General features: G+C 29.4%; 51 protein-coding genes, 1 other RNA gene and 1 pseudogene (1 of these 53 running past the window's edge). 32 read left to right on the forward strand and 21 right to left on the reverse strand.

The window, feature by feature from the left end:
* Nucleotides 1-181 precede the first annotated feature (181 nt).
* The 8 genes and pseudogenes from EXC34_RS01250 to trpS all read right to left on the reverse strand — a co-directional run bounded on the left by EXC34_RS01250 (nucleotide 182) and on the right by trpS (nucleotide 12,066).
* Nucleotides 182-2,074, reverse strand: coding sequence for a M13 family metallopeptidase (locus EXC34_RS01250; protein WP_129687583.1), 1,893 nt, complete (start codon nucleotides 2,072-2,074; stop codon nucleotides 182-184).
* A 1-nt stretch (nucleotide 2,075) separates the two neighbouring features.
* Nucleotides 2,076-3,953: pseudogene (lon, locus tag EXC34_RS01255) on the reverse strand (endopeptidase La); the annotation flags it as partial.
* Between the two features lie 1,035 nt (nucleotides 3,954-4,988).
* Nucleotides 4,989-7,331, reverse strand: coding sequence for a class I tRNA ligase family protein (locus EXC34_RS01260; protein ID WP_129687585.1), 2,343 nt, complete (start codon nucleotides 7,329-7,331; stop codon nucleotides 4,989-4,991).
* An 8-nt stretch (nucleotides 7,332-7,339) separates the two neighbouring features.
* Nucleotides 7,340-7,996, reverse strand: coding sequence for an MPN527 family putative ECF transporter permease subunit (locus EXC34_RS01265; RefSeq protein WP_165001209.1), 657 nt, complete (start codon nucleotides 7,994-7,996; stop codon nucleotides 7,340-7,342).
* Complete coding sequence (gene upp / locus EXC34_RS01270; RefSeq protein ID WP_129687587.1) at nucleotides 7,996-8,622, reverse strand: uracil phosphoribosyltransferase; 627 nt, start codon at nucleotides 8,620-8,622, stop codon at nucleotides 7,996-7,998. Before upp ends, EXC34_RS01265 begins: the two co-directional genes overlap by 1 nt.
* A gap of 279 nt (nucleotides 8,623-8,901) precedes the next feature.
* Nucleotides 8,902-9,318, reverse strand: coding sequence for an MAG3450 family membrane protein (locus tag EXC34_RS01275; protein WP_129687588.1), 417 nt, complete (start codon nucleotides 9,316-9,318; stop codon nucleotides 8,902-8,904).
* Entirely contained in the window at nucleotides 9,311-11,059 is a 1,749-nt protein-coding gene (gene thrS / locus EXC34_RS01280; RefSeq protein WP_129687589.1) for a threonine--tRNA ligase, read from the reverse strand. The genes EXC34_RS01275 and thrS overlap by 8 nt, the downstream gene beginning before the upstream one ends.
* 8 nt (nucleotides 11,060-11,067) lie before the next feature.
* Complete coding sequence (trpS, locus tag EXC34_RS01285; protein ID WP_129687590.1) at nucleotides 11,068-12,066, reverse strand: tryptophan--tRNA ligase; 999 nt, start codon at nucleotides 12,064-12,066, stop codon at nucleotides 11,068-11,070.
* Between the two features lie 73 nt (nucleotides 12,067-12,139).
* Between trpS and EXC34_RS01290 the strand changes: the two genes are divergently transcribed.
* A complete protein-coding gene (locus EXC34_RS01290) occupies nucleotides 12,140-12,499 on the forward strand; it encodes a hypothetical protein (RefSeq protein ID WP_129687591.1) in 360 nt (119 codons plus the stop codon).
* A gap of 14 nt (nucleotides 12,500-12,513) precedes the next feature.
* Here EXC34_RS01290 and EXC34_RS01295 read toward each other — a convergent pair whose 3' ends face one another.
* The 6 genes from EXC34_RS01295 to EXC34_RS01320 form a co-directional block, all read right to left on the reverse strand.
* The gene (locus tag EXC34_RS01295) at nucleotides 12,514-13,701 is read right to left on the reverse strand and encodes a phosphoglycerate kinase (protein ID WP_129687592.1); all 1,188 of its coding nucleotides are present in this window, start codon (nucleotides 13,699-13,701) and stop codon (nucleotides 12,514-12,516) included.
* A gap of 98 nt (nucleotides 13,702-13,799) precedes the next feature.
* Nucleotides 13,800-14,549, reverse strand: a complete 750-nt coding sequence (gene tpiA, locus EXC34_RS01300; protein ID WP_129687593.1) for a triose-phosphate isomerase — start codon at nucleotides 14,547-14,549, stop codon at nucleotides 13,800-13,802.
* Between the two features lie 59 nt (nucleotides 14,550-14,608).
* Nucleotides 14,609-16,579 (reverse strand): NAD-dependent DNA ligase LigA, encoded by a 1,971-nt coding sequence (ligA, locus tag EXC34_RS01305; RefSeq protein WP_165001210.1) that lies wholly within the window; start codon nucleotides 16,577-16,579, stop codon nucleotides 14,609-14,611.
* Between the two features lie 89 nt (nucleotides 16,580-16,668).
* Nucleotides 16,669-17,541 (reverse strand): energy-coupling factor transporter transmembrane component T family protein, encoded by an 873-nt coding sequence (locus EXC34_RS01310; protein WP_129687595.1) that lies wholly within the window; start codon nucleotides 17,539-17,541, stop codon nucleotides 16,669-16,671.
* Nucleotides 17,541-18,512: an energy-coupling factor transporter ATPase gene (locus tag EXC34_RS01315; protein WP_129687596.1), complete on the reverse strand. Its 972-nt coding sequence runs from the start codon at nucleotides 18,510-18,512 to the stop codon at nucleotides 17,541-17,543. The genes EXC34_RS01310 and EXC34_RS01315 overlap by 1 nt, the downstream gene beginning before the upstream one ends.
* Nucleotides 18,503-19,300, reverse strand: coding sequence for an energy-coupling factor transporter ATPase (locus EXC34_RS01320; protein ID WP_129687597.1), 798 nt, complete (start codon nucleotides 19,298-19,300; stop codon nucleotides 18,503-18,505). The genes EXC34_RS01315 and EXC34_RS01320 overlap by 10 nt, the downstream gene beginning before the upstream one ends.
* Nucleotides 19,301-19,392: 92 nt before the next feature.
* Between EXC34_RS01320 and EXC34_RS01325 the strand changes: the two genes are divergently transcribed.
* The 24 genes from EXC34_RS01325 to rnpB all read left to right on the forward strand — a co-directional run bounded on the left by EXC34_RS01325 (nucleotide 19,393) and on the right by rnpB (nucleotide 43,065).
* Complete coding sequence (locus tag EXC34_RS01325) at nucleotides 19,393-21,357, forward strand: transketolase-like TK C-terminal-containing protein (protein ID WP_129687598.1); 1,965 nt, start codon at nucleotides 19,393-19,395, stop codon at nucleotides 21,355-21,357.
* A gap of 69 nt (nucleotides 21,358-21,426) precedes the next feature.
* On the forward strand, nucleotides 21,427-22,902 hold the full coding sequence (gene secY / locus EXC34_RS01330) for a preprotein translocase subunit SecY (RefSeq protein WP_129687599.1): 1,476 nt from the start codon (nucleotides 21,427-21,429) through the stop codon (nucleotides 22,900-22,902).
* Nucleotides 22,896-23,552, forward strand: a complete 657-nt coding sequence (locus tag EXC34_RS01335) for an adenylate kinase family protein (RefSeq protein ID WP_129687600.1) — start codon at nucleotides 22,896-22,898, stop codon at nucleotides 23,550-23,552. Before secY ends, EXC34_RS01335 begins: the two co-directional genes overlap by 7 nt.
* A 408-nt stretch (nucleotides 23,553-23,960) precedes the next feature.
* Complete coding sequence (map, locus tag EXC34_RS01340; RefSeq protein ID WP_129687601.1) at nucleotides 23,961-24,710, forward strand: type I methionyl aminopeptidase; 750 nt, start codon at nucleotides 23,961-23,963, stop codon at nucleotides 24,708-24,710.
* A complete protein-coding gene (infA, locus tag EXC34_RS01345) occupies nucleotides 24,711-24,926 on the forward strand; it encodes a translation initiation factor IF-1 (RefSeq protein WP_004419374.1) in 216 nt (71 codons plus the stop codon).
* A gap of 9 nt (nucleotides 24,927-24,935) precedes the next feature.
* Nucleotides 24,936-25,049: a 50S ribosomal protein L36 gene (gene rpmJ, locus EXC34_RS01350; RefSeq protein ID WP_004419372.1), complete on the forward strand. Its 114-nt coding sequence runs from the start codon at nucleotides 24,936-24,938 to the stop codon at nucleotides 25,047-25,049.
* Between the two features lie 8 nt (nucleotides 25,050-25,057).
* Nucleotides 25,058-25,423: a 30S ribosomal protein S13 gene (gene rpsM, locus EXC34_RS01355; protein ID WP_004419371.1), complete on the forward strand. Its 366-nt coding sequence runs from the start codon at nucleotides 25,058-25,060 to the stop codon at nucleotides 25,421-25,423.
* Nucleotides 25,424-25,436: 13 nt separating this feature from the next.
* A complete protein-coding gene (gene rpsK / locus EXC34_RS01360) occupies nucleotides 25,437-25,844 on the forward strand; it encodes a 30S ribosomal protein S11 (protein ID WP_129687602.1) in 408 nt (135 codons plus the stop codon).
* Nucleotides 25,845-25,869: 25 nt separating this feature from the next.
* On the forward strand, nucleotides 25,870-26,889 hold the full coding sequence (locus EXC34_RS01365; RefSeq protein WP_129687603.1) for a DNA-directed RNA polymerase subunit alpha: 1,020 nt from the start codon (nucleotides 25,870-25,872) through the stop codon (nucleotides 26,887-26,889).
* Nucleotides 26,889-27,251 (forward strand): 50S ribosomal protein L17, encoded by a 363-nt coding sequence (rplQ, locus tag EXC34_RS01370; RefSeq protein WP_004419366.1) that lies wholly within the window; start codon nucleotides 26,889-26,891, stop codon nucleotides 27,249-27,251. The genes EXC34_RS01365 and rplQ overlap by 1 nt, the downstream gene beginning before the upstream one ends.
* A gap of 95 nt (nucleotides 27,252-27,346) precedes the next feature.
* Nucleotides 27,347-29,755, forward strand: coding sequence for an MAG1360 family OppF-related protein (locus EXC34_RS01375; protein ID WP_129687604.1), 2,409 nt, complete (start codon nucleotides 27,347-27,349; stop codon nucleotides 29,753-29,755).
* Nucleotides 29,756-29,942: 187 nt separating this feature from the next.
* On the forward strand, nucleotides 29,943-32,444 hold the full coding sequence (locus EXC34_RS01380) for a valine--tRNA ligase (RefSeq protein ID WP_129687605.1): 2,502 nt from the start codon (nucleotides 29,943-29,945) through the stop codon (nucleotides 32,442-32,444).
* On the forward strand, nucleotides 32,432-33,298 hold the full coding sequence (locus EXC34_RS01385) for a bifunctional 5,10-methylenetetrahydrofolate dehydrogenase/5,10-methenyltetrahydrofolate cyclohydrolase (protein ID WP_129687606.1): 867 nt from the start codon (nucleotides 32,432-32,434) through the stop codon (nucleotides 33,296-33,298). The genes EXC34_RS01380 and EXC34_RS01385 overlap by 13 nt, the downstream gene beginning before the upstream one ends.
* 11 nt (nucleotides 33,299-33,309) lie before the next feature.
* On the forward strand, nucleotides 33,310-33,816 hold the full coding sequence (gene tpx, locus EXC34_RS01390) for a thiol peroxidase (protein ID WP_129687607.1): 507 nt from the start codon (nucleotides 33,310-33,312) through the stop codon (nucleotides 33,814-33,816).
* Nucleotides 33,817-33,923: 107 nt separating this feature from the next.
* Nucleotides 33,924-34,910, forward strand: a complete 987-nt coding sequence (locus tag EXC34_RS01395; RefSeq protein ID WP_129687608.1) for a phosphotransacetylase — start codon at nucleotides 33,924-33,926, stop codon at nucleotides 34,908-34,910.
* Nucleotides 34,910-36,097, forward strand: coding sequence for an acetate/propionate family kinase (locus tag EXC34_RS01400; RefSeq protein WP_096385544.1), 1,188 nt, complete (start codon nucleotides 34,910-34,912; stop codon nucleotides 36,095-36,097). The genes EXC34_RS01395 and EXC34_RS01400 overlap by 1 nt, the downstream gene beginning before the upstream one ends.
* Complete coding sequence (coaD, locus tag EXC34_RS01405) at nucleotides 36,097-36,519, forward strand: pantetheine-phosphate adenylyltransferase (RefSeq protein WP_129687609.1); 423 nt, start codon at nucleotides 36,097-36,099, stop codon at nucleotides 36,517-36,519. Before EXC34_RS01400 ends, coaD begins: the two co-directional genes overlap by 1 nt.
* On the forward strand, nucleotides 36,519-37,127 hold the full coding sequence (yihA, locus tag EXC34_RS01410; RefSeq protein WP_129687610.1) for a ribosome biogenesis GTP-binding protein YihA/YsxC: 609 nt from the start codon (nucleotides 36,519-36,521) through the stop codon (nucleotides 37,125-37,127). Before coaD ends, yihA begins: the two co-directional genes overlap by 1 nt.
* The gene (locus EXC34_RS01415; protein ID WP_129687611.1) at nucleotides 37,120-38,610 is read left to right on the forward strand and encodes an MAG1430 family protein; all 1,491 of its coding nucleotides are present in this window, start codon (nucleotides 37,120-37,122) and stop codon (nucleotides 38,608-38,610) included. The genes yihA and EXC34_RS01415 overlap by 8 nt, the downstream gene beginning before the upstream one ends.
* A 116-nt stretch (nucleotides 38,611-38,726) precedes the next feature.
* Entirely contained in the window at nucleotides 38,727-40,163 is a 1,437-nt protein-coding gene (gene pyk, locus EXC34_RS01420; protein ID WP_129687612.1) for a pyruvate kinase, read from the forward strand.
* Between the two features lie 11 nt (nucleotides 40,164-40,174).
* Entirely contained in the window at nucleotides 40,175-40,927 is a 753-nt protein-coding gene (locus EXC34_RS01425; protein WP_129687613.1) for a thermonuclease family protein, read from the forward strand.
* A 1-nt stretch (nucleotide 40,928) separates the two neighbouring features.
* Nucleotides 40,929-41,759: a DNA-binding protein WhiA gene (gene whiA, locus EXC34_RS01430; protein WP_129687614.1), complete on the forward strand. Its 831-nt coding sequence runs from the start codon at nucleotides 40,929-40,931 to the stop codon at nucleotides 41,757-41,759.
* Between the two features lie 40 nt (nucleotides 41,760-41,799).
* Entirely contained in the window at nucleotides 41,800-42,753 is a 954-nt protein-coding gene (gene holA, locus EXC34_RS01435; RefSeq protein ID WP_129687615.1) for a DNA polymerase III subunit delta, read from the forward strand.
* 46 nt (nucleotides 42,754-42,799) lie between these two features.
* Nucleotides 42,800-43,065, forward strand: an RNA gene (gene rnpB / locus EXC34_RS01440) — RNase P RNA component class B.
* Nucleotides 43,066-43,126: 61 nt separating this feature from the next.
* Here the strand turns inward: rnpB and EXC34_RS01445 are convergent.
* From EXC34_RS01445 to EXC34_RS01460, 4 genes are all read right to left on the reverse strand, one after another.
* Nucleotides 43,127-44,740 carry a CTP synthase gene (locus EXC34_RS01445; protein WP_129687616.1) on the reverse strand — a complete coding sequence of 538 codons (1,614 nt, stop codon included), beginning with the start codon at nucleotides 44,738-44,740 and terminating at the stop codon, nucleotides 43,127-43,129.
* A gap of 100 nt (nucleotides 44,741-44,840) precedes the next feature.
* Nucleotides 44,841-45,662 (reverse strand): Cof-type HAD-IIB family hydrolase, encoded by an 822-nt coding sequence (locus EXC34_RS01450; RefSeq protein WP_129687617.1) that lies wholly within the window; start codon nucleotides 45,660-45,662, stop codon nucleotides 44,841-44,843.
* Between the two features lie 96 nt (nucleotides 45,663-45,758).
* Nucleotides 45,759-46,175: a transcription antitermination factor NusB gene (locus EXC34_RS01455; protein WP_129687618.1), complete on the reverse strand. Its 417-nt coding sequence runs from the start codon at nucleotides 46,173-46,175 to the stop codon at nucleotides 45,759-45,761.
* 7 nt (nucleotides 46,176-46,182) lie between these two features.
* On the reverse strand, nucleotides 46,183-47,046 hold the full coding sequence (locus EXC34_RS01460; protein WP_129687619.1) for a hypothetical protein: 864 nt from the start codon (nucleotides 47,044-47,046) through the stop codon (nucleotides 46,183-46,185).
* A gap of 75 nt (nucleotides 47,047-47,121) precedes the next feature.
* Here EXC34_RS01460 and EXC34_RS01465 point away from each other — a divergent pair, with 75 nt between their 5' ends.
* The 3 genes from EXC34_RS01465 to EXC34_RS01475 all read left to right on the forward strand — a co-directional run bounded on the left by EXC34_RS01465 (nucleotide 47,122) and on the right by EXC34_RS01475 (nucleotide 50,508).
* Nucleotides 47,122-48,678, forward strand: a complete 1,557-nt coding sequence (locus tag EXC34_RS01465) for a phospho-sugar mutase (protein ID WP_197722235.1) — start codon at nucleotides 47,122-47,124, stop codon at nucleotides 48,676-48,678.
* 143 nt (nucleotides 48,679-48,821) lie between these two features.
* Entirely contained in the window at nucleotides 48,822-49,016 is a 195-nt protein-coding gene (locus EXC34_RS01470) for a hypothetical protein (RefSeq protein ID WP_129687620.1), read from the forward strand.
* Between the two features lie 97 nt (nucleotides 49,017-49,113).
* Nucleotides 49,114-50,508 carry a hypothetical protein gene (locus EXC34_RS01475; protein WP_129687621.1) on the forward strand — a complete coding sequence of 465 codons (1,395 nt, stop codon included), beginning with the start codon at nucleotides 49,114-49,116 and terminating at the stop codon, nucleotides 50,506-50,508.
* Nucleotides 50,509-50,579: 71 nt separating this feature from the next.
* On the opposite strand, the gene obgE is transcribed toward EXC34_RS01475, so the two are convergent.
* Together obgE and EXC34_RS01485 are read right to left on the reverse strand one after the other, a co-directional pair.
* Entirely contained in the window at nucleotides 50,580-51,845 is a 1,266-nt protein-coding gene (gene obgE, locus EXC34_RS01480) for a GTPase ObgE (protein WP_129687622.1), read from the reverse strand.
* Nucleotides 51,846-51,864: 19 nt separating this feature from the next.
* A complete protein-coding gene (locus EXC34_RS01485; RefSeq protein ID WP_129687623.1) occupies nucleotides 51,865-52,677 on the reverse strand; it encodes a Cof-type HAD-IIB family hydrolase in 813 nt (270 codons plus the stop codon).
* Between the two features lie 97 nt (nucleotides 52,678-52,774).
* Here EXC34_RS01485 and EXC34_RS03775 point away from each other — a divergent pair, with 97 nt between their 5' ends.
* The 4 genes from EXC34_RS03775 to deoC all read left to right on the forward strand — a co-directional run bounded on the left by EXC34_RS03775 (nucleotide 52,775) and on the right by deoC (nucleotide 56,417).
* Nucleotides 52,775-53,476 (forward strand): MAG0920 family protein, encoded by a 702-nt coding sequence (locus tag EXC34_RS03775; protein WP_408634010.1) that lies wholly within the window; start codon nucleotides 52,775-52,777, stop codon nucleotides 53,474-53,476.
* Nucleotides 53,477-53,728: 252 nt separating this feature from the next.
* On the forward strand, nucleotides 53,729-54,436 hold the full coding sequence (deoD, locus tag EXC34_RS01495; RefSeq protein ID WP_004419281.1) for a purine-nucleoside phosphorylase: 708 nt from the start codon (nucleotides 53,729-53,731) through the stop codon (nucleotides 54,434-54,436).
* Nucleotides 54,437-54,440: 4 nt separating this feature from the next.
* Nucleotides 54,441-55,739, forward strand: a complete 1,299-nt coding sequence (locus tag EXC34_RS01500; protein ID WP_129687625.1) for a pyrimidine-nucleoside phosphorylase — start codon at nucleotides 54,441-54,443, stop codon at nucleotides 55,737-55,739.
* Nucleotides 55,740-55,754: 15 nt separating this feature from the next.
* Entirely contained in the window at nucleotides 55,755-56,417 is a 663-nt protein-coding gene (gene deoC / locus EXC34_RS01505; protein ID WP_096385607.1) for a deoxyribose-phosphate aldolase, read from the forward strand.
* A 42-nt stretch (nucleotides 56,418-56,459) separates the two neighbouring features.
* Here the strand turns inward: deoC and EXC34_RS01510 are convergent, their stop codons facing one another.
* On the reverse strand, nucleotides 56,460-57,671 hold the 3' portion of the coding sequence (locus EXC34_RS01510; protein ID WP_129687626.1) for a dihydrolipoyl dehydrogenase. It continues 156 nt past the right edge of the window; only the last 1,212 of its 1,368 coding nucleotides appear in the window; its start codon lies off the right edge, out of view; it ends in the stop codon at nucleotides 56,460-56,462.

Consider the following 57,671-nt stretch of genomic DNA (forward strand, 5'->3'; position numbering starts at 1 on the left):
CCTTTAGTTTGTTGTTCTTCCTAATACTTCTAACACCTAGCACCCTTTTCGCAAGGGCACACCCAAGTGAATCCATAATAGTGTGTTTATTTGATATCAAATTGAATTAAAAATTCTTTTTAATTATAAAGTAAAAGGCAAAAATTCAAAATTAAAAAAACTAGCTTAAAAGCTAGTAAAATTATCAAATCTTTACACGTTTTTCAGCTGGAATAAACATTTTATCGCCATTTTTTATTGAAAATTCTTCAATAAATTCTTCGCGATTTGCTGCTTGTATGTTTGCTCTTAATTCAGCTGGTGCATGCGGATCTTGTTCAAGTAATCTTTGTGCAGTTTCAGGTTTGTATTTCGATTTTCAAACCCTTGCTCAGTTAATAAAGAATTCTCTTGCACTGTAATCGCTTTCCATTTTAGCTGCTTCAAGTGCACAACTCAAGCCCCCAGCATCAGCAATATTTTCGCTAACTGTTAAAGTTCCATTACATTTACCAAAATCTGTTTCGGCACCTTCGAATAATTGAATCATTTGTTTTGTTTTTTCACCAAATTTTTCAAAATCTTCTTGTGTTCATCACATTTTTAGATTTCCGTTTTCGTCAAAGTTGGCACCATTATTATCAAAAGCGTGTGATATTTCGTGTGCTATTACCGCACCAATCCCACCATAATTTTCTGATGATGAGTGTTTGATGTTGTAGAATGCTCCTTGAAGTATACCTGCCGGAAAAACAATGTGATTATACATTGGGTGGTAGTAAGCGTTAACTTGGTTTGGAGTCATTCCTCAGTAATTTTTATTTATTGGCATTTTGTATTGAGAATAATTGTATTTGGTTAAAACTTGGTTAAATTTTAATACTGATTCAATCAGAGATTCTGTTGATTTTAATTCCTTGTAATAAGGTTGAATTTCTGTTGGGTAACCAATGTGCACACCTAGAGTGCTTAATTTTTTTAGTGCTTTTTCAATTGTGTTTTTAGATAATCATGTGTTTGATTGAAGTCTATTTTTGTAAATCTGAATCATGTGTTGAACCATTCGTTCAACGTCTTTTTTAGCTTTGGCTCCAAGTTCTTTTTTGGCGTAATAAACACCAACCGGCATACCAAAGAAGTGTAATGCTAAATTCAGTGCATGTTTGTTTTTGTTTTGGGCTTTAGCTTGGCCAGAAGTAAATAGTTTATATTTTGTTGCCTTAACTCTTGTTTTTTCATCTAAATATGTTGAATATTTAAGTGCAAATTGTAATGCCATTCAATTAATAATTAGTTCAAAATTTCCCTCATTGAATATTTTGTCAATGTTTTGGGCAAAATTATCATCGTAAAAAACAAGCTCGTCAACAGGTTTATCAATTATTTGTTTTATAATAAAATCAAAGTCAAAATTTTTGGTTGATTTAACAATTTTGTCATATTTATATGGTTTGTAAAGTTGTGTGTATTGAACTTTTTGTAGAGAAGTTAAAGAATATTTGGCTACTATTTCATCAAATTTAAGTGCTTTTTTGATTATTTTATTTGCTTGATCTTTGTCCTGTACATATGCTAAGATAATACTTTTTGCCATTGATTTAAAAACTTTTAAAAATTTTGCTTTTTGTTCTTTATTTTCATAGTGACTTTTATCTGGCAAAATATGTCTTGCAATTCCTACATAAAGCGTTTGCAATGTTGAATCAAGAAAATCTGTTTGCACTCCAAAATCAATTGGTAAAGGATAATCTTTGTATAAAAATTCAACATATTTTGATTTTAATTCTGATAAATTTTTGATGTTTAGTATTTCATCAATGTATTTTTGTAATGGTTTTTGGCCAAGTTCATTTCTTTTGTCAATGTCGCTTGTCAATTTATAAAAATCTGCAAAATTCTTTAATTCTGTATCAAGATTATTCTCATTTTCGTTAATTTTTAGAATTTTTTTCGCCAATTTTGCAACTATTTTTTCATTGCGAATGTCCAACTCAGCAAATTCTCCAGTCGAAGATCTATCACTAGGAATTTGTGTTTGTTCTAATCACTCACCATTCACAGATTTGAATAAATTATCTTTAATTTCATATTTCATATTAGCCTCTTTTGAATAGTTTTTCAAATACTTCATCATATGATGATACAGGGATGAATTCAATTTCTTGTTTAACTTCGTCGGGTATGTCGTTTAGATTTTTTTGGTTTTGTTTTGGAATAAATACTGTTTTAACACCTTTTTTAAATGCAGCAAATGATTTTTCTTTTAGTCCGCCAATTGGCAACACGTTGCCACGCAATGTAATTTCACCAGTCATTGCTACTTCGTGAGATACAGGTTTATTTGTTAGTGCTGAAACTAGTGCTGTTGTAAAAGTTATACCCGCACTTGGCCCATCTTTTGGAACAGCTCCTTCGGGAACGTGAATGTGAAGCTCATTATTTTCAAAATCGAATTCAATTCCGAATTTTTTGGCATTTGATCTTACATATGAATAAGCAATAGCTGCTGATTCTTTCATAACATCTTTAAGTGAACCAGTAAGTTTGAATCCACCTTTTTGTGCAGGATATGAACTAACTTCGATTTGCAATGTACTTCCACCAATTGAAGTGTAAGCTAGACCATTAACTACTCCAACTTGAGGTTTTTTATAGTCATCTTCATCACCATATTTAGGTGTGCCAAGTAATTTAATTGCCGTTTCTTTATCAATATTAAATTCTTTAATATCCTCCCCAGCCACTATTTTTGCAACTATCTTACGAGCTATCTTGTCTAATTGACGTTTTAATGAACGCACTCCTGCTTCAGCAGTGTAATTTTTAATAATTACTTCAATAACATCATCTTCAATTTTGAATTGTTCTTTACTTAATCCTGCTTGACGTGCAGCAGTATCAACCAAGTGTTCTTTTGCGATTTTAATTTTTTCATTTGTTGTATATGAATTTAATTCCAATATTTCCACACGATCTAATAAAGGAGCGGGTATATTTTCATAATAGTTTGCAGTTGCAATAAACATAACTTTAGATAGATCGTATTCGTGTTCTAAGTAGTTATCTTGGAATTTTGTGTTTTGTTCTGGGTCAAGAACCTCCAACATCGCTGATGAAGGATCACCTTTATAATCTGAACTCATTTTATCAATTTCATCCAATAAAATCAGTGGGTTTGAAACACCGGTTTTTTGGATTGCTTTAATAATTTTTCCAGGCATTGCACCAACATATGTTCTTCTGTGACCTCTTATTTCACTTTCATCATGAACCCCGCCAAGTGAAATTTTTATATAACTTTTGTTTAATGCTTCAGCAATGGCTCTGGCAAGCGAAGTTTTACCAGTTCCTGGAGGCCCAACAAGTGTTAAGATTGGCACATTATTGAAGTTTTTTTGAACTTTATTTGAATTTTCGCCACTTTCTTTGAATAAATCAAGATCAATTTGCGAATCCTTGTCAAAGTCTAAAAGTGATTTTTCTTTTGATTTAAGAGCACGTGTTTTGTGATTAATTATTAATGATAGATATTCAATAATTCTTTCTTTTACTTCACCAAGTCCATAATGGTTTTTGTCAAGAATTTCTCTAGCTTTTGAAATATCAAGTGATTCTACTTCAATTTTTCTTCAAGGTAAGCTCTTTAAAACGTTGATATATGATGAAGTTATATTGGCATCTGGTGTACCCGACATCATTGATTTCATTTTGTTTGTTTCAGATTTAATTAGTTTTTGTACAGATTCAGGATACATTTTTGACTTGTTTTTGTCTTTAATTATTTTTGTGTATTCTGATTCATCATCAGCATCTTGATCGTTTTCTTGAAGTGACTCTTTTATTGCTCTTAGTTTTTCTTTAAGTAAAAATTCTCTTTGCTGTTTATCAAGATTATCTTTAACTTTTTTATTAATTTCATTTTCAATGATTGCGTCAGAAATAACGTCTGAATTATCTTTTCTGTGTTTTTTGGTTTTGACTTCTTCAATTGCTTCTCCGACGATTCCGTCAAAAATTTCTAAACTCTTAAACACTTGAGTTTGTTTTGGACTTCATTCAGATAAGAAGTAAAACGATCTTATGTGGTCAATAATTAATCTAATTTGTTCAACAATATTTCTGCGTTCAAAAATATCCAATTTAATTCAATTATTTGCATAGGTAAAGTATAGTAACGATGAAATTATGTCAACAACATTTGCTCCATTAGGGTCAATAAAATCATTTTTTGAAGGTAATTTATTATTAACACTGGCATCATAATATGGATTATTAATTAATTGCATTTGAATAGTATCTCAAATTGAAGATTGTGCTAAAACAGTTGCTGCTTCATCAATTTGTGTTAACAAAATTGAAGCGTTTCCTAGGTCCTCAACGCTTGCATCATATGAATATTTATGAGTAATTACACTTTCAATATCGGTAATATTTTTAGCATTTTCACCATTTGCATCAAGAGCTTTTTCAATAAAGTGTCTACCAATCCCAACCAATGTTAATGTATAAATTCCGCCTGATTTTTTAGTTATTTTTTGAATTCTTGCATATGTTGCAATTTTTGAAATTTCTTTAAATTTAACTTGAGAAATTGGTTTTTGAGTATTGTTTTCAACGTCTTCAATAGAAACAAGTTGATAACCAAGCATTACATACTCATAAACATCTTGATTTATTAATTCAAATTCAGATTCAGAATTTTTAATTTCATCAAAATTTGGTTTATTTTTATAACTTTTATTATCTTTATTTTTTGCTAATTTTTCTTGTAGAGTATCCAAATATTCCTTGGTTCAAACATTACCATATGGCATAACATCAATTTGTTTTATTTCATGACCATAAATAACTGCGTTTAACAGCATTTGATCACCAATTCTTGTCACCAATAATTTTTCTTTCATATTACCTCCGGATTTATTTATTAATATATTTTAGCACAATGGCACTTAGTCTGCTAAAAATTATTAATTTTATTAATTTTGCCAAATTTTGATTAAAAAAAAGCCCTATTTTGGCTTAATTACAAAGTTAATTATTTTGCCAGGCACATAAATTTCTTTAATAATTTCATTATTTTCAAGTCAACTAGCAACTAATTTTTTGGCCATTAAAATAATTTCATCTTTATTTGTTTGGTTCATTGGAATTGTAAGCTGTTCGCGTAATTTACCATTTATAGTTATTGCGTATGTAACTTCATTTAATTCAAGCGCTTCTTGGTTGATTGTAAAATCATACAGATTTTTCAATGAAAAAAATCTTTCAGAAAGCTCTCATGATAAGTGAGGAATGAATGGTTCTGAAATATTAAGTATTACATAAAAGAACTCGGTGTTAAGTTTGTCTGAATCAATTTTATCATATGCATTCATTGTTTCCATGCATCAAGCAATTAATGTGTTAAATGAATAATTATTTTTTCTATCGTTGAAAATGTCTTCTTGTTTTTTTAACCCTAAATATAATTTTCTTCTTGCTTGTTTTTCAATTGAATTTAGGCTTGATTGGTCAATATTTCTAAAATCTAGGTCAACTGATAATTTTGAAGCTTTTTCAATAAGTCTTTCAATGAATTTGTAGCTTCCTTCGATTCCAGATGTTGATCATTCTAGTTCTTTTTCAGGAGGAGCTGCAAAAAGAATAAATAATCTTAGTGTATCTGCATTGTATTGAGCAACGGCATCATTTGGAGAAACAGTATTACCTTTTGATTTAGACATTTTTGAGCCATCTTTTAAAACCATACCTTGTGTTAGTAAGTTTGCAAAAGGTTCTCTAAAATCAATATAACCTAGAGTTGCTAATACTTTTGTAAAGTATCTTGCGTAAAGCAAGTGCAATATAGCATGCTCAACTCCACCGATATATTCGTCAACTTGATTTCAGTATTTAACTGAATTTTGATCGATTGCTACCTTGTTGCGCAAAATAGGTGGAACTGTGTATCTTAAAAAGTATCAACTTGATTCAAAAAATGTATCAAAGGTGTCAGTTTCTCTTTTTGCATCAGAATTACATTTATGACATTTTGTATTAACTCATTCTAAGTTTGTAGCTAAAGGATTTCCAAATGAATTAAAATCTACATTCTCGGGTAGTGAAACTGGTAAATTATCAATTGATTCAGCAATAATTCCACATTTTGGACAATGAATAATTGGGATTGGTGCACCTCAATATCTTTGTCTAGATATTCCTCAATCACGAAGATTCATTTGTGAACTTTTTTGTAGGTTATCAACAGCAATTTTTATATTATTTTTACCAAATTCAATATTATTTTTGATTGAAAATTCTTTATGACTTTTAAGTTTTTGAGCATCAACTAAAACAACTCTATCAGTAGCACCAATTGAAGCAAAATCGGTTATTACAATCTTGTATGACTTGCCATATTCAGCGATTGCATCAACATCAAGAATATGTGCAAGTTGATTTGAAAAGTCTTTATTCAATGCCTTATTTTGAATTTCAAGTATTTTTTCTATTTCATAATCTTTTAAAATATTTAGCTCAATTAGTTTTTTTACTATTGGATGTTGAGCACTAATTGCTAAAAAGTCGAATGTTGATAAATCATCAATATTTTTTACAAATACATTGATAAAATCAATTAATTCGCTATTTTTCGAAACTTTAAATTTTAGATTATATCCTTGTTCATAACCAATTCATTTTTTCTGCATCATCAAAACTTTATCAGGTCAATGATTTTTTAAAGTGTCAAGGTCATTTTGCAATTCTTGTGCATAGTCCCTAATTTTTAGGTAGTATTGTTCCATATCGCGTTGTACTACTTTTTCATCACAACGTCAACATAATCCATCAATAACTTGCTCATTAGCCAATACTGTTTGGTCTTTTTCGCATCAATTAAGTGGTGATTTTTTTCTGTATACAAATCCATTTTCCCACATTTTAATGAATAACATCTGTTCTCACTTTGTGTACTCTGGATCACAGGTAATAACTTCGTGCTCTCCTCAGGCAAATGAAATACCTAATCTTTTTAGTTGTGGATTCATTTTCTTGATGTTTTCATATGTTCAAGTTTTTGGGTGAATTCTATTCTTGATTGCAGCGTTTTCTGCGGGTAAACCAAAAGCATCTCAACCAAATGGGTGTAAAACGTTAAAACCTTTTCTACGGTAAAAACGAGAAAGAACATCGCTAATTGAGTAATTTCTAACATGACCCATATGAATGTTTCCAGAAGGATAAGGGAACATACTTAAAATATATTTTTTAGGTAGTGAATAATCATCTTTTGGTAATGAATAATTAGTTTCATCTCAATATTTTTGTCATTTCATTTCAACATCGTGTTGATTGTAATTAAATTTTGACATTCCGCCTCCTAAAAGATATTTTTAGCAATTCTATTTATATTGTAATTAGATATGTATATGACTATTGAATTTATTGAAAGGTTTGCTATGTTAAAAAGAAAATATGTTACAAAGGTTCCTAAATAATAGTTTGGAATAAAGAAGAATAATGCTTTAAATTTTCCGTATTCTTTTGAAAAATGAATAAAATCGTAATGTTTTGAAAGCTTAAATAATTTAAAAAATAGTGGTGTTGCAAAGAAAATATTTATAGCCACCATAATCAATGTTGTTGATAAGATGGCAAAAATAATTTTGAATAAATCGGCAAGATTTTTTGACTTTATTTTTTGATTTTTGTCTCTAAAAAATAATTTGTTTAAAAGAAGATAGCTCATTACAAAAACAAATTGGGTTAAAACCTGCATAAATGTGCCAAATAATCCAGCAATATCATAACCAAGTGAAGAATATGCAGGACTAAACAAAAATAATGTAATTAGGCTAAATACACCCCATTTAAAACCAATGAATTGAAATATTGTTAAAGTAAAAATTAAAGATAAATTAAATTTTAAAAAACCATTAAAGGGCATTAATTGACTTCAAACATCAAAGACTATCATTAGCGCGAGCAATAATCCGGTTAATGATATCTTCAGTGAAATACGCTTGTTTCAATACATTATTTTGTACCAAAAATTCTGTCTCCTGCGTCGCCTAAGCCTGGTTCAATGTATTTTTTATCATTTAAAATTGGATCTAGCGCTGCTAGATAAATTTTGAAATCTTTACCAAATCTTTCGTGAATGTGCTTAACTCCTTCGTTAGTTCCAACTAAACACACAAGCTGAATATTACTAAAACCATCATCCATTAATTTTTGAATAGCATCAGCTGCAGATGCTCCAGTTGCAAGCATTGGATCCACAACAATAACATAACTATTTTTGTCAACACTTGGCATTTTATAGAAATATGTTTCTGGTTTAAAAGTTTCTTCATTGCGATATAAACCAATATGCCCAATTCTAGCTGTTGGAATTAACTCAAGCAATCCTTCAGTCATTCCTAAACCAGCTCTTAACACTGGTACAATGACAATTTCTTTGTCATATGTTTCACCAACAAATTTTTGATTGAGAGGTGTAATAATTTCCTTTGCTTTTGTTTGATATTCACGCATTATTTCATAAACCATTAGAGATGTTATTTCGTTTAAATTTGACCTAAAAACTGAGTGATTAGCATTTTTATCACGCATATTTGTTAATTTTATTGAAATAAGCGGGTGAGTTATAACTTTAAGCATTAATCCTCCAATATTTTTATATGTAAATAATAGCACATTTAATATTTAAATTTAATATTGATATGTTAAATATGGTATTTTATATAAATATATTTAATTAGAATTGTTAATTGATTTTAAAGTAGTGTAGTTATATTATTCATATTCAAAGGCATAGTTCATTTATATTTTGTGTGTTTTAATGTAAAAATATACACAATTTTCCATTGTAATATATATTGATAATTTGCTAATTACTGCATTATATTTCGCTACATATTTTAGAAAAATAAAACACAGTTATTCGATAGCTGTGTTGTTATTTTGCTTTTTTAAATTGTTTAATTTATCCTTGATAATATAAATTATTCAGTTGGTTAATAATGAAAAAATTATTGCTAAAACCAATGTAATAAACATTCTTCAAAAAATACTTAAATTTGTTAGCGAACTAAGTATTATTGTTAAAAAAATGGCTGTTAGTGGGATTAAATATTTAAACGTATCAATCTTTAAAAGATTGAAATAGGTCAAAAGTATTGCTAAAGATATACTAAAAAATCCTATTGCAATTGGTGTAAACAATATTGCATAAAAATTATTGATTTTTTGTCCATTAAAGTCACTTGTAGATGTAAGCCAAACTACAACCATCGGTATCACTAATAAAATTGAACAATAGAGAATTGAAACAATAGGTCAATACTTTTTATTCATAATTAGCTTTTAATTCATTTAACATAAATATGAATTCTTTTAAAGTTGTTGTGTGAGTTGTTTCTTCTCCGTATTTTCTATAAGAAACAAGACCTTTCTCGCTTTCGTTTTTGCCCAAAATTACCTGGAATTTTGATTTAGATATCTGAGCTTCACGAATTTTTTTGTTTAATCTTTCATCACGATCATCAAGTTTCACACGGAAATTATGAGACCATAGTTGATTGGTAATTTCTTTGGCATATTCAATGTTTTCATCTAAATTAACTGGAATTACAGTAATTTGTTTAGGCGCTAATCAAAATGGTAAAACCCCTTTGGTTTGTTCAAGTAAAATTGCAACAAAACGCTCATAGGTTCCAATTAATCCACGGTGAATCATCACTGGAGTTGCATCATCACCATTTTTATCAGTGTATTTTAAATTGAATTTCATTGGTTGTAAGAAATCTAATTGAATTGTTGCAACTGTGACTTCATGCCCTAATGCTGTATGAATTTGAATATCCATTTTTGGACCATAAAATGCTGCTTCGCCCTGAATTGCTTCATATTGAACATTCATTGAGTCGAGAGCGTTTTTTAACATTGTTTCACTTTTGACTCACATTTGTTCATCATCAAAGTATTTTTCTTTATTTTGTGGGTCTCTTAATGATAATGATATGTAACTAATTTGAATATTAAAGATTTTAAGTGTTTCACTGATTTGTTTGTACATATGAATGATTTCGTCAAAAATTTGATCTTCTCTTACATACAAGTGTCCCTCGGTTAAAAGCATTCCTCTAACGCGTTCTAAACCAGTTAATGCACCAGATTTTTCATAACGGTACAATTGTGATTGTTCTGAATATCTTATTGGTAGGTCTCTATAAGATCTTTTTTCTAAACCATAACAAATATTGTGGTGTGGACAGGTCATTGGGCGCGGAATTAGTCTTTCTTTTTCCACAATTATTGGCGCAAACATGTCATCTTTGTAATGCTCCAAGTGCCCTGATGTTTTATACAACTCTTCATTTCCAAAATGTGGCGTTAAAACTTCTGTAAAACCATATTTGCGATCCATTTTTAGCACTAAGTTGCGAATTTCGTTGTGAATATACATACCATCTTCAAGTCAAATTGGTAATCCTTGACCGGTTAATTGATGCATTGCGAATATTTTTAGATCTTTACCGATTTTTCTGTGATCTCTCTCTTTTCTATCTTTTAGTAGTTCAAGATAGCTTTCTAGTTTTTCACTTGTTTCTCAAGCTGTTCCATATATTCTTGTTAGTTGAATATTATCAGAGTTGCCTCTTCAGTAAGCTCCTGCCAACGATAGAAGTTTGAAATGTTTAAGATTTTTAGTTGAATGAATGTGTCCGCCCGCACATAAATCTTTAAAAATTATTTCTTTATTCAATGGGTCTTGTAAAGCATAAAATGTTACTACTTGACCCTGCGCTTTTAGTTCATCATATAATTCTTTTTTGTAAGGTTTATTATTGAAATCATATTGATTTTCGTCAATTTGTATTGTTTCAAGATTTCTTGAAGCAAGTTTTTTCATTAATTTTTCAATTTTATTTAAATCTTGATCACTTAATGGGTTTTCAAATTCAAAATCATAATAAAAACCCTCATCAGTTGCAGGTCCAAATCCTAATTTAACATTAGGATATAATCTTTCAATAGCTGCTGCAAGCAAATGTGAACATGTATGATTAAGTAATTTATCAGCTTGTATTTTCATATTGTCTCCTAATTAAAACCCATTTTAGTTGCTAAATCTTTAACTATTGGTTGGCAAATACTCTTTGCTTTTAACGCGCCTTTTTCAATAATTTTTTCAATGTTTGACTTTGCATTTTGGTAATTATTTTGTATTTTAGTCAACTCATTTTTTACAACTTCGGCGACTACTTGCTTAAATTCAGAATAGTTAGAATCTTTGAATTTTGCTTCTGCTTGTTCTAAACTCATATCAGTTAAAGATGCATAAATGTTCAATAAATTAACAATTCCTTGTTTATGTTCAGCAATATATACTTTATTTTCAGAGTCGGTAACTGATTTTAATATTTTCTTGTAAGCAACTTCAGGATCATCGTGTAAGTAAATTGTTCCTTTTGACGATTTGTCTGATTTTGACATTTTAATTTCAGGGTTGCTTAATGATTTGATTCTTGCGCCAACTGGCGGAATAATGCCCTTAGGCAATACAAATTTTGTTTTATATCTTTTATTTAAGCGCTCGGCGATTGTTCTAGTCAACTCAAGATGTTGTGTTTGGTCCGCCCCAACTGGAACAACATCTGCATTGTAAATTAGTATGTCAGCAGCCATCAAAATTGGATACATCAATAAACCCACAGGAATTTTTTCAGTGCCATTATCTTGTTTTTCAAGTTTTTGAGCTTTGTCTTTATATTGAGTCATTCTATAAAGTTCTCCAAGAGAAACTTCTGAAGTCATTAATCATTGAGCAAAGGCATGTTCATAGACATCTGATTGAAAAAATATTGTACTTTTCTCAGGGTCAAGTCCGCAGGCAATATACATTGCCACTATTTCTTCTCTTGCTTGTTTATTAACTTTGGGGTCAACACTTCCCATTGTTAATCCATGTAAATCAGCAACAAAATAATATGCATCATAATCATTTTGCAATTTAACAAAATTTTTAAGTGCGCCAATATAGTTACCTAGTGTTAAGTCCCCTGTGGGCTTGATTCCGCTTATAAGTCGTAATTTACCCATATCTCTCCTTATGGAATTTAATATAAATATTAAAAATTATAATACTTAATATTAAAATTTGTATAATAAAAGCATGACTAAAAAAGACAAGTTTAAAATAGTAATTTTGACAATTTTTACACTAGGTTTTTGTTGATTACATTGATACAGAATTAATAAAAAACACCAAAATCTTGTTCAAGGTAAAATAGATGCTGATATTAACCAAAGAGAAATTGACGAATTAATTCGTTTTATAGGTGGTTTGGATAATATTGCTGATGTTAGTTCATCTGGTTCTAAATTGAAAATTTTCTTTAAAAATTCGCAATTAATTGATTCAAAATCAATAATTGATAATAAGTTAGCTACTGGTGTTTTTGTTTCTTCTGATTCAATAACCTTGATCGTTGGCGTTAAATCTTCAGCATATGTGAATGCATTAAAAAAATAGCGCGCGCTATTTTTTTATAACTTGTCTTGAATTGCGTTTATTGCGGGTAGTTCTTGATCTAGAAGGTATTGTTGAGAAGCGCCGCCCCCAGTTGATACGTGAGTTATTTTATCTTTGAATCCAAATTTTTCTGATGCAGAAATTGTGTCACCACCACCAATAATTGAGTAAGCACCTGAACTAACTATTGCATTACCAATTGCTCGAGTTCCTTCTTCACCAAATTCTTTTTCAAATACCCCTAAAGGCCCATTTCAATAAATTAATTTGGCATTTGCGATGTGTTTTTTGTATAAATCAATTGTTTTTGGTCCAATATCAATACCCATTTTACCTTTTTCAACATTTTCGTCTTTAGAAATGCTTGCCATATTATCTTCAAAACTATTTACCATTGCATTATCTACAGGAATAATGAATTTTGCTTTTGATTCAGCCATTAGTTTGGTTGCGAATTCAATTTGGTCATTTTCAACTAATGAATTGGCAATTTCAAATCCTTTTGCTTTTAAAAATGTATATGCCATTGCACCACCAATTAAAATTTCGTCGGCTTTCTGACTTAGTTTTGTTAGATAGGAAATTTTGTCTTTAACTTTTGCACCACCCACAATAGCTATAAATGGTTTTGTTTCTTTCGAAAATGCTGTATCAAATGCATTTAATTCTTTTTCAACAAGCATACCAACACCAGATTCTTTAACTCTTAAAGAAATTCCGATATTTGAAGCATGTGATCTGTGTGCAGTTGCAAAAGCATCATTAATGAATACATCAGCTAATGAAGCTCATTTTTCACCCAATTCTGGTGCATTTTTGCTCTCAGATTTTTCGTTTAAGTCTTCAAAACGTGTGTTTTCTACCAAAAGAACTTGGCCATAATCCATTTCACTTACTGCTTGTTCAAGTAATGGTCCACTTGAAACCGGTGAAAACAATACTGATTTGTTCAATAATCTACTTAATTCATTTGCAATTGGTAAAAGTGATTTTGAAATTTTATCTTCTTCAGTTTTGACTCTTCCTAGATGAGAAAGCAAAATAACTTTTGCATTTTGGTCAATAGCATATTTTATTGTGTCAAGAGCAGCAACTATTCTTTCGTTAGATTGAATTATCCCATTTTTGATTGGGGTGTTAAAGTCGACTCTAATTATTACTCTTTTGTTTGTTAATTGAATATCTTTGATTGTCTTTTTCATGATATCTCCTAGTTAATTTATTTAAGTATAAATTTTTATTATTTAAATTTGTATTTAAATTGAATATATAGGTAAATTTTATGTTAATAATGCCACAATTATTCAACCGCTATTACTTCTAAAAATGTATCAAGGTCTAAGGTTGCATTTCCAATTAAAAAACCATTAATATCAGGAATTTTTGCTAGGTCTTTGATATTTTTAGCATTAACAGACCCACCGTAAATTATTTTCGTATTTGGGCTTGTTATTGAACGAATGTATTCAGCCATATCTTTTAAAAATGTTGGTGATGCACTTTGGCCAGTTCCCATAGCTCAAATAGGTTCATAAGATATGATTACTTTACTAAAATCTATATCTTTTGATGATTCAAGGATTTTCCGTTTAACCACTTCTTTTGATTTTCCTTGTTGATATTCGGTTAAACTCTCTCCGAAACAAATTAGAGGGGTTATATTATATTCAAGGGCTGCCTTTGCTTTTAAGTTAACATCACATGAGGTTTCGTAGTGATATTTTCTTCTTTCAGAGTGGCCAACAATAACGTATTTTATTCCAAATTCATTCAACATTTCGGCAGAAATATCGCCAGTGTAGGGACCAGCTGGGAATTGAGAAACATCTTGTCCAACTAACATTAATTTGTCAATTTTGTTGAATGCTACATGGGCTGCAAGATTTATTGGCGGCATTGCAATACCAAATTCATTGGCATAAACTGCATCTTTATATGTTTTATCTTTTCTAATTTTTTCCTTGAACTTTTTATTGAATTTTTCCAATCATTCTGCACTTTCACCAAATGTTTTATTCATTTTTCAATTGGCTATAATAATTTTGTTCATAACAAGCCTCCTTATAATATAAATATTGTAATACAATTACTATTTCATTAGTAGTTTTCCTAATTTATTAATTTCATAAATTCTTCTTCATTAATAATTTTTGTACCTAATTCAATTGCTTTGTTTTTCTTACTTCCAGCATCATCTCCGCACAATAGATAATTGGTTTTTTTAGAAACACTACTTGCAACAATACCGCCATTATTTTCAATTATTTGTGTGTAATAATCTCTTGAATTGGTTAATTTGCCTGTTATAACAAATGTAATATTATTTAATTGAGAATTTGACGTATTCTTTTGTTTTTTGTATTCAAAAATTTCATCTAAAAATAATAAAAGTTTTCTATTTTCGCTATCTTTCATAAACTCCATTAATGAAATTGTTATTTTAGGACCAATATTTTCAATATTTTGAATGCTCTCTAGATTTTCACATTCTAATAATTCTTTAAAATTATTAAATTGTTTTGAAATTAATTTAGCCGCTCTTTGTCCAAGATGTTGAATACCTAGCGCGAATAGTACTTTATCAAAGCTGTTTTGTTTTGATTTTTCAACATTTTTCATTAAATTGTTAAATTTGAGTTCGCCAAAACGCTCAATTTTCAATACGAGACTTTTGTGTTCTTCAAGTGAGTAAATATCTTCAATTTTCTTAAGAATACCAGCTTTGAACAAATCCTTTACAGTTGACAAGCCAAGGCCAACAATATTCATTCCTTTTCTTGAAGCAAAATGATAAATTTTGTTTATATTTTTTTCATCACAATTAGAATTTAAACAAAACTGATCAACTAGACCTTCGTTTTCTACTAGGATTGAATTACAACTTGGACAGTTTAATAATTTATTGAATTTTGAATATGTGTTTTTTACTGCTAAATTAATAACTTTTGGAATTATTTCACCAGCTTTAATTATCGAAACTTCATCACCAATGTTAATATTCATTTTACTGATAAAATCGTAGTTATGAAGAGTTGCATATTGAACTATTGTTTGGTTTAATTCAACTGGTTCAATGTTTGCTATGTATGTAATTTTTCCAGTTCTGCCAACTGAACTCAAAATGTTAGTAATTTTACTATTAACTGATTCGACTTCATATTTGAAGGCAATTGAGTGTTTTGGAAATTTTGATGTATTGCCCATTGCTTTTCAATAATTTAAGTCATTTAACTTGATTACTAGACCGTCAGCATCATACTCGAGTGTATTTTTAACTTCTGCAAAGTTCTCAATTTCTTCTGATAAGTCTTCAATTTCAACTAATTTATGTAAAGGATTTGTTGGGATATTTAATTTTGCTAAAAATTTTAATGAGTCATTTTGTGTGTAAATATCATGATTTTGAGGATCTACTAATTCATAAAGATATGCTTCTAGACCGCGTTTAGCAACTATTTCTTCATTTAATTGACGCAATGTTCCAGACGCAGCGTTACGCGGGTTTGCAAATTTTTTTAATCCCAATTCATTCATTTCTCTATTCAATTGGTAAAATTTTGCTTTTGGTAAAAACACTTCTCCACGGACTTCTAAATTGTTTTTATAATCGATAATTTTGGGTATAGATTCAATTTGCATAATATTGCTTGTGACAATTTCACCCTCAATACCATCTCCTCTAGTTATTGCTTTAGTTAAATAACCATTTTCATAATGAATCGCAATCGATAAACCATCGATTTTAGGCTCAATACTGAAGTTAATTTTATCTTCAGGAACAACTTTTTTAATGGTATCCAAAAATTTTTCAATGTCATCATATGAGTATGCTTTTGCTAATGATAACATAGGTTGATTATGAGTAAATTTTGCAAATTTTGTGCTGAAAATGTTGTCTGCGCCAACTTTTTTTGTAGGTGAATTAGGGTGAATTAATTCTGGATATTGCTGTTCTAATTCTTCAAGTTGTTTTAATTTTTTGTCATATTCTAGGTCAGAAACGCTAGGGTTATTTTCAATGAAATACTCGTAATTTCATTTGTTAATTAGGTTTGTAAGTTGCTCGATTTTTTCTTTCATTATGCTCCTTGAAAAAAACTTTATTTTATTATACATTTTAATATTTTAATTTAGGAAACTTAAAATTAAAAAGCCAGTTTACTGGCTAATTAATAAGCTTTAAATGAAGTAATTTCGTATCAAAATGGCAATGTAATAACTTGGTATTTTATTAATATCATTAAAACAACAAGGCCAGTCATTAATAAAAATATAAATGCATCTTTTCATTGAGGAACTAGAATACGATATCTTGTTCTTTTGCCATATGGGTCGTAACCTCTTGTTTCCATTGCGTTTGATAAGTCTTCAGCTTTTGCAAATGATGAAGAGAACAATGGGATTATCAATGTTGTAAATGCTTTTGCTTTGTCTTTTAGTTTGCCATGTTTAAAGTCTACACCCCTACTTGCTTGTGCTTTAATAATTCTTTTGGCTTCAATTAACAAGGTTGGAATAAAACGCAGTGCAACTGATATTACCATTGCAATTATATGTGTCGGAATGAATAGTAATTTCAATGGAATAAGTAAATCTTCAATCGATTTAGTTAGTAAAATTGGTTTAGTTGTGGCAACAAATAATGTAGTGGCCATAATCATTATGTAAATTCTAATTATCAGTGATAAAGTTCTAGCAATAACTGCGTAACTTAGCGCATATGTTCGATTATTGTCAATATAGAAAAAGACTTTATAAGTTTCTCTAATTTGCTCGTTTGTAATTTTCATTGTATAAATATTTAGGAAAAATACAATAAAACCAACAAGCAATGGTATTTTTAACAAGCTAAATATATTTTTGATACTTCTTGTGCCAATGATATAAGCAATTGTTAATGGAACCAATAAAATAAATAAACTAATGAAATGAAAAGCAACAAATGTCATTGAAATATAGGCAATATTGATTATTAATTTTATTCGAGGGTCTAGTTTATGAATGAATGTGTTATCGTAAATATATGTACCAATTCCGTTCATTATTTATCTCCTTGAATTTTTTGTGAAATAAATGTGGCTAGTTCATCAATTGATTTAATTTTAGGTAATTTTCAACCTTTTTTCTCCAATTTTGTCATAAATGACATTAGTTTTGGAGATTGCAACCCATTATTATCAAGAAATTCTGTGTCTTTTAAAACATCATATGTAGGCCCATCTTTAACGATTCGACCATGTTTCATAATAACTACACGATCAGTCACTTCTAAAATATTATCAAGATCGTGGGTAACAATAATTATAGTTTTACCCATTTTGTGTAATTTTTTAAAGATACTTAAAATTTCTCTTACGCCAGCAGGGTCTAATCCCGCCGTTGGTTCATCTGCAACAATAATATCAGGTTCAATTGCTAAAATACCCGCTAATGCAACCCTTCTTTTTTGACCCCCTGATAAACCAAAAGGTGATTTATTTAAATATGTGTCATCAAGGCCGCATAAATTAAGATATTGTTTTGCTCTCATTGCTGCTTCTTGTTTAGGAACACCAAAAGACATTGGCCCAAACATGATGTCTTTTTCAATAGTTTCTTCAAAAAGTTGATATTCAGCAAATTGAAAAGCTATTGCTACTCTTTTTCTTATTTCTTTAGGATTTGAAACTTTTTTAACTTTTCTTGTTTTGTATTTATAGTCTATAAATCCGTTTTTATGTACATTTTTTTCTACTCATGAAGCAACTACATCTATTGATTCATGAATTTGGTCGTATTTATTCGTTTTTTTATTGAATACGTCTTTTTTGAATGACCAATTTATTTGGCCCAATGTAGGAAGAGACAAAGCATTTAAATGTTCAATAAACGTTGACTTGCCTGAGCCAGTATGACCAATAATGCCAATAAATTCACCTTGTTTGATATCAATGTTTAAGTTTTTAATCGCAGTAAATTCCATTCTTGAGCCGCGATTATATGTGTGAGATAAATCACGAATTTTTATTTGCATATTGCCTCCAATAATTCTGATTCATCAAATGTTGGATTTAGTCCTTGAATTTTTTCACTTAATTTATAAATAAATGGTGATTCAATTTTTGCTTGATGTAAAACTTCTTTATTTTTTAATATTTCTTTTGGTGAACCTTGAGCAATTATTTTTCCTTTAGCAAACACAATACAATAATCTGCCAAAATAGCTTCATCCATATCGTGAGTAATTGAAATTAATGTTTTTTTTCTAGTTTGTTGAATATCTCTAATTAATTTTAAAACTTGTTTCTTTCCTAATGGGTCTAACATTGATGTTACTTCGTCAAAAATTATAACTTTTGGATCTAGAGCCAAAACAGAGGCAATTGCTACTCTTTGTTTTTGACCTCCGGAAAGTAAATGTGGCTCGCGAGTTATATGCTCAGCCATACCAACTTTTTTTGAAAGCTCTTCAATAATTGGTTTCATTTCTTCACGTTTGATACCTTTATTTTCAAGTCCAAACGCAATATCATCTTCAATTGTTGCGCCAACAAATTGGTTATCTGGGTTTTGAAAAATAATTCCAACTTGCTGTCTTATTTTTCGTAAATTTTTTGAATTTATTTCAGTCCCGTCAATAGAGATAGAACCTGATTTTGGTTTATAAAGTGCAACTAACAATTTTGAAAGAGTTGATTTTCCTGAACCATTGTGGCCTAAAATTGCAATATATTTTCCTTGTTCAATTTCAAAACTCACGTCATCAATTGCGTTATTTTCATTTCCTGGGTATTTAAAAATTAAATTTTTAACAGATATCATAATGTGATAATTATACAATGCAATAACAATATAAAATGCAAATTTTAGATTAATATATAATTAGAAAAAAGTGTTAATAAGAGGTTAAAAAAGTGAATAAACAAGATAAATTAATTGCTAGTATTAGAGGACTTGTATTAGACTCGCAAAATGCGACCGGTAATGGCCACAGTGGGATGGCACTAGGTTCAAGCGGAGTTTTTGCAACATTGTTTACTAAATATTTAAAAATTTGAAGAGATAATCCAAAATGAATTAACAGAGATAAATTTGTTTTATCAGCAGGACACGCCTGTTTAGGATTTTACGCAATTACTCATTTTATCGGCTTATTAGCAAAAAATGAGATGAAAAATTATCGTAAATTAAATTCAAAAACTCCAGGTCACCCTGAATTAGAATGATTCGATTTTGTTGATGCCAATACTGGGCCGCTTGGTCAAGGAATTGCTATGGCGCTTGGAATGGCGATAGCAAGAGATTATTTAGCACAGAAATTTAATGTAAATGGTTTAAAAATAATTGATAATTATGTTTATGCTTTGCATGGAGATGGTTGCATTCAAGAAGGTGTTGCACAAGAGGCAATTCAACTTGCAGGTACACTTAAAATTAATAAATTAATTCTTATTCATGACTTTAATAATGTTCAGATAGATACAAATTCCAATAAGGTTAATAACATCAATTTAATTAAGTGATTTAAAGCCCAAAATTGAAAAACTATTGAATCTAATGATAAACCCAAATCAATTGAAAAAGCATTGAAAAAAGCAAAAAAATTACAAGGACCTGTTTATATCCAAGTGAAAACTTCAATTGGTAAAAACACTAATCTTGAAAACAGTTTAAAAGCACATGCGGGTTCATATTCTCTTAGCCAAATTCAACAATTTAAGCGTAAAATGAACTTGGAAAATCTTGTTCCTTTTGAATATGATGATGAGGTTTATAAGTATGCTCAAAGTTTTTGGAAACAAAAACAAAAAGAATATGATTCTTGAACTAAAGATGTTGAAAAACTTGCTGATCTTAACATAGAAAAATATAATGAATTATCAAAACTAATAAATAATAACTATAAGTATGATTTTTCAGAATTTCAATTCGAAAAAAATGATTTATCAATTCGAGAATATTTTGGCCAAATTACTCGTTTTATAGAGAAAAAAGATAATTTAATAATTGGTGGTTCTGCTGATTTAAAAGGTTCAACATTAATCGGTTTTAATAAAGAATTTAATAATGGTGGCTCAAATATTAGTTATGGTGTTCGCGAACATTTGATGTTAGCGTTGAATAATGGTATAAATTTAGCTTCAAATTTAAGAACTCTTGCAGCCACATTTCTATCGTTTGCTGATTATGCAAAAGGCGCAATTCGTCTGGCATCATTAATGAAATTACCTGTAATTAATATTTTTACTCATGATTCATATGGCGTTGGAGAAGATGGGCCAACACATCAACCTGTTGAGCAATTAGCAATGTTGCGGTCGACACCAAACACACTTGTTATAAGGCCAAGTAATGAATTTGAGAGCAAGTTAGCTTATGAATATGCACTGAATAAATCAAAAGTACAAACTTGTTTAATTGCATCTAGACAAGCAATAAAATCATATAAACATGCTTTTGACATAAATGAGTTAAAATCAATTCATTTGGTAAAAAAATTTACCAAAACTTCTAATAGAAAAACAATAAATATTTTAGCGAGTGGGTCAGAAGTTGAACTAGCTTATGAAGCTGCAAATAAATTGCATATTATGCACAAAATCAATGTTAATGTTTATTCAGTTCCTGTCTTACAGTGATTTGTTAAAGAATTAGAACAAAACAAACACAAAAGTTTAATAAAATTTCCTACTTTGGCAATAGAAGCATCAAGCGACCATATGTGATATTTGATTGCTAAATATACAATTTTTGATGCAATATTAGCCAGTGAATTTGGCCTTTCTGCGCCTGCTGATAAAGTATTTGAAAAGTTTGGTTTTAATGTAGAAAATGTAATAAGCAAAGCAATACAATTACTAAATATCAAAAGCAAATAATTTTATTAATTCTCTTAATATTTTGTATAATAAAAAAACTTTTATATAAAAATATTTGCAAAGGAATATATGAAAAAATTTTTTAGGAACTTTACTTATAAATTTTCTCAATTTTTCCTTAAAATCTCAAGATGATGGACGTCATATTGAGAAAATAAGGATTTGACCAAAAAAATATTGTTTACGTTTGGTTTTCTTGCGATTTATGTAATTATGACAACAATTGGTACACCGTTCATAAAAATTAAATCATTAGAAACTCTAACTGATGACACTTTTTTAAACACTTTAAACCTTGTTGGTGGGGGCGGGCTTAGAAACTTTTCAATTGTTGCACTAGGAATTAGCCCATTTATTAATGCCTCATTAATCATGTCAATTTTGCAAACTAGAGTTTTCCCACCTATCCATAAATTAAGTCAAAGTGGACCATTAGGTAGAAAAAAACTTAATGTTATAACTCGTATATTAACGCTTTTAATTGCTTTTCCACAAGCTATTATGCTTTCAAAATCGCTAGCTTCAGGTGAAAACCCATTTATTGAAATTATTCCAATGTATGGTCCTAAAACCCTTGAAGTTACAACATACTTAGTTGTTCCTATGATTTTGATTGGGGGGTCACTATTTTCCCTATTCATTGCTGAGCAAATTACTGACAAAGGTATTGGTAATGGTACATCACTATTAATTTTCATTGGAATGGCTTTTTCATTGCCTAACCAATTCAAACAAGCTATTAGTTACTTTATTGGTTCAGATTCTGCTTCAACATTATTTATCGGTTCTTTAAATTTCATAACTTATATATTTATTTTTGCATTAACAATTTTCGTTGTAGCCCTTATTTACAATTCAGAACGTCATATTCCTATTCAACAAATTGGAGCCGGCCGTTCAAAAAACCTTAAAGATATGGGGAAACTGCCAATTAAGTTGAACCCTGGCGGTGTTATGCCAATTATTTTCTCAACAATGGTTGTTTCATTCCCAATAATGATTGCCAGATTATTGCCAAGTGGTAATGCTGCAAAAGCTTGAATTGAACAATATTTACAATTTACTTCTCCTCTTGGATTGTCATTGTTAGTTGTGATTACATTCTTCTTTAGCTATCTAATGGGTATTCAGCAATCAAGAATTGACAAAATAAGTGAAGATTTTGCAAAAAACTCAACATATATTCCCGGAATTCAACCTGGCGAACAAACTGAGGATTATTTGTTCGCCATTGTATTGAGATTATGTACCTTTAGCGCATTTTATTTAGTTATACTTGCATCATTTCAATATTTACAAATCATTTTGATACATTGACCACCAGTAATTTCATTTGGTGGGACAAGCATAATGATTTTAGTATCGGTTGCTATTGAAACTATTGATCAATTTAAAGCTAGATTAAAATCATCTAATTTATCAAAACAAAAACAATTATCTCGTCAAATTAGCGACCAAATCGCATATGAAAAAACATATGAAGAACACGGTCCAGAGAAAAAAGAAACTATTAAAAAACCAAACAGGGATGGATTATTATGATAACAACAAAAAACAGCAAACCGAATATGGTTTTTATGGGCCCTCCTGGTGTTGGAAAAGGCACAGTGGCTGCAATAATTGCAAACAACCACAATTATATTCACCTTTCAACAGGAAGTATTTTTCGTGAAGAAATTGCTAAAAAAAGCGATTTAGGATTAAAAGTTAGTGAAATAGTTAAATCGGGGCAATATGTTCCAGATGATGTTACTAATGAAATAGTAAAAAATAAATTAATAGAATTAATGAGCGAAAATAAAGTTGTAATTTTAGATGGTTATCCAAGAACAATTAATCAAGCTCAATTTCTTGATTCAATAACTGGTTTTAACTATAAAGTTATTTCTTTATTTGCGAATGAAGATCTTGTTTTAAAAAGACTTTCAGGTCGAAGATTTTGCCCAAAATGCAATGCAGGTTACCATATAGAATACATGCCTTCTAAACTAATTGATAAGTGTGAAAAAGACAACTTTGATCTAATTACAAGAAGAGATGATACTATTGAATCTATCAAGGTAAGACAAAATATATACCATGAATCAACTCAACCATTATTAGATTTTTATGCAAGTCAAAACAGAATAATTTCTATTGATGCAAATGGCAACGCTAGTGATATAGCTGTTGATGTGATCAACAAAGTTAAGTAATTTAAAGCCGCTTATTCGGCTTTTTATTATCATTTTTTTGACGCAAGTGATCAGTTAAAGAGTAATAATAAATTGCATTTTTTGCTTAAAAATAACCCAAATTTAACTATAAAATACTAAAATTAAAGAATAAATAACTAATAAATTTGAATAATTTTTACAATAAAAATTTCAAGAATGCTAATATTTAGGAAAAACTTATTTTGTTAATTTTTAATTAAAATTTTGCAAATTAATAAATAAATTTATTAAAAAAAATACTCAAAAATACTCAAAAAAAATTATTCAAATGAACCCATTAAAAATTGATGATTTACAATAAATAAAATAAATATTAAATTTATTATCAAAAATTAAAATATTTGGTAATATATGTATGTTATATTTATATAACATTAGGGAAACAAGATGATATATTACAAAAATCCAATTGAAATAGAAAATATAACTAAATCTTGTCAAATCCTGGCAGAAGTTAAACAAATTGTTTACGATAACATAAGACCCGGAATTTCATTAAAAGAACTGGATTCAATCGCTTTTAATGAAATAGTAAAAAGAGGTGCAAAACCAGCATTTTTAGGTTTATACGGTTTTCCCGCCACAATGTGCATCTCAGTAAATGAAGAATTGATCCATGGCATACCTAGTGATTATGTACTAAAAGATGGGGATATTGTTTCCTGTGACTTAGGTTGTACATATAAAGGTATGAATAGTGACAGCGCCTTTACAAAAGGTGTTGGAACTATTTCACCAATTAATAAAAAATTAATTAATGTGGCAAAACAAGCTTTTGAAGCTGGATTAGCTGCTATTAAACCTGGGGCAAGAGTAGGCGATATAAGCTATGCGATTGGTCAGGTAATTAAAAAAAACAATTTTTATACACCATCGGAATATTGCGGTCATGGCATTGGTTACAATGTTCATGAAGATCCAGATGTTTATAATGATGGCTACAGAGGCAGCGGACCACTTCTAAGAGATGGAATGGTCATTTGCATTGAACCAATGGTTATGCAAAAAAACGCTAGAATAAAAATGAAAAGCGATGGTTGAACTATTGTTAGCGCTAGTGGTTTAACAAATTCGCATTATGAACACACTGTACTCATTAAAAACGGAAAGGGCGTTGTATTAACGAAAGGAATATAAATGGCAAAAGATGCTATTAAATTTAAAGCCGTTGTTAAACAAGCTTTTTCAACTGATGAATATGAAGTTGAATTAGAAAACGGCATGGTAATTAAAGCTCACATATCAGGAAAAATGCGTGTAAACCACATAAGAATTTTGCCTGGTGATTCAGTAGATGTAGAAATTAGTCCATACAACTTACAACTTGGACGTATTATCTATCGTCATAAATAAGGAGAAAACATGAAAGTTAGAGCTAGTGTAAAAAGAATGTGCAAAGATTGTCGTGTTATCAAACGTAGAGGAATTATTAGAATCATCTGCGCTCAACCAAAACACAAACAAAGACAAGGATAGGAATATAAATGGCTAGAATTTTAAATATTGAGATACCTAATAACAAACGTGTAGTTGTTTCATTAACTTACATTTTTGGAATTGGGCCAACAAGAGCAAAAGAAATACTTGCTAAAGCTAAAATCGACGAAAACATTAGAGTAAAAGACTTAACAGAAGAACAACTTTCAGCAATTCGTGAAGCTGCTAGAGAATACCAAACTGAAGGTGATTTACACCGTGAAGTATCACTAAACATCAAACGTTTAATGGAAATTAAATGCTACCGTGGCATGAGACACCGTAAAGGTCTACCAGTAAGAGGTCAATCAACAAAAAGTAACGCTCGTACACGTAAAGGACCAAGAAAAACCGTTGCAGGTAAGAAAAAATAATTAGGAGTTAATTATGGCTACAACTAAAAATACTAAAGTAAAAAAATCTAAAAAAAGACCTGTTGTTAGTGGTGTTGCACACATCCACTCAACAAACCAAAACACAATTGTTACTTTTGCTGACGAACAAGGAAACGTTGTTGCTTGATCATCATCAGGAGCTATTGGTTACAAAGGTTCTAAGAAAAAAACCCCTTATGCTGCAGGTTTAGCTGCTCAAGCTGCTACAGAATTAGCTAAAGAACATGGTATGAAAACTGTTAGAGTCGAATTAAAAGGTTTAGGTGCTGGTAAAGATGCTGCTCGTAAACAAATTGAAGTTTCTGGAATTACAGTTACTGAAATTAAGGATGTTACACCTGTACCTCACAATGGTACAAGACCTCCAAAACGTATTCTAAAACGCGAAAAAATGAGATAGAGATAAATAACCTAAGGAGGAAAATATGGAAAAAATGGCAAAACTTGAATATACACAAGTTGACACTATTAACTCAAATACAAAAGATGTTAATACAACTACTTTTGCTGTCCAACCTCTAGAAAGAGGATTTGGGCAAACAGTTGCTGTTGCATTGAGAAGAGTGCTTCTTTCAAACATTACTTCATTAGCAATGTGCGGAGTTAAAATTGAGGGTGTTGAGCATGAATTCCAAGTTATAAATGGTGTTGTAGAAGATGTTACAGCATTAATTATGAACTTGCGTAAAGTTAAATTTCAATACAAACCTGAATTGGTTAATGATGATGAAATAATTAAGGTTGTTCTTTATGCAGATCAACCAGGTGAAGTAACATCAAGAAGTCTTCAAGTTATTAATTCAAATGTTGAAATAACAAGTAAATCTGTTCACTTAGCAACAGTTAGTGCTAAAGGTTCATTACACTTAGAAATGTATCTAAGAGCAGGCCGTGGCTATGTTCCAAGTGAAAAAAACAAAAAACTTATTGCTTCAGTAAACTTCTTAAATCAAATTCAATCAGGAATCAAAAAAGGTATTTTAATTGCGACCGATTCAAACTTTAGTCCAATTGAAAACGTAAATTATTCAGTTAGCGAATTAAACTCTGCTTCAACTGATATTGAAGAAAAACTAGAGTTTAACATTACCACCGATGGAACTGTTGCTGCAAAAGACGCTCTAAAACAAGCTTGTGAAATTTTAGCTGCTCACTTTACTGTTATTGGTAAAGTTGAAGATATGGTTGTTGAATCAATTTTCAAACAAGATGAAATTGTTGGTGACGAAGAAAAAGAAGAAAATGATTATGATATTTCTCAATTAAATCTTTCTGTTCGTTCATTGAATGCTTTAAGAAAAATTGGTCGTTCAACACTATCTCAAATTGCTGCTATGACATATGAAGAATTAGAAAATACTAAAAACTTAGGTAGAAAATCTCTTGATGAAATTGTTGCAAAATTAAGAGAATTCGGTTTCGAATTAACTAAAGGAGAAGAATAATGGCTAATCCAAAACAAATTTACAGTCGTGATACTAAATGAAGAACTGGTGTTATTCGTACATTAGTTAGTGAATTATTCAAAAATGGCCGTATCACAACAACTTTAACTCGTGCAAAAGAATTACGTCGTCACGCAGAAAAACTAATTACAAAAGCAAAAAACCCAACTCTAGCAAATCGTCGTGCAGTAGCTTCAGTATTACGTCCAACTCTTGTGAATGAAAAAGATACAGTTCTAAAACATTTATTTGACACAATTGCGCCTAAATACGCCCAAAGAAACGGTGGATACACACGTATTTACAAAATTGTTTCTCGTCAAGGTGACTCTGCACCTATGGCTATTATTGAATTAGTTTAACTAATTGTTTTCACTTTAATTACCAATCTTAAATCAGCTTGCGAGCTGATTTTTTCTTTACAATATAATCATAATTTAATATATACTATTAAAATATGGCTAAAAACAAAAATATATTTTCATTAGAACAATATTTCAAAAATAATAACACTTCTTACTCTGAAATATCGAATCTTACTTTGCATAGAAATTCAGCTAATGCATTTTTAGTTTTAGATGAAGAAAGCGAATTTGCAAATGGAGAAATAAAAAAAATTATCAAGTCAAATTACGCGATAAAAACATTGAATTATTTCAATGAAAATAGCGAATTAATACAAAGTGTTAACCACAAAGAAATACTTGATTTAATATCATTTTTCAATCTAAATAGTGTCAACTTAAAATTTGACACAATTCCTCTTGCTAGCGAGTATAACCGGATTGTTGACAATTATTTTGCTTCTAAAAAGAAGATTGATTTTTTGACAAGCCTTTTTGAAGAAAATCAATACAAAATTCAAAGCTTATTACTAAAATTACTTAAAGAAAATACAAACGAAATATATGGCGAATTAGTTGACTATAAACGCGAACACAAACAATTTCAAAATAAACTACTTAAATTAATCAACCAAGACTCATTTGATGAATTAGAATCCCTTGTTAACAAACACGTTGATTATTTTGAATGATTTTTTGAAAATTTAGTTTCCAAATTTGTTTCTATTATCAATAAAATAAATACATTGGTAAAAAAACTATCGCATAACTACTTTAACAGTGATGAATTAAAAGCTAAAATTAAACTTAAAACCAACTATTCTAGACTAAAAATGCTTAAACAAATGTCTAAAACTTCTAAGGAATCGTTAAAGCGTAAATGTTTCATTCGCGATATGAATAAAGACATTGAATTTCTTGAAAAATACCGCTCAAACAGCGAAAAAACCACTAAAAAACACATACGCAATTTAATTTTCAAATATACAAAATCAAGCAAATTAGATAAGCAAAAACTAAACATTTTTTCAACAACCTCTTATCAATATTGACAAATATATAAATCAATTTCAGTGTTAAAAGCTGTTAAAAAAGAAATGAAATATAGTGAACCAAAATTAAGACATTTATCATTGGAAAATATTGCTGATTTAAACACTTATATAAACTCAAAAATATCATTATTTATTTACAATAACCTTGCCGATTCAAGCTTACGAGATAAAAAAATTAAAAAAATGGCTATTGATTCAATCATAAACAAAGAATTTTATTTAGATTTAAGTCAATATATTGAATTGAGTAGGTCAAACGAGGAAATAATATGTGATGAAATTCGAAAGTTAAAAAATAAAGTTAAAAAAGAAAAATCTAAATCTCTAAATGTTTTTGGTATTGAATCTTATGATGCGGAAATTAATAAGTTGCAAAACCAAACTGAATTAGAATCTGCAAGAATTGATTGAAACTTAATGTTGCAAAGTCAGGAACTTAAAAATAAAATTTTGCAATCACAAATAATAAACACTAATGCCAAAAATATTCAAAATGTCAACTTATCTTTAACCAATATAACTAAAAATATAAGCAAAAAAATTAAGAGCATTATTGACCAAAACCAATCAAAAAACACAAAACCACTTGGCAATATTTTAGAACCAATTAGAAATATATATTGAGTATATAAATCAATTTCATTTGTTTTCGAATATATTGGTTTTATAAGGGAATTGGTATTTAATAAGTATGATTTTAAAAACAAAAAAATCACTTACATTGATGTGTTTTTAAGGCTTTCTGAAATTATTGAGACAATGTCGTTCAGTAGTAAAGCATTGATTAAACCATTAAATAATATTTCGAATATTTCAAAATATAAAATGGGGCTTTTATCACGCTTATTTAATGACTCAAAAATATTGTTTATTAACGACGATAAACAAATTATTGATCACAAATTAAAAAATGAATTTTTAAGAATCACTGGCGACTTGTGTAAACAAAATAAAATTACTTATTGCTTTATCACCTCAAATCTTGAGTTAATAAAGCAAAATAATTTTGATAGTATTTTTGTTTTTTTTAATAATAAACTTATTGAATTTGGTCGAATTAAAAAAGTTCTATCAAATCCACTTCATCCTATTTTTAAATCCTATATGAGTGCTCAAAATATTGATAAATTTAAGCAAGATAACATAAAAGAGTATGAATTTCCTGAAATATACGAGATGTCTCCGGGACAATCAATTATAGCTAGTTATAACATGTTTAAAAAACTTAGCTCTGAGGGAACAGATGGTAATGGATTGAATGAAACAATTGAAAAAACAACAATAATTGACTTGGAATCAAGCTTTAACTATAAAGACACATTAATTGTTGATCTTGACCAGTATAACACTTATTCAGCGAACTTGGAAAACACCCAAAATATAACTCGCGAATTCATTTTGTACAATGAAAATAATGAAAAAAATCAATCAGATACTGTTTTTATTGACAATGTTGACGCATTCTAGCAAGCATGACTTGCTTTTTTTACTAATTTATTCAAAATACATTGATATGCGTAAAAATTTATATCAATTTTAATTGGCACAAAAGTCCCAATTTTATAGAACAAGACTACAAACAATGAGAATTAAAAATTATATAATTTGGTATAATGTATAAATAAATATTAATAATGGTCTTGGAGTAGTTAAAATGTCAATAAATAATGCATATGAACCAAAAAAATTTGAGTTTAAAATAGCAAAAAAATGAAAATCAAAAAAATTTTTTAGTAGCCATGACGTTACTAAAAAACCTTTTACTATTATTTTACCTCCGCCCAATGTTACTGGTAAATTACACATTGGCCATGCTTTAAATGTTTCAATCCAGGACGCGATAATTAGATATAAAAAACTAAAGGGATTTGATGTTTTTTATGTTGCTGGTATGGACCATGCCGGGATCGCTACTCAAAGCAAGGTTGAGAGCAACATATACAAAAGCAGTGGAAAAACAAGACACGATTTTGGCAGAGATGAATTTTTAAAAATAATTTGAGATTGAAAACGCGAATATTCAAAAACAATAAGAACTCAATGAGAAGCAATGGGATTAGGCTTAGATTATCAACGCGAACGTTTTACACTAGACAAAAAATCAAATAAAGCTGTTAATAATGCATTTATCAAGTTTCATAATGAGGGCTTAATTTATCGAGATATTAAGGCAGTAAGTTGAGATCCAAAATTAAAAACGGCTCTTTCTAATATTGAAGTTATTCCGCGCCCTACTGAGCAAAATCTTTTGTACATTAAATATTTTATTGAAAATGAGCAAAATTATCTTACTGTTGCGACAGTGCGACCTGAAACAATGCTTTCAGACGTCGCAGTTATTTTTAACCCCAAAGACAAAAGATATATACATCTAGAAGGCAAAAATGTTATTCACCCACTAACTGGCAAAAAAATACCAGTAATTGCTGACCCACATGCTGAGATCGAATTTGGAACCGGTCTTATGAAACTATCAGCACATGCAGAGGTTGATATTGACTTAATTAAAAAACATAATTTACAGGTCATTGAAACGATTGATAAAAATGGTTATATTAATTGCCCTAATTCACAATTTGATAAATTAGAAAGGTTTTTGGCTCGAAAAAAAATCCAAGAATATTTATCGGATAATGGTTTTATTGAAAAAATTGAAAAAACTACATCAAATGTTGGTTATTCAGAACGAAGCGGCGAACCAATCGAAATATTAGTCATGCCTCAATGATTCGTTAAAATGGAAAAATTTAACAATATGATTCTTGAACATCTAAAATCAAAAGATTCGGTCAAATTTTTCCCTAAAAGATTTAAGTCTACTTTAAGAACTTGAATGCAAAATGCATACGATTGAACAATATCGCGTCAATTATGATGAGGTCACAGAATACCAGCATGGTATAAAGATGATCAAATTAAAGTTCAAATTAAATCACCTGGAGAAGGCTGACAACAAGATAATGATGTATTAGACACTTGATTTTCATCTGGTTTAGCTCCTTTTTCATTTTTAGGTTGACCAAATAAAGACCCCGAAAAACTTCTGGATAGATATTTCCCAACTTCATTACTAGTTACTGGTTATGATATTATCTTTTTTTGGGTTGCTAGAATGTACTTTTTATCACTTGAATTACAAAATAAAAAACCTTTTGAACAATTATTATTAACCGGACTTGTTCGTGATGAACAAGGCCGTAAAATGTCAAAATCTCTTGGCAATGGTATTGACCCAATGCAAGTTATTGATGAATATGGAACTGACGCACTAAGATGATTTTTAACAACAAATACAACTCCTGGTTTTGACTTGCGATATTCAACAGAAAAAGTAAAATCAGCTTGAAGTTTGTGTAATAAACTTTGAAATATTGCTAAATATATTCAAAATTTACCCGAATCCAACCAAAAATTATCTGCTGCCGATAAATGAATGAACAATCGCTTAGTTCAATTAAACAAATCTGTTGATAAAGCATTTAAAAATTATGAACTTACAATTGTTGGTTATGAACTAAACAAATTCATTTACAATGATTTTTCATCTTGATACGTTGAATTGTTAAAAATTCAGCCTAACAAAAAAGCTGCGTTAGCAAACTTTAAAAAATTACTGATTATTTTACACCCTTTATTGCCATTTATTACAGACCATCTGTATAAATTATTGTTTAATGAAGAAATTTTAGAATCAAAACCACTTATGTTAAAAACTATTAACGATTCAAAAATCATTGATACTGAAAACATTATTAAAGCCGTAAAAATTTTACGTAAATATAGAGAAGATAAACAAATTAGTAAAAAAGAAGTTCTGAAATATTGTTTAAATATCCAAGCAAATGAATTTGTTTTGGATTCGATAACCAAATTAGCCAATGCTCAATATTTCGAAAACAAAGATTCAATGTTTGTTGATGGTGATTTGACTATTTATATCAATGAAAGCGAAGAATTTAAACAACAATATGCACAAGAACTTAAAAAGAAAATTATATTTCTTGAAAGTGAAATTGCTCGCGCTCAATCTATGTTGAATAATCCAAACTTTATTAATAAAGCACCAATTGAAAAAATTCAATTAGAAAAGCAAAAACTAGAAAAATTCAACTCTGAATTAGAACAATATAAAAAGGAGCTAGAATGAAAATATTAAGAGGTGATGTTGTAGCTCAAAAATTAACTCAAGAGCTTAAAATTCAGTTTGCTAAAGCAACTGAACAGTTAGGACGCAAACCAATATTAGCTATTGTTCGCGTTGGTGATAACGAGGCATCAACAAAATACATTGAAAGAAAAATTGAAAAAGCAAATGAACTAGGTGTCATTGCAAAAGTTTATCACTATCCAAGCAAAATAAGTTATAAAGCCTTGCTAAAAAGATTAGATGATATCAATGTTGAAGCAGATGGAATAATAGTTCAACTTCCACTACCAGAATCAATCAGTGTTTATACGCAACCAATTCTAGATGCAGTGCGTTGGGAAAAAGATGTTGATGGATTAAGTACAAGAAATGCATTTAATTTTTACAATAAAACAAACGAATTTAACTTTACTCCAGCCACAGCACAAGCAATTATGAACTTAGTTGACTATTACAATATTGAAGTCGAAAATAAAAAAGTTGCTGTTATTGGCAGAAGCACACTAGTTGGCAAGCCAACTGCTACATTATTTAAGTCACGTAAAGCAATTGTTTCAACACACAACCGTGAGTCTGGCATAAAAGGCGTTGAAAACGCAGATATTTTAGTTGTTGCAACCGGTGTTGCTAATTTAATTAAAAAAGAAAATATTAAAGAAGGTGCAATTGTTTTTGATGTTGGAACAACTTGAATTAAAAAAGACAATAAAAAAGTCTTGGTTGGTGATGTTGATATGACTGATTTGGAAAATCATATTGAAGCAATCGCGCCAACACCTGGCGGGGTTGGCCCACTAACAGTTGTTTGCTTATTTAAAAATTTACTTGAAGCAGTCAAATATAACAATGATTTATGACTTTAAAAAGGAGAAAAATGAATAAAAGACAAGAAACTACATTTGTATCAAACCCAGTTACATTATTGGGAAATAAACTTTCAGTGGGCGATAAAGCACCAGATTTCACATGTTTAAATGGTGAGTTACAACCTGTATCTCTTTCAGATTTTAAAGGCAAAAACAAAATCATTTCAGTTGTGCCATCAATTGATACTGGAGTTTGTGAACTACAAACAATTAGATTCAATAAAGAGGCTTCTTCATTGGAAAATTCAGTGGTTTTGACAATAAGTTGTGATTTACCTTTTGCACAAAATAGATTTTGTGCAGCAAAAGAAATTAAAGATTTACAAGTTCTATCAGACCACAAAGATTTATCATTTGGTTATGCTTACGGCTTTACAATCGAAGAATTAAGATTGCTAAATAGAGGAATTGTTGTAATTGATAAAGAAAACAAGATTGCACACATTGAGTATGTAAAAGAAAATAAAAATCATCCAGACTATGATAAAGCTATTTCTGTGGCAAAATCTTTATAATTTTTCAATACATTAAGCGCGTTTGCGCTTTTTTAAATTTAATTTTAATATTAATATCTAAATCTACATTTATTGGTAAAATAAATATTATAAATCAAGGAGTTGAGATGAAATTTACGGATTTAATTCAAAAAAATATTCAACAAATCAAAGACAAAAAACGGATTGTTATTGTTGATGGCGACGATAAAAGAGCGCACGAAGCAGCTCAAATATTATCAAGTTATCAAAATTTAGAGGTTATTCTGCTTACTGAAAAACCTCTTGAACAAAAAGTTAACGCAACAGTTGTTAACATGAATGAAGATGCAAACAAAATCAATGATTTTGCAAACAAATTATTCATTGAAAGAGAAAATGCTGCTAAAGCAAAAGGAAAAGAAAATAAAGATACACTTGAAGTTTGTTTAAAACAAATGCAACAAAGACCTTTTTATGCAATGATGATGCTAAAAACTGGTGAAGTAGATGGTGTAGTTGGTGGTTTAATTTATTCAACAGCGGACATGCTGCGAGCTGCTTTTAAAGTTATTGGTTCTGCTAAAGGAATTAAAACAATTAGCTCAGTTATGATTATGCACAAGGAAAATGAAACATTATTTTTCAGTGATATTTCAGTAAATCCAAAACCAGACCAATCAGCACTTACTGATATTGGAATTAATGCAGCTAATTTTACAAAAAGTTTTGGCATTGACCCAAAAGTTGCTTTTTTAAGTTTTTCAACCAATTTTAGTGCAAAAACACCTGAAACTGAAATGGTTCACAATGCAACAATCGATTTTAATCAAAAATATGAAGGTACAAAAGCTATTGGCGAAATTCAATTGGATGCAGCACTTGATTTAGAAGTTAGAAAAGCTAAATATCCAATTGAATCATTTAATGAACCTGCAAACACTTTAATTTTCCCAAACTTAGAGGCAGGTAATATTGGTTATAAATTAGCGCAAAGATTAGCGGGTTATGGGGCTATTGGTCCAATTATTGTTGGTACACAAAAACCTGTTAATGACTTATCAAGAGGCGCAAAAGTTAATGACGTTGTCAACACAGTTTTAATCACAATGATACAAAGTGAAGGAGCTAAATAATGAATAAAGTATTAGTTATCAATGCAGGTTCAAGTTCAATAAAATTACAACTTTTAACAAAAGACAATTTTGAGGTTGTAGCATCAGGTATTGCTGAAAGAATTACACTTGCTGAAGGTTCAATAACAATCAAAGCAAATGGTCAAAAAACAGTTAAAGAAGTTTCAATGCCAAATCACACAGTTGCAGCTGAAAATATTCTTTCATTAATGTCAGAATTAAAAATCATTCAAGACTTAAAAGAAATTGAAATTATTGGTTTTAGAGTTGTTCACGGTGGAACTTTCTTTACAAAAACCACTGAAATTAATGATGAAGCAATTGCAATAATTGAAAAATGTAGTGACTATGCGCCTTTACACAACCCGGGTGCATTGCAGGCTATAAATGCATTCAAATCAGTGCTTCCACACGCAAAACTAGCTGCTGAATTTGATACATCATTCCACACAACCATTCCAGACATTAATGCTATATACCCAATCCCAGCTGAATGAAGTGAAAAATACGGAATTCGTCGTTTTGGTTTTCATGGAATTTCACACCAATACATTACACAAACTATGCAACAAATACTTGGCAAAAAACAAGTAAATATAGTTAACGCACATATTGGTAACGGAGCAAGTATTTGTGCTATAAAAAATTCTCAATCACTAGACACAACTATGGGCTTTACTCCACTTGCTGGAATTATGATGGGAACTAGATCTGGTGATATTGACCCTGCTATAATTGAATTTGTTTCTTCACACTCGGGAATGAGTGCAGCAGAAGTAACATCAGCACTTAATAAAAAATCTGGTTTACTAGGAGTTTCAGGTATTTCATCTGACATGAGAGATATTGAAACTGCTATTGAAAAAGGTGAAATCAAAGCTATTTTCGCTTGAAACTTATTTGTTCAAAGAATTGTGGACTTTATTGCTTCTTATGCAAATAAAGTTGGTGAACTAGATGCTTTAGTTTTCACAGCAGGAATTGGCGAAAACTCACCAGAACTTCGTCAAGATGTTTGTGACAGAATTAGTTTTGCAAATATTGAAATTGACGCTAAAATCAATACTTCTAAAATTGATGACTATGCTTTAATTTCGACACCAAATAGCAAACTTAAAGTTTATGTTGTTCGAACAAACGAAGAATTATTAATTGCTCAAAATGCAGTTAAATTATTTTCAAAATAATGCGTAAAGCTATATATGCAGGTTCATTTGACCCACTTCACAACGGTCATAAAAATGTTATTCAAAAAGCATTAAAAATTGTTGATGAATTAATAATTGTTGTTTCGCAGAACCCAGATAAAAATAATTTAAAAAACATTGAAGAACGCTTTGAACATGTTAAAAAAATTTACCAAAACAATTCAAAAATAACTGTAATATGTAACAAAGATGATTTGATTGGTAATATTGCTAAAAAAATGAATGTAAAGTTATTAATTCGCTCGGCAAGAAATGATTTAGACTATAAAGTTGAATTAGATATTGCTGCTGGAAATAATCAAGTTTACCCTGGACTTGAAACTATTTTAATTATTCCTGATTATGAAATGATAGGAATAAGTTCAACTCTAATTAGACACAAAAAGGCTTTAGAAAAATAATGTGAAAATTCGTAACTAGCTCACTTTCCGAAAAAACATGACACGATACAAAAGGCTCAATTCAACTTGTTTTTTGGGGGCTCTCTAATGTCGGTAAATCATCGCTTCTTAACTCATTAACAAACCAAAAAATAGCTTTTGTCTCTAAAACTCCTGGCCGAACACAACTTATTAATTTTTTTAAAGATAATAATGATAAATACATTGTTGATTTACCTGGTTATGGTTATGCAAAAATGCCTAAAAATCAGCAAGAAAATATGCTTAAATCAATTAAAAAATTTTTAGAGTTCAACATCAATCCCAAACATTTGTTTTTATTGATTGATTCTAGGACTTCATTTACTAAAATTGATTTAGAAGTACTTGCATACATTAAATACATAAACATTCATTTTTTAATTGTATACACCAAAATTGATAAGTTAAATCAAAAAGAAAAATCGCAATTAATTAAAAAACATAATCAATTATTAAATGATGGTTTAATTGACGAGGATACTGAAACCTTTATAGTTTCATCTGAAAAAAATATCAATATTGATGAATTAGCTACATATATGCAAGCAATCTTATATCCAGATCAAATGGAGGTTATAAATGAATAAGAAAATATTGTTGGGATGCATTGGTTCATTGACAATTGCAACTGGTTTTGTTGTTGGAGTAACCTTAATTTCACGCAGCACTAAAAAACAAGTTCATGTAAATGACCAAATAGCAACATATGAATTTAAGGCTGGTGAAGGTTTGAATCCTTCAGAACACTTTGCTTCTGAATTTTCATTTGCTTCTTATTATGATAGTAGACCAACATATTCATCGAATTTAAGATTCCAACCTGATTTAAGAAATTCATCATCTCGTGATAATCAATTTTGAGCATACCAACTTGAAATATCTTACAATAATGAAAAAAGCGATGTTGAAGAATACAAACAACGTCAAGAAAAGCCCAAATTCATTTTAAGAGACAAATTTACAAAAGCACCAATTGACCTACTAAAAAAAGATGCTAATATTTACTATCATTCTTACGCAAATGATCTAACTGGTGAATTGATTCTTAATGTGTTAATCGAAGACAAAAAAGGTGATAAAAAAATCTTGGAAAAATCAACTTCTGATGCAAAAAGAATTGATAGTTGAGCATCCAAAAAATTTATAATCTCTGGTTTTAAAAAAACTAACGTACAATCTAATTCTGACTTAACTAAGTCATTCATAGACCCAAATCAATCGTTATTGTCAACTTTTTATGTTTCAGAAAGCAATTCATTAAGAAAAATTTTTCAAGAGCAAAAAGCTAAAGTTAATGATAAAGAAGTGCGTATTAACAATGCAAATGATTTATTAACAAACAACATCTTACCTTCACAAGAAGCAAAAAATGAAGAAATTGATAAACAAAATCAACAATTAAAAAACTATTTGATAGTTTCAACTAACAATCAATCAAATAAATATTTTGAAATTGATTGAACAAGACCTGTATGATTGAGTAAAACCGACAATGAAAATAAATTACAATTGAATTACTATCTTAAAAGGTTTGTTTCTGCGGGCAACTTGAAAGTTCCTTGAAAATACGAAAAAATTGATGTTGCTCAACCACAAAGTCAATATGTTTATTTTAACTACTTTAATTTAAAACAAGTTGCTGAAAAAATGGTGCAGATTATTGGCAAACCAAACATTGACTTAAAACAATATTCACAATCAGGGGAAAATTCATTAACATTTACAAAAAATTCAAGCTATAATATTCCAAATTCATCAAATGGATATTTTGACCAAATTGAATTAAAAATGAATGAATCGGTAAAATTATCATCAATTGATAATGCTAAAAAATTTACTCACCACGAGTTAAATATTAACAACTATAAATTGGCTTTTGTAACTGATAAAACATATAAGCCAAATAATGAATTTAATACTTCTAATGACCCATACGTAGGAAAACAAAATGGGGATAAAATAACGTTTGCTTATAGCTTAAAATTAGACCCTAGTTCTAGCGAATTAGGAATAAGTACTTATTATGGAACATTGACATTAGAAGGTTTTAAAACAAATACTGAACAATAATGCTTGAAAGGCATTATTTTTAGTATTAATTATGAATTTTCAAAAAAAAATATACTATTTTATATGTATAAATAATATTTAATAATTTAATTTAAATATCTGGAGGATTTTACAATATGAAGTTAGATAATCATAAACAAAAATTAACAATAACATCAGGTCCCGCGAGCTGTGATTTAGAAACAATGAAACAAATTATTGCTGCTGGCGCAACAGTTATAAGAGCTAATTTTAGTCATGGTTCAATTGAGGAACAAAAACTTAAATTCGATACTGCAAAACAAGCTGCTAAAGAATTAGGTGTGAATATTTCTCTAATGTTAGACACAAAAGGACCAGAAATTAGAGTTGGTAAAATGCGTGATGGTGCAGTTGCACTAAAATCAGGCCAAGAATTAAAAATTTTAACAACAACCGATGAATATTTAAATGTTATTGGCGACGAAGAACGTGTTACTGTTGGTTATGACATGAGTCAAGACTTAAAAGTTGGAGATACAGTACTTTTTGACGATGGTAAATTAACATCAAAAGTAATATCAGTTAAACCTGGTATAGTAACAGTTGAATTAATCAATTCACACACATTAAAAACAAACAAGAGAATCAATCTTCCAAATGTAGACTTTTCATTACCATTTTTAAGCGAAAAAGACATTAATGATGTAATTTTTGGTGCTGAATATGGTGTTGATTATGTTGCGGCTTCTTTCGTAAATAATGCTAAAAACGTCAAAGATTTAAGAGAATTACTAAACAAACACGGCGGTCATGAAATTCAAATTATTTCAAAAATCGAGAGCCAAATTGGTATTAACAACATCGATGAAATCATTGAAGCTGGTGAAGGTATTATGGTTGCTAGGGGTGATTTAGGTTTAGAAATTCCTTATTATGAAGTACCATATTGACAAACTCAAATCATTGATAAATGTCGTGCAGCAAACAAAGTTTGTGTTGTTGCGACCCAAATGCTTGATTCACTAGAAAATAACCCGCAACCAACTAGAGCTGAGGTAAGCGATGTTTATTGAGCAACTAATTATGGTGCTGATTCAACCATGCTTTCAAATGAAACTGCAGCTGGTAAATATCCAGTAAGAGCCGTTGAAGTAATGAAAACTATTAATAAAAAAGCTGAAAACGATTTTTACAATAGTTGCAAATACACAAAATATGTTGAAAAATTACTTGCAAAACTAGACCTTGACAATGAACTAGATATTAGAGTGTCAAAAATAGTTAAATCAGCAATGAGCGGCGAATACAAATACACAATTATTGTTTCAAAAGATGAGTCAATTTTACGTAAATTGTCTAATTTTAGATTGAATACAACTTTTATTGGTGTTATCTCTAATGATAGAGCAGCAACAACTTTTGGTTTAAACTCGGGCGTTAAAATCATTAGTGACACTGCAAAAATTTATCAAAATATAATTCACGATAACAATAAAGTTTTAGATATTGAACCAATGCTTGAACACGATGTAGATGATTCATACTTATTAGTTGTAGAAGACAAAATAACATTTAAAAAATTCACTAAATAGGCCAAAATAAAATGAAAAAAACAAAAAAATTAATTCTATTTAGTCTGACTATTGGTTCTTCGTTATTAGCTCAATCTTGTATACAAAGTAAATCAACTGAAAAACAAAAACAAAATGATGAAAAAAAATTAATCCCGCCAACAAATTCCGCGGATTTAGATAAAAAACTTGCTGAATTAAAAATTAAATATGAAAATAATTTACCTTACGAAATATCTCAAAAATTTGAACACAATAAAGCTATTGAAGTTAAAATAATTAACGTAAGAGATGGAGATACATTTGATTTTGTTCTAGAAAATTTCGGTGGTTCACACGCATTAAGATTTGCTGGTGTAGATACTCCTGAAAAACGAACAAAGGATGGTAGAGGAAACTGGGTTGAAACCACTGGGCAACAATACGAATATGCTAAAAGAGCCTCAAGATTTACTGATTTTTTGTCAAATATTCCGCAATTTAAGTATTTTGTAATTCCACAAAGAACAAAGGGCGGTCAAAATCACATTACTGACCATTATGGACGTATTGTTGGAATTTGCTACATTAAGTACAATGATAAATACATTAATTTAAATAGCGAACTAGTGAGACTTGGCTATGCTCGTAAAGGATACATATCTCTATCAAGTGGTAGCAGATATTACACAAGCAATGATACATATTACTACCAACTTACAAGTTCAGAGGAATATGCAAAAAGCAACAAGTTAGGAATATGATCAGAAGACGCAAACTTTAGCGAAATTTACCCACGTAATTAACATGAATAAAGATAATTTTACTCAGATAATTAAACAAGAACTATTTAATAAGAAGAAAAATAAAAGCGAAATCATGGAGTTTATTCGTGGTTTTGTTTTTGCTAATTACATTGAAAATGAATTCATTACGTTAAATATAACGTCAAAAGATACATTGAGCAAACTACTAGATATGTTTAGTGCATTGAGTATCCCAGTCAAATGTAATAAAACACAAATATTTATTGAAAAAGACAAAATTAATTTATCAAACGAAATTAAAATTCCTACAATGTTTTATGCGGGTGTGTTTTGTGCTTCAGGCTCTATTTCAGACTTAAATCATTCTTCATACCACTTGCAAATTAGTGCTAATTATGAAAGATGTGTTGATATTTTTATTAATAAATTAAATATTTATGAATTTGGATTTAGAAAAATACAACACAATAAAAAGTTTGTAATTTATATTAAAAAACACGAAAAGATATCTGATTTTTTAAAGGCAATTTGTGCTTTTGAATCAATGTTTAAATTCGAGGACGCGAGAATTCAACGGGACTTTGATAATTCAATTAATAGAATTAATAATGTTGATGTCGCAAACATTAAAAAAATAGTTTCAAGTAATCAAAAGCATATTAAAAATTACGAATATATTATTGAAAAAGGACTAACAAATCAATTCAAAGATGAACAATTAAAATTATTTGATTTATTGAGCAAAAATCCAGAAGAAAGTATGATGTGACTTGCTTCTAATTTACAGGAAAAATACGGCATTAAAATATCTAAAAGTGGTGTTTATCTTTGACTGCAAATGCTTGATAAATTAGTTTCTAAACACAAATAATTTTATTTCAACAAACTTATATTGATTATAATATTTAAATATGTACTTAATTTATGGCCAAGAAAACTATTTAATCAACAAAAAAATTAATCAATTAATTGAAGAAAACAAAGATGCTCAAGTAATAAACTTTTACTTCAATGATACCAAAGCTAATGAATTAATAAATCTAGTTTCAAGTTCAACTCTTTTTGATGACAAAAGACTAATTTTTATTTATGATTGCAATTATTTTTGGTCTAAACTAAATAAAAATGATACCGCAATTTCTTTATCGTTAATTGACGCAATCAATTCAAATACGAATGATTTGGTAATTTTTATTAATCATAATATTGATAAAAAAGACTCATTTTACAATAATAAATTTGTTGAATTTTTTCAATTACACAACGGCAACACTTATTTTGCACAAGCGGTGCAAAATAATGAGTTATTCAAACACATTAAAAATATTTGTGACGAAATTGGAGTTACTATTGACACACTTGCAATAAATTTATTAACCCAAAAATTACCAAATAATTTGTCAATTATTCATCACGAAATTAAAAAACTATCTATGCAAGCAAAAAACATCACTTCCGATGTTGTAAACGAAAATATTAGCACTATATATGTAGAGGATACATTTGGTTTTTCAAATAGTATTGAAACAAACAATTTTTCGTCAATTTGACGAAAATATAAAGAAAAAATAAATGAAGCAACTGATGTGACATATTTAATTTCGCAACTAAGTCAATTATTGGTCTTAGCTGACCAAATTTACTTATTTTTAAAATGTAACAAAACACTTACAAATTTGGCGAACGAGTTAAAAATCAATCAATATCGTGTTAAAAAAGTTTATAGTTTGTTGAATATATTAGGTATTAAAAAAATCCATTCAATGATTATTGATTTAAATATTCTAGATTACGAAATTAAACATGCAAAAATCAATGCTGAATATGGTTTTGAACAATTTCTTATAAATCATTTTAAAGATTAGAATTATTGAAAATTTCAAAAAAAATAAATATGTAATATAATGAAAAAGCATTGGCCAACAGCTGCTGCAAAGTAGAGGAAAGTCCACGCTAACACTTTCTGCGATGAAAGTAGTGTTCATGCTAAGCCCAATAAGCTTAGGCCTAGACGACTAGTGCCACAGAGACGAGAAATGTGAAACGCGGTAAACTCCATGAGTTAGAAACCCAAATTTTGGTAGGGGAACATCTTAAAGAGAATTGAATCCGAAAGATGAGTCATTGACTAGATAAATTGTTGGCGCCCGCAAGGGTACAGAACGTGGCTTATAGATGCATATACAGCTTGTCTGTATATTTTTTTATTCAAAAAACGGCTTTTTAGGCCGTTTTTCGCTATTTTTTGTTTTCGTACACCGCTTTTAAGAATTCATCAAATAAAGGATTTGATTTAATTACTCTAGTGGTAAATTCAGGGTGATATTGCACACCTAAGTAAAATGGATGGTTTTTAATTTCACAAATTTCTGCTACTTTTAACTCTGGGTGAATTCCTGAAAAGATGAATTCATCATCTTCAAGGCTGTTACGGTATTTATCAGCAATTTCATAACGGTGACGATGTCTTTCATAAAAGACATCTTTACCATAAATTTTTTGAGCAAGAGTGTTGTTTAGTGCCACAATTTTATCTTCGCCAAGTCTAAGTGTTCCACCTAAATTCATAGTATCGCCATTTTCATAAAATGGAGTTAGGATAAATTCTTGTTCTTGACCATTGGTTGCGAATTCTTTACTTGTTGCATTAGCTATTCCTTGTTTTCTAGCTTGTGCAATTGCCATTGCTTGGAATCCTAAACAAATTCCAAGAGTTGGTATTTTATTATCTCTTGTGTATTCAGCAACTAAAACTTTTGAATAAAAACCTCTAACACCAAAACCGGGTAAAATCATAACACCATCAAAATTGGCTAATTTTGACTCAATATTTTCATTATTTATTTCGCTTGAATCAATTATTGTGTAATTTAAATCAATATTTTGGTGTGCTGCCGCTATTTTAAGAGAAGAAATTATTGATAAATAAGCGTCTTCAAGTCCTGTGTATTTTGCAACAAGCAGTAAATTGACTTTTTTAGTTCTTTTAGCTAAATATTTATTTGTAAATTCATTTCACAAAATATTAGCGTTTTCAATTATTGGTTTATCAATTTTAAAGTGTTCATAAATTATTTTTACAATTCCGCTTTTTTCTAAAAATAGCGGAATTTCGTATATGTTTGCTTTATCGGGAATATTTATAACATTTGATGGTTTTAAAAATGCATTTTCGCTTACTTTTCGAATTATTGATTCATCAATACCCTCTTGCGAACGTAAAAGAAGTAAATTTGGATTAATACCAAATGAACGCAATGAAGCAATTGAAACTTGGCTAGGTTTTGACTTATATTCCTTAGAAGCACTCAAATAAGGAACGAATGCTAGGTGAGAAAACATTACATTTTCGGGGTATAAAGATGCAAATTTACTAATTGCATAAATATATGGGCTTGATTCAAGGTCACCAACTGTTCCACCTATTTCAATAAGCATAAAATCTGGGTCTTTTTCTTTTGCTAAGTCTAAAATAATATTATTAATTTCATCAACAACGTGTGGGACTATTTGTACAGTTTTTCCATTGTAAAGTCCTTGTCTTTCTTTTTGAAAAATTCTTGTAAATATTCTACCTGTTGTAAAATTTGAATCTTTTGCCAACTTAACGTCAATAAAACGTTCATAGTGACCTAAATCTAAGTCTGTTTCACCACCATCACTTGTTACATAAACTTCCCCATGTTCAATTGGATTCATAACACCTGGGTCAATATTTAAATATGGATCAAGTTTTAATACAAAGATGCTAAAACCCTGTGCTTTTAGTAAATTACCAACACTAGCAGCAGTAACACCCTTGCCTAAACCACTTAAAACACCACCAGTAGTAAAAATAAATTTTGTTTTCATAATAACCCCTTATAATCAATAATTCAAATTTTACATTCTTTATATAAATTTAATAAAAAATAAACAAGCAACGTGTGTTTGCAAGTTTAAATTTGTAAAATTATTTAATATTTTCAAGTAAAAATTCACTAATTGAGTTTTCTTGATTGCTTTTAATTATTATATCAGCAGCATTTTTTGCTTCTTGTGTTGCATTTCCCATTGCAACACCAACTCCTGTACCAATTAACATGTCAATATCATTGCCAGAATCACCAAAAGAATAAACATTTGCACTTTGAATCCCTAATTCATTTGCTACATAACTTAAACCAGTAAATTTATTGATATTTAATGCGTTTATATCTAGGTATACTTCATTTGTGTATTTAACACAATAATTTTCACCAATTTCAGTATTAACTCTATTGAATGCGTCAAAAATTTCTTCTTTAAAACCTCTTAAGGCGATTTGTACTATATTGTCTTTATTAGTTTTAACAAATTTCTTTAATTCATTCTCTGATACAATATTTCAACTAGTTATATCCATAACATTTTGAACTTCTAGTCATTTTGGTTTTTGCGCGCTATTTAAATATGTTTTACTTTCAAAAATTGTGTCAATTCGTATACTAAAATCATGTTTTTTAGCAATTGTAAATAAATATTCAAATACTTTGGGGTCTACTTTGCCTAAAAGTGTTACATTTTTGTTTGATACATTGTATATTACTGTGCCATTTGAACCAATTATGTGGCTAAATGCATTTATTTTTTCGCCAAGAGCATTAATTATGTTGTTTAATGCTCTTCCAGTGCAAACTGCATTATAGTGCCCGTTTTTTTGAACTTCCAATAAAGCAGGATAAGTTGATTCATGCATGTTGTTTGCGTGTGTAAAAAGTGTGCCATCTAAGTCATATGCAAATAGTTTTTTCATATAAATATTTTACATTAATTATGCTAAATTAATAGAGTGTATTTTTCCTTTTCAATTGAATTTACTATTGATTTGCAATAAAAAAGCCGTCTAGGCTTATTTTATGTATCTTCTTATTATTGCTTCGTTGATAACAAAAAATTTATATACATTGTCAATAACCTTATTGACATGCTTGTGTAAATTGTTTTCTTCACCAAAGAAATCTTTTGTGACTTCAATTGCCTCATTAATTGCGATTTTAGGGTCAATCATTAGTAATTCAAATGTTGCATTCAATAAAATTGCTCTGATTAATGGGCTTTCTTGCTCTCAAGTTTTCTTGTCTAAAAATCTAGAAATTATTCGTATTAAATATTCTTTATTTAGGGCAATTTTTTCGATTTGTAAAAATTGCTCGCTAGTTAGTTCATCATTTAATTCAAATATACTTTTTAGATTATACTGATTCAATAATTCACATGAATATAAAACGTTAACTATTTCGATTCTATTTTTTCTTCGAGATTTCATAATAATATTATAGAGAAAATCTTACTTTTTGCTGGTCGATAAGGTATTTTTGTTTAAGTATAGCAATAGCTGAGTAAATTGGTGCAAGAATTACAATGTAAATTGGCAATATAAATATATCTTTAACAACTATTCGTAAGAATGTGATAATGAAGTCAACTCCATAACTTTTAAATTTGCCATTTTGAGCTTTGTTTATATAGTTATAGTATTCAATTCATGAAATTGTTCCTAAAATTCATCTAAACAATACAGCAACAACAATGATTATTGAAGTTACCATCAGGTAATTGTTTCATTTTTCATTTTTTGTTTTAGCATACAAAATTGTAAAAGCGAACGTAAAACCAAGAGTAAGCAATCCAAAAGCAGTTAATGTTGTTAATACAACTAGTTTTGACGCTTTTATTGTTTTATTAATAGCGAGTGCACCGTTTTCATCACTTCGCACAATGTAAACTCATAAACATAATGCAAAAGCCGCAATTATTGATACATATGAAATGATAAAACGAGTATATTTTGAGTACTTAAACATTAAATAATACAATCATGAAGTTAAAGCAATAAGCGGTGGCGTAATTGCATAAAGTCAATATCAACTACCAATACTTCCAGTCATTAACATTACAAAAGTATCAGCAATAACTGCTAAAACCGCTCCTTTAAAACCTCCTAAAATAAGTCCATAAAAAATATACAAAATATATTCCAATGGCACAGGAATGGCTCTTAGTATAGTGAATTTTGCAATTATCATAATTACAAGATGCATTGCCAGCAATGCAGAAGCCAAAACTAACTCAAAAGGAGTTAATTTAAATATTTTTTTAAAATCATTTTTCTTTGTATTTATAGAAGTATTATTCATATAACCTCCTTGATTTTATACATTGTAATTGTAATACCAAATCAATTTTTTAAGCTTTTAATTTATAATTAATTTATGAAAAATACAAATAATTTAAAAGCAATTGATTTTGGTACTGCTGGTATTCGCGGAATAGTGGGTAAAGGCATTGATCATCTATCTGCCGCACACGTTCAACGAGTTGCTCATGGGTTTGTTAATTACTTATTAAAAAAATATGAAAAACTTGACAAAATTACAATTGTTATTGGTAGAGACAATAGAAGATTTTCAAATAAATATGCCAAATTAATTGCTAAAATAGCTGCAAGTTACAATAAAATTCAAGTGATTTTATCGCGTAAAATCACCCCAACACCATTTGTATCATATTTAATTATTTCAAATAAAGCTCAAGGTGGATTCAATATTACTGCTAGCCACAATCCTAAAGAGTACAATGGAATTAAACTTTATAATGAACATGGTTCGCAATGTTTGCCTGACGAGATTGAATTAATTAAAAAAGAATTTAAAGATTATTATACATACTCTGATGAATATCGCTGTGATGGTGTTTGACCTGTTGCTAATAATATTCGTAACACAACAAAAAAAGAGTGAGACAGTTATATAAATAAAGTATTAAATATTGTTCCAAACACTGAATTTTCGAAAGAAATGGAAAAAATTAAGCTTGTATACTCTCCATTGCATGGAACTGGTTCAACAGTGGCAAATGAAATATTTAAAGGCTTGAATTTAGAGTTTGACAAAGATGTTTTTTATGTTAAAGAACAATTTATACAAGACCACAATTTTAAAACTTGTTCTTACCCAAATCCTGAAAGAGACGATGTTTATGAATTAGGTGAAAAATTAGCAATCAAAAATAATTGTGATATTGTGTTGGTTACTGACCCTGATGCCGATAGAGTTGGTGTTAAAGTTAGAGAAAATAATAAATTTACATTGCTAACTGGCAATGAAACAGCAACTTTACTAATGAAATATTTACTTGAAGTTAACAAAGAAAATACCAATAACAAATATATGGTTTATTCTTATGTTTCATCTAATTTACCTGAGTTAATTGCAAAGAAAAGCGGTTTAAAAACTTTTATTGTTCCAACCGGTTTTAAATGAATTGGCAAAACAATTGTTGAACAGCAACAAGAAATGTTTTTTGCCTTTGAAGAGAGTTATGGTTCATTAATTGATTCTTCAATTGCTCGTGATAAAGATGCTATTCAATCAATTGTTGCCATTGTAAAAATGACTCAATATTACAAAAACCAAGGCAAAACTCTTATTGATGCTCTTGATGAAATATATCGTGAATATGGCTATATAGCAAGTAAGAGTATTAATATCGATATTGACCAAAATACTGATTTAACATTGATTCAGGAAAAATTTAAAGAATTGGATTTTAAAAATAAAATTGTCCACGACTATAATTTAGAAACTGATTTTATGAAATCAAACATGATTAAAATTTCATTTGAAAATAAAGCAGATTGAATTGCTTTGCGCCCGTCTGGTACTGAACCAAAAATTAAATTTTATATTTTTGCATATGGTAACAACAAAGATGCGGCACAAAAAACGCTTGACGAATATATCTCAAAAATCGAAACAATTATAAATTAATAATTAGCTTTAGCAACCAAGACGTACAGGCTTGGTTTATTTATGAAGCATAAAAATAAAAAGTAGTATAATTTTAAAAAAAGTTTTTAATCAAAATATGTAATTAAATAAATAAAATTAAAAGAAGGAACAAAATATATTATATGAAATTAACAAAATTATTATTAACGTCTACAACAACTATTCTTCCAGCTTTAACATTAGTATCTGCTAAAGCTTCAAATGTTAAAAAGGAAGTAAATAACAATTCATTTGGAGGTTTACCAAATGCAATTAGAAACGCTCAAGGAAGAAGCGCCAACATAATGGTAACCCCCCCATTTTATTTCTACAGATAATTCAGATGAAGATGGATTAAAAACAGAACTAGATAGATGATTATTATTGGAAATCATTTACCAATTTAGCAATGGTATTCATTCTCGTTCTATTACTATGGAATTAGAAGAAAAGTACAGTGAATCTTCTAGAAATATAAAAAAGGCAATAGAATTATCTGAAAATTACATTGCGGATACAGCCCAAAATATTCGTAATAATGCTGTTTCATGAACCGAAATTGAGATGTTTATAAAAAATTATCATCATTATTTATTTTTTTTAGAACAACTTAAAGAAATTATCAGTATTAATAACAACGAAATTGTATCAAAAGTAGATACTTATTTTGCAGAAAAAGATCTTGCTAATAGGGATAATGTAAATGGTGATTATTTAGATGTTTTAATGTGAGATGGTTGAAACTCTTTATTCTCTAAATCAATTAAACCACTATTAGATGTTAAAGCAACACACAACCAAGTTGTTGCACAAAATACTGCTTTAAAAGACGAAAATCAAAATCTTAAAGCTGAAGCTTCAAAACTAAAAGCGGAAAATACTGCTCTAAATGCTGAAAATCAAAACCTTAATGGTGAAGCTGCAAAACTAAAAGCGGAAAACGATACCTTAAAAACCGAAAATCAAAATCTTAAAGATGAAGCCGGAAATTCTACAGATAATTGAAATGATGAAGTATTTTCAGGACTAAATAGATGAATTCTAACTAATGCATATTATATTAATCATCAAGTCAAATCTAGTGGAATTATTAATAAATTAAAAGATGAAAAATATGAAAAATCTTCTAAAAATATAATAAAAACAATAAAATTGCTTGAAAGCTATATCGTAGCTAAAATGACTATTGCAAGGGATAAAGAAAATGTTTCATGAGGAGCTATTAATTATTTAATAAGCAGCTATTATCGTTATGAGATTTTTTTAGATCAACTTAATGAAATTATTAATATTGATAACAACGAACTTGTATCAAAAGTAAATGCTTTTTTTGAAGAAAAAAGTATTGATACTAAGGATAATTTAGATGATTCGGATTTAAGTTATATTTGATATGAGTGACACTCTTTATTCACTAAATCAATTAAACCACTATTAGATGTTAAAGCAACACACAACCAAGTTGTTGCACAAAATACTGCTTTAAAAGACGAAAATCAAAATCTTAAAGCTGAAGCTTCAAAACTAAAAGCGGAAAATACTGCATTAAAAGCTCAAAACCAAAATCTTAAAGATGCGGCTGCAAAATTAAAAGCAGAAAATGATGCTTTAAAAACTGAAAATAATCAATCAAAAAATGATAAAGAAAATCTTCAAAATCAATTTGGTGAATTAACGAAAAAACACAATAAACTATTAGCTAATAATAAAAAAGACAAGAATAAAATATTTATTTTTATAGTTCTTTTATTATCAATTAACATCATACTATGAGCAATAATCGCTTTAATAATTTTTAAAAAATCTTATAAAAGCAAATCAAGCATTTAATTAGATAGTTAAATTAAAAAAGTTAACACAGAAATAGGTGTTAACTTTTTGTTTTTAGTTATAAGAACTTATTAATATTCGCCATCCCATTCGAATTCATATTCAAAAATCCGTACTGTATCACCTGGTTGGATGCCTTTTTTAATTAAATCATCTCATACACCAAGATTTTTTAGTTTGTTATTGAATCTTAGCAAGTTGTCATAGCTAACTAATGGGATTTTATCATAAAGTTGTTGAACTTTTGGGCCACTAATTTCAAAATAGCCTAAGTATGGCGAAACTATTTTATAGTCTTGCTCAAGTTTTATTTCAACAACTGTATCCTCTTCAATTTCCTCAACAGGCTTTAATTTATTTGCTTTAATTAACTCGATAAGTTCTTTTTTGACTTCATCTAAGTTTTGTGCCGATATTGCCGATATTTCAACAACTTTAACTTGTGGATATTTTTGCTTGAATTTTGCTAAATTTTCTTGAAAATCAGGCAAATCTGATTTATTTGCAATAACCAATTGGTCCTTATTTTCTAAATTCAAACTATAACTTTTAAGCTCATTGTTAATAATTTCATAGTCTTGTAATGGGTCTTTGAATTCAGAACCAAAATCAATAATGTGAGCAATTACACGACATCTTTCAATGTGTTTTAGGAATTGAATACCTAAACCACGACCTTGGTGTGCGCCCTCAATTAATCCAGGAAGATCAGCAATTACAAATGATTCATCATAATACTTAACCATTCCTAATTGAGGAACTAATGTTGTAAATTCATATTCAGCAATCTTTGCTTTTGCATTGGAAATTGCACTCAAAAGTGTACTTTTTCCAGCGGATGGCTTACCAACAACCCCAACATCAGACATAATTTTTAGCACGATATGTGCGTCGAATTTTTCACCTTTTGAGCCATTTTCGCTGATTCTTGGGGCAGTATTGCGCGGTGATTTGAATTTCATATTACCGCGCCCTCCTTGGCCGCCTTTTGCAACTAAGTATTCTTTAGGCTCAATAATGTCAGCTACAACTTTGCCATTGTTATAAACAATTGTGCCAATCGGCACTGGAACATATTTATCTTTACCGGCGGCCCCATAAAGGTTTTTAGGCCCGCCATTTACGCCATCATCGGCAGTAATTTTTTTGTTACCGTAAAGAGATAAAAGAGTATTTTTGCCAAGATCGCCAACAAAATAAATATTGCCGCCACGGCCACCATCGCCGCCATCTGGCCCACCTTTATCAACATGCGCTTCTCTGCGAAATGAAATCATGCCATCACCGCCTTTTCCGGCCACAAGCTGAATTTTAATTTCATCAATAAATCTTGCCATTTTACCCTCCTTACTCTATTTAATTATTTTCTTGTTCATTGAACTTGGTTATGTAATCTTTGATTGCGATCCCTAAGCCGTGTTCTTGAACAGAACGTGTTACGTATTTTGCTTTTTCCTTGACAAAATCCTTTGAATTATCCATTGCATATGAATAATTAAATCTCTTGAACATTGAAAAATCATTTTCACTATCACCAATAACCATTATGTCATTTGCGGTGTAGTTTTTAAAGATATTTTGTAGCATTCACATGATTGCTTTACCCTTTGAAGCTCCTTTTGGTAGGATTTCTAGATTCATGTGTGTTTTAATCATTTTTACATTAATGTTGCTTAATTCTTCAATTAATTCATCAATGTTTTCTGTCATTTCAAAGTAAACTTCAATTTTTGAAACGTTTTTGATTTCTTGACCCTCATATAATTCAAATTGGTCAAATGTTTCGTATTTAAAGTAAATTCTATTCAAGAATTCTTTATCATCTTCATTAAAAATATAAAACGCATCTGAGCTTCAAGCAGCTGCAGAAACTTTACGACTTCTGAATAATTCAAATATTTTTTTTGTTTCTTGGTGTGGAATAAATTCTTCACGAACAAATTTATAATGTTTAAAATCATAAATTTGTACACCACTTGATCCAATAATGTAATCAGCATTAACAAGTTTTGCTAATTTAAACATTTTAGGACAAATAGGATTACCAGTGGCAATATTGAAGCTTAATTCATTTTGTTTAATAATATTTAGATTGTAGTTTGAAACATATCCGTTGCTGGTGTAGATTGTGCCATCAACGTCACTAAAAACTATTGGTTTTTTCTTCATATTTCTCCTTTTAATTTTATGAATGATTCTAAATCTAATAAATAATACATTATTTTAAAAATTAGTTAAAATTAATTAGCATGATTAGGAGCGTTATATGCTTATATTTTCAATTATATTATTGTCTGTGATAATATGCTGTTTTCTTGTTAGTTTTATTTCATGATGCACCCCAAATGTCCGTTGTTATATTTACTCAACTAAATTTTCTGTTAATTACCTGACTAAAAAAGAATTAAAATGTCAATATTATGTCGCTGCTGAATTATTTAAATTTACAAAAATTTATCTTTATTCGCATTTAAGTGCAATGATACTTTCATTGATTGGGCTTGCTATTTCTATTGTAAATATAATAATATATAGCAATTTTGAAAACTCTGATGGAACCACTTTTGTATTTTCAATGCATATGCTTCTCTTTTTGTCTTTAATTAGTGTTTATTTTATTATTTGTCTATTTGCCGGCATTAAAAGATATATTAGAATGAAAAAATGATTAATCTTTAATTACAAATTACCTGATGAATCTCTAATTGAAAGAAAAATTAATGTCAATACAAAAGAAAGACAAATATATCCAACTAAACATAGATACCCATATTTTACCTTGCCTGCACGTGAAAGATTTTGAACCTTCTATAAAAATGATTTTGAAAATCTTTATTCAAATAAGCAAAAATTATTAGTTTATTTATCATTAATAATAGATTTTGATAATGTTGTTGTTGGAATAGCATCAGAAAAATTAAACATTGACATGCTAAGAGATGAAGCTAAAAAAGTAAATATTATTTAGAGAACATAGTTTAATTTTTACCAATTTCAATATTTTTATAATAAAATTGGTAAAAAAATAAAACATGGCCAAGTCGCATTGTTTTATTTTTTTGTACGTTTTATACACTTATAAATTTGCGTAATTGTGCTAAAATATGTTCATAAGTTTAACTTATATTTATATTAAATATTATTTGATTATAAGTATATATAAATCTCACTTGATCAGATTTCACTCAAATATCAAATATTCACTAAAAAAGGAGAGATTATGACACCACACATTCACGCCAAACAAGGCGAAATTGCGAAAACAGTTCTAATGCCCGGAGACCCTTTAAGAGCTAAATTTATAGCTGAAACATTCTTAGATCCAGGTTACAAATTAGTAAACACAGTTAGAAACATGTTTATTTACACAGGTACATACAAAGGTAAAGAAGTTTCAATTGCTGGTTCAGGTATGGGATGTCCTTCAATTGGAATTTACAGTTACGAATTATTTGCTTTTTACAATGTAGAAAACATCATTAGAATTGGTTCAACAGGGGCTTATGTTAAAGAATTAGCTCTATATGACACAGTTTTAGCTACTGAAGCTTATGCTGATAGCGACCACTTTAGAAGAATGGTTTTAGGTAAAGAATTCGCATCAAATATTGCACTACCTTCAGCAAAACTAAACCAAAAACTAAAAGATTCAGCTAAAGAACTTGGCATTGAACTTAAAGAAGGAAGAGTTCACTCATCAGATGTATTTTATTCAGTTCTTTCACTTGAAGAAAGAGTTCAAGAAACACAATCAACTTGCGTTGAAATGGAATCATTGGCGCTATTTACAAATGCTGAAAAATTAGGTAAAAATGCTTCATGCTTGCTAACAGTTTCAGATAACTTAGCAACACACGAAGAAACTACTCCAGAAGAAAGACAAACAGCATTTACAAACATGATGAAAGTTGCTTTAGGAATTTTATAATATTATGCGTGTAGTAGATTTAATTGAGAAAAAACGGCTAAATAAAGAGCTAACCAATGAAGAAATTAAGTTTTTAATAAACACATATGTTAGTGGTGAAACACCCGATTACCAAATGGCCGCATTTATAATGGCAGTTATGTTTAACGGGATGACTAAACAAGAAATTGCACAATTCACAAAAACAATGATGCATTCAGGTGATGTTATTGATTTAAGTTCAATTCCGGGTATAAAAGTTGACAAACACTCAACAGGTGGTGTTGGCGACAAAACAACATTAGCAGTTGCACCAATTGTTGCAGCTTGCGGAGCACCTGTTGCTAAAATGTCGGGTAGAGGATTAGGCCACACTGGTGGAACTTTAGACAAACTTGAATCAATTCCTGGATTCAGAATTGCATTAAGTGAAGAAGAATTCATTAAACAAGTTAGTGAACACAAAATTGCTGTTATTGGTCAAACTGGTAAATTAGTTCCAGCTGACAAAAAACTTTATGCACTAAGAGATGTTGTAAACTGTGTTCAATCAATTCCTCTTATTGCCTCTTCAATAATGTCTAAAAAACTTGCAACTGGTTCTGATGCAATTCTTTTAGATGTTAAATGTGGCAATGGCGCATTTATGAAAAATGAAAAAGACGCCATTGAGCTTGCAAAAACAATGATTGAAATCGGTAAATCGTTAAATGTTGATGTTAGAGCAGAAATAACAAACATGAATCGCCCAATCGGTCGTGAAATTGGTAATAAAAACGAAGTATTAGAAGCAATTTGAACACTTCAAGGTAATGGACCTGCTGATTTTAATGAACTTGTTAAGTCATCTTGTTCAACAATTCTTTTACAATCAAAAATTTGTTCAGACTACAACGAAGCTCAAAAACGTGTAGAAGAAGTTATTGCAAACGGAAAAGCATTGGAAAAATTCTATGAAATGATTAAAATTCAAGGCGGAGATGTTGAAGCATTAAAAGACCAAGCTAACTTTTGAAAACCTAAACACAAATATGAAGTCATATCAGATAAAGATGGTTATTTAGAAATTTTTGACTCATTAACTTTTGGTGTTGTTGCAATGAAATTAGGTGCTGGTCGTGCTAAAAAAGAAGATGATATTGACTTTGAAGCAGGAATCACATTGAATAGAAAAACGAATGAATTGGTAAAAAAAGGCGATGTTTTATTTACTCTATATTCATCAAATCCAATTGATCCAAAATTAGCTGACGAACTATTGCCAGCATACAAATTTAATAAAAACACTGTAGAAAATAAAATAATAATTGATAAATTATCATAATTAAAGGAGCACATAATGAATTACAATCAATTAATTGATCATACATTTTTAAAAGCTGATGCAACAGTTGCTGAAATCGACAAATTAATTGCAGAAGCAATTCAATACAAATTTAAAACAATTTGCGTTAACTCATCATGAGTTTCATACGCAAAAGAAAAACTTCAAGGTAGTGGCGTTGGAATTACCTCAGTAATTGGCTTTCCTTTAGGAGCTTGTCTAACCAATGTTAAAGCATTTGAAGCTGCAGAAGCAATCAAAGCTGGTGCAGATGAAATTGATATGGTTATCAACATTGGTAGAATGAAACAAGGCGACTATGACTATGTTCTTGAAGACATTAAAGAAATCAAAAAAGCTTGTGGCGCAAACACATTAAAAGTTATTGTTGAAACAGCTCTTTTAACAAAAGAAGAAATTGAAAAAGTAACAGAAATTGTTATGAAATCAGGTGCTGAATTCATTAAAACATCAACTGGTTTTTCAACTCGTGGCGCAAACTTAGAAGATGTTAAAATCATGAAATCAATTTGTGGAGACAAACTTCTAATTAAAGCTGCTGGTGGAATTAGTAATAAAGCAGACATGATTGCTATGGTTGAGGCGGGCGCAAACAGATTTGGTACAAGTCGTTCAATCGCAATCATCGAAGACAAAGAATCAACAGAGGGATACTAGTTATAATCAAAAATCCAAACCTGAGGGCTTGGATTTTTTGTTTTATTTTGCAAAATAATGTGCTTTAGATAAATAGTATATTGCTTCAGTAACAGTTGGGTGAGTAAAGGTGAATTTTTGTAAATCAGCAAACTTGATACCCATTTGCATTGCTTGTGCAATTTGGTTGATAACTAGACTTGAGCCCTCCAAAAACATTTGCGCTCCAAGAATCAATCCTGTTTTTTTGTCAATCAAAAACTTAATAAAATCAAACTCATTTATCGAACCGTTTGCAAGGTTTCTTGGCAATGAACTAGCATTGAAAACAATCGCTTCAAATTCAACATTCTTAGCAGTTAATTCTTTTTCACTTTGACCAACTCCACTAATTTCGGGATTTAAATAAATTGACCAAGGAACAAAATTAGTATTTAAAGTTTCAAATTCATGACCTAAAATATGTTTTGCAATAATATCACTTGTTTTATAAGCGACTGATGAAAGCATCATTAATCCAGTAGCATCTCCAAGCGCATAAATATTTTTTATATTAGTTTGCATAGAATCATTGACTTTTATGAATCCTTTTTCATTTAATTCAATACCAACATTTCCAATAGCTTCTAAGTTTGCAACTCTACCAATTGCACTTAGAATTTTGCTAGATTTTATAGATTTTTCTTGACCATTTGAATTGTAAAATAATTCATTTTCGTCAAATTTGATTAATTTTACATTGTCAATAATTTCTATATTTCGGTTGGTTAAATATTGTTTAATTGCACTTGCAAATTCTACATCATATCTACCCATAAATTCATTAACATCAATGATTGTAACCTTGGTTCCAAATGTTGAATAAATATAAGCAAATTCCAAAGCAACTGGTCCAGAACCAATAATAGTTAAAGATTCGATTTTCTCATCAATAATTAATGCCTGATTCGAATTTATCAAAAAGTTTTTTTCTCTTGCGTTATTGGCTCCTGGCAAATCAATTTCGCGGCTTTTTGCGCCAGTTGCTAAAATTGCTTTGTCAAATTGAATTTGTTCTTCATTGACAATTAGATTGTTTTGGTCGATTAATTTGGCAGTGCCATTATAAATGTCAACATTTGCCAAATTCAATTGATTTTTAACGTTATTATTCATTTTTTGTTTTATCAATTGACGTCTATTTTGAATTGTTTTTACATTAATATCAACTAAATTTGTTTCAATCCCAAATTTTTGCGAATGTGAAATTGTGTCTAAAACATAGGCACTTTTTAC

It is taken from the genome of Mycoplasmopsis bovigenitalium, from assembly GCF_900660525.1.
GTDB classification, from domain to species: Bacteria; Bacillota_I; Bacilli_A; order Mycoplasmatales; family Metamycoplasmataceae; genus Mycoplasmopsis; species Mycoplasmopsis bovigenitalium.